Annotated in this window: 55 protein-coding genes and 1 pseudogene (2 of these 56 running past the window's edge); 28 read left to right on the top strand and 28 right to left on the bottom strand. The window is 72.5% G+C overall.

Annotation, left to right across the window (positions count from 1 at the left end):
• Positions 1-202: pseudogene (locus KV381_RS21395) on the top strand (MarR family transcriptional regulator); its annotated part reaches 32 nt to the left of the window's first position; the annotation flags it as partial.
• Here the strand turns inward: KV381_RS21395 and KV381_RS21390 are convergent.
• From KV381_RS21390 to KV381_RS21380, 3 genes are all read right to left on the bottom strand, one after another.
• A complete protein-coding gene (locus KV381_RS21390) occupies positions 156-1,109 on the bottom strand; it encodes a MarR family transcriptional regulator (protein WP_256995243.1) in 954 nt (317 codons plus the stop codon). The pseudogene KV381_RS21395 and the gene KV381_RS21390 overlap by 47 nt on opposite strands.
• A 417-nt stretch (positions 1,110-1,526) precedes the next feature.
• Positions 1,527-2,108: an HD family hydrolase gene (locus KV381_RS21385; protein ID WP_030076025.1), complete on the bottom strand. Its 582-nt coding sequence runs from the start codon at positions 2,106-2,108 to the stop codon at positions 1,527-1,529.
• 12 nt (positions 2,109-2,120) lie between these two features.
• Entirely contained in the window at positions 2,121-3,239 is a 1,119-nt protein-coding gene (locus KV381_RS21380) for a helix-turn-helix transcriptional regulator (protein WP_218786011.1), read from the bottom strand.
• A gap of 934 nt (positions 3,240-4,173) precedes the next feature.
• Between KV381_RS21380 and KV381_RS36630 the strand changes: the two genes are divergently transcribed.
• Both KV381_RS36630 and KV381_RS21375 read left to right on the top strand, forming a co-directional pair.
• Positions 4,174-4,305, top strand: a complete 132-nt coding sequence (locus KV381_RS36630) for a hypothetical protein (protein ID WP_256995131.1) — start codon at positions 4,174-4,176, stop codon at positions 4,303-4,305.
• Positions 4,302-5,405 carry a methyltransferase domain-containing protein gene (locus KV381_RS21375; protein WP_218786010.1) on the top strand — a complete coding sequence of 368 codons (1,104 nt, stop codon included), beginning with the start codon at positions 4,302-4,304 and terminating at the stop codon, positions 5,403-5,405. The genes KV381_RS36630 and KV381_RS21375 overlap by 4 nt, the downstream gene beginning before the upstream one ends.
• Here KV381_RS21375 and KV381_RS21370 read toward each other — a convergent pair.
• From KV381_RS21370 to KV381_RS21360, 3 genes are all read right to left on the bottom strand, one after another.
• Positions 5,402-5,926, bottom strand: coding sequence for a GNAT family N-acetyltransferase (locus tag KV381_RS21370; RefSeq protein ID WP_030087505.1), 525 nt, complete (start codon positions 5,924-5,926; stop codon positions 5,402-5,404). The two genes, KV381_RS21375 and KV381_RS21370, sit on opposite strands and share 4 nt — an antisense overlap.
• A gap of 74 nt (positions 5,927-6,000) precedes the next feature.
• On the bottom strand, positions 6,001-6,807 hold the full coding sequence (locus KV381_RS21365) for an ABC transporter permease (RefSeq protein ID WP_030087502.1): 807 nt from the start codon (positions 6,805-6,807) through the stop codon (positions 6,001-6,003).
• On the bottom strand, positions 6,804-7,880 hold the full coding sequence (locus KV381_RS21360; protein ID WP_032791024.1) for a daunorubicin resistance protein DrrA family ABC transporter ATP-binding protein: 1,077 nt from the start codon (positions 7,878-7,880) through the stop codon (positions 6,804-6,806). The genes KV381_RS21365 and KV381_RS21360 overlap by 4 nt, the downstream gene beginning before the upstream one ends.
• Before the next feature lie 139 nt (positions 7,881-8,019).
• Between KV381_RS21360 and KV381_RS21355 the strand changes: the two genes are divergently transcribed.
• Positions 8,020-8,847: a TetR/AcrR family transcriptional regulator C-terminal domain-containing protein gene (locus KV381_RS21355; RefSeq protein WP_030087499.1), complete on the top strand. Its 828-nt coding sequence runs from the start codon at positions 8,020-8,022 to the stop codon at positions 8,845-8,847.
• A 49-nt stretch (positions 8,848-8,896) separates the two neighbouring features.
• Positions 8,897-9,298 carry a PPOX class F420-dependent oxidoreductase gene (locus tag KV381_RS21350; protein ID WP_030628202.1) on the top strand — a complete coding sequence of 134 codons (402 nt, stop codon included), beginning with the start codon at positions 8,897-8,899 and terminating at the stop codon, positions 9,296-9,298.
• Between the two features lie 218 nt (positions 9,299-9,516).
• Here the strand turns inward: KV381_RS21350 and KV381_RS21345 are convergent, their stop codons facing one another.
• Together KV381_RS21345 and KV381_RS21340 are read right to left on the bottom strand one after the other, a co-directional pair.
• Positions 9,517-9,963: a hypothetical protein gene (locus KV381_RS21345; protein WP_210764262.1), complete on the bottom strand. Its 447-nt coding sequence runs from the start codon at positions 9,961-9,963 to the stop codon at positions 9,517-9,519.
• 254 nt (positions 9,964-10,217) lie between these two features.
• On the bottom strand, positions 10,218-11,255 hold the full coding sequence (locus tag KV381_RS21340) for a hypothetical protein (protein WP_030628201.1): 1,038 nt from the start codon (positions 11,253-11,255) through the stop codon (positions 10,218-10,220).
• On the opposite strand from KV381_RS21340, the gene KV381_RS21335 reads away from it, so the two are divergent.
• Entirely contained in the window at positions 11,254-12,042 is a 789-nt protein-coding gene (locus KV381_RS21335; RefSeq protein ID WP_218786009.1) for a GDSL-type esterase/lipase family protein, read from the top strand. The genes KV381_RS21340 and KV381_RS21335 overlap by 2 nt on opposite strands.
• Positions 12,043-12,055: 13 nt before the next feature.
• Here the strand turns inward: KV381_RS21335 and KV381_RS21330 are convergent, their stop codons facing one another.
• Positions 12,056-12,700, bottom strand: coding sequence for a TetR/AcrR family transcriptional regulator (locus KV381_RS21330; protein WP_086778700.1), 645 nt, complete (start codon positions 12,698-12,700; stop codon positions 12,056-12,058).
• A 314-nt stretch (positions 12,701-13,014) separates the two neighbouring features.
• On the opposite strand from KV381_RS21330, the gene KV381_RS21325 reads away from it, so the two are divergent.
• From KV381_RS21325 to KV381_RS21310, 4 genes are all read left to right on the top strand, one after another.
• Positions 13,015-13,947, top strand: coding sequence for a hypothetical protein (locus KV381_RS21325; RefSeq protein WP_218786008.1), 933 nt, complete (start codon positions 13,015-13,017; stop codon positions 13,945-13,947).
• Positions 13,948-14,034: 87 nt separating this feature from the next.
• A complete protein-coding gene (locus KV381_RS21320; RefSeq protein ID WP_103537722.1) occupies positions 14,035-15,072 on the top strand; it encodes an NADP-dependent oxidoreductase in 1,038 nt (345 codons plus the stop codon).
• Between the two features lie 35 nt (positions 15,073-15,107).
• Positions 15,108-15,653, top strand: a complete 546-nt coding sequence (locus tag KV381_RS21315; protein WP_373461071.1) for a MerR family transcriptional regulator — start codon at positions 15,108-15,110, stop codon at positions 15,651-15,653.
• A gap of 147 nt (positions 15,654-15,800) precedes the next feature.
• Positions 15,801-16,532, top strand: coding sequence for a hypothetical protein (locus tag KV381_RS21310; protein WP_030628194.1), 732 nt, complete (start codon positions 15,801-15,803; stop codon positions 16,530-16,532).
• A gap of 104 nt (positions 16,533-16,636) precedes the next feature.
• Here the strand turns inward: KV381_RS21310 and KV381_RS21305 are convergent, their stop codons facing one another.
• Entirely contained in the window at positions 16,637-18,919 is a 2,283-nt protein-coding gene (locus KV381_RS21305) for a glycoside hydrolase family 3 N-terminal domain-containing protein (RefSeq protein ID WP_218786007.1), read from the bottom strand.
• 145 nt (positions 18,920-19,064) lie between these two features.
• On the opposite strand from KV381_RS21305, the gene KV381_RS21300 reads away from it, so the two are divergent.
• Positions 19,065-19,673 (top strand): TetR/AcrR family transcriptional regulator, encoded by a 609-nt coding sequence (locus KV381_RS21300; protein ID WP_218786006.1) that lies wholly within the window; start codon positions 19,065-19,067, stop codon positions 19,671-19,673.
• 102 nt (positions 19,674-19,775) lie between these two features.
• Positions 19,776-20,279 (top strand): hypothetical protein, encoded by a 504-nt coding sequence (locus KV381_RS21295; protein ID WP_218786005.1) that lies wholly within the window; start codon positions 19,776-19,778, stop codon positions 20,277-20,279.
• Here KV381_RS21295 and KV381_RS21290 read toward each other — a convergent pair.
• The 4 genes from KV381_RS21290 to KV381_RS21275 all read right to left on the bottom strand — a co-directional run bounded on the left by KV381_RS21290 (position 20,167) and on the right by KV381_RS21275 (position 23,526).
• Positions 20,167-20,505, bottom strand: coding sequence for a hypothetical protein (locus KV381_RS21290; protein WP_193463750.1), 339 nt, complete (start codon positions 20,503-20,505; stop codon positions 20,167-20,169). The genes KV381_RS21295 and KV381_RS21290 overlap by 113 nt on opposite strands.
• Before the next feature lie 37 nt (positions 20,506-20,542).
• Positions 20,543-21,445, bottom strand: coding sequence for a CPBP family intramembrane glutamic endopeptidase (locus KV381_RS21285; RefSeq protein ID WP_030628187.1), 903 nt, complete (start codon positions 21,443-21,445; stop codon positions 20,543-20,545).
• 240 nt (positions 21,446-21,685) lie between these two features.
• Positions 21,686-22,318, bottom strand: a complete 633-nt coding sequence (locus KV381_RS21280; protein WP_030087470.1) for a response regulator transcription factor — start codon at positions 22,316-22,318, stop codon at positions 21,686-21,688.
• Positions 22,306-23,526, bottom strand: coding sequence for a sensor histidine kinase (locus KV381_RS21275; RefSeq protein WP_143665917.1), 1,221 nt, complete (start codon positions 23,524-23,526; stop codon positions 22,306-22,308). The genes KV381_RS21280 and KV381_RS21275 overlap by 13 nt, the downstream gene beginning before the upstream one ends.
• A gap of 334 nt (positions 23,527-23,860) precedes the next feature.
• Here KV381_RS21275 and lanL point away from each other — a divergent pair, with 334 nt between their 5' ends.
• The 8 genes from lanL (at position 23,861) to KV381_RS21235 (ending at position 34,771) form a co-directional block, all read left to right on the top strand.
• Complete coding sequence (gene lanL / locus KV381_RS21270) at positions 23,861-26,779, top strand: class IV lanthionine synthetase LanL (protein WP_218786004.1); 2,919 nt, start codon at positions 23,861-23,863, stop codon at positions 26,777-26,779.
• Complete coding sequence (locus KV381_RS21265; RefSeq protein WP_218786003.1) at positions 26,776-28,851, top strand: S9 family peptidase; 2,076 nt, start codon at positions 26,776-26,778, stop codon at positions 28,849-28,851. The genes lanL and KV381_RS21265 overlap by 4 nt, the downstream gene beginning before the upstream one ends.
• Complete coding sequence (locus KV381_RS21260) at positions 28,848-28,979, top strand: ALQxL family class IV lanthipeptide (protein WP_189460106.1); 132 nt, start codon at positions 28,848-28,850, stop codon at positions 28,977-28,979. The genes KV381_RS21265 and KV381_RS21260 overlap by 4 nt, the downstream gene beginning before the upstream one ends.
• Before the next feature lie 141 nt (positions 28,980-29,120).
• The gene (locus KV381_RS21255; protein WP_078611280.1) at positions 29,121-30,908 is read left to right on the top strand and encodes an ABC transporter ATP-binding protein; all 1,788 of its coding nucleotides are present in this window, start codon (positions 29,121-29,123) and stop codon (positions 30,906-30,908) included.
• Positions 30,905-32,713: an ABC transporter ATP-binding protein gene (locus tag KV381_RS21250; RefSeq protein WP_218786002.1), complete on the top strand. Its 1,809-nt coding sequence runs from the start codon at positions 30,905-30,907 to the stop codon at positions 32,711-32,713. The genes KV381_RS21255 and KV381_RS21250 overlap by 4 nt, the downstream gene beginning before the upstream one ends.
• A gap of 57 nt (positions 32,714-32,770) precedes the next feature.
• Positions 32,771-33,556 (top strand): SAM-dependent methyltransferase, encoded by a 786-nt coding sequence (locus tag KV381_RS21245; RefSeq protein WP_030087458.1) that lies wholly within the window; start codon positions 32,771-32,773, stop codon positions 33,554-33,556.
• A gap of 93 nt (positions 33,557-33,649) precedes the next feature.
• On the top strand, positions 33,650-34,081 hold the full coding sequence (locus tag KV381_RS21240; protein WP_030628175.1) for a GNAT family N-acetyltransferase: 432 nt from the start codon (positions 33,650-33,652) through the stop codon (positions 34,079-34,081).
• A gap of 234 nt (positions 34,082-34,315) precedes the next feature.
• Positions 34,316-34,771 carry a VOC family protein gene (locus tag KV381_RS21235; protein ID WP_218786001.1) on the top strand — a complete coding sequence of 152 codons (456 nt, stop codon included), beginning with the start codon at positions 34,316-34,318 and terminating at the stop codon, positions 34,769-34,771.
• A 7-nt stretch (positions 34,772-34,778) separates the two neighbouring features.
• Here the strand turns inward: KV381_RS21235 and KV381_RS21230 are convergent, their stop codons facing one another.
• Positions 34,779-34,976, bottom strand: a complete 198-nt coding sequence (locus tag KV381_RS21230) for a hypothetical protein (RefSeq protein WP_256995130.1) — start codon at positions 34,974-34,976, stop codon at positions 34,779-34,781.
• Between the two features lie 205 nt (positions 34,977-35,181).
• Here KV381_RS21230 and KV381_RS21225 point away from each other — a divergent pair, with 205 nt between their 5' ends.
• A complete protein-coding gene (locus KV381_RS21225; protein WP_249628410.1) occupies positions 35,182-35,589 on the top strand; it encodes a DUF6336 family protein in 408 nt (135 codons plus the stop codon).
• Positions 35,590-35,675: 86 nt separating this feature from the next.
• Here the strand turns inward: KV381_RS21225 and KV381_RS21220 are convergent, their stop codons facing one another.
• From KV381_RS21220 to KV381_RS21200, 5 genes are all read right to left on the bottom strand, one after another.
• Positions 35,676-38,039, bottom strand: coding sequence for a hypothetical protein (locus tag KV381_RS21220; protein ID WP_218785998.1), 2,364 nt, complete (start codon positions 38,037-38,039; stop codon positions 35,676-35,678).
• Between the two features lie 250 nt (positions 38,040-38,289).
• Positions 38,290-39,006: a DUF6333 family protein gene (locus KV381_RS21215; protein WP_256995129.1), complete on the bottom strand. Its 717-nt coding sequence runs from the start codon at positions 39,004-39,006 to the stop codon at positions 38,290-38,292.
• A 105-nt stretch (positions 39,007-39,111) separates the two neighbouring features.
• Entirely contained in the window at positions 39,112-39,387 is a 276-nt protein-coding gene (locus KV381_RS21210; protein ID WP_256995128.1) for a hypothetical protein, read from the bottom strand.
• Between the two features lie 137 nt (positions 39,388-39,524).
• Positions 39,525-40,457, bottom strand: coding sequence for a class I SAM-dependent methyltransferase (locus KV381_RS21205; RefSeq protein ID WP_218785996.1), 933 nt, complete (start codon positions 40,455-40,457; stop codon positions 39,525-39,527).
• Positions 40,458-40,503: 46 nt separating this feature from the next.
• A complete protein-coding gene (locus tag KV381_RS21200) occupies positions 40,504-40,899 on the bottom strand; it encodes a hypothetical protein (RefSeq protein WP_030087437.1) in 396 nt (131 codons plus the stop codon).
• A 332-nt stretch (positions 40,900-41,231) separates the two neighbouring features.
• Between KV381_RS21200 and KV381_RS21195 the strand changes: the two genes are divergently transcribed.
• The 3 genes from KV381_RS21195 (at position 41,232) to KV381_RS21185 (ending at position 44,592) form a co-directional block, all read left to right on the top strand.
• Complete coding sequence (locus KV381_RS21195) at positions 41,232-42,101, top strand: helix-turn-helix transcriptional regulator (protein WP_030087436.1); 870 nt, start codon at positions 41,232-41,234, stop codon at positions 42,099-42,101.
• Entirely contained in the window at positions 42,076-42,882 is an 807-nt protein-coding gene (locus KV381_RS21190; protein WP_030628145.1) for an SAM-dependent methyltransferase, read from the top strand. Before KV381_RS21195 ends, KV381_RS21190 begins: the two co-directional genes overlap by 26 nt.
• A 165-nt stretch (positions 42,883-43,047) precedes the next feature.
• Entirely contained in the window at positions 43,048-44,592 is a 1,545-nt protein-coding gene (locus KV381_RS21185; protein WP_218785995.1) for a helix-turn-helix domain-containing protein, read from the top strand.
• Between the two features lie 18 nt (positions 44,593-44,610).
• Here KV381_RS21185 and KV381_RS21180 read toward each other — a convergent pair whose 3' ends face one another.
• From KV381_RS21180 to KV381_RS21170, 3 genes are read right to left on the bottom strand one after another with little or no spacing between them, the layout of a single operon-like run.
• The gene (locus tag KV381_RS21180; RefSeq protein ID WP_030087430.1) at positions 44,611-44,940 is read right to left on the bottom strand and encodes a hypothetical protein; all 330 of its coding nucleotides are present in this window, start codon (positions 44,938-44,940) and stop codon (positions 44,611-44,613) included.
• Complete coding sequence (locus tag KV381_RS21175) at positions 44,921-45,925, bottom strand: LysR family transcriptional regulator (RefSeq protein ID WP_256995127.1); 1,005 nt, start codon at positions 45,923-45,925, stop codon at positions 44,921-44,923. The genes KV381_RS21180 and KV381_RS21175 overlap by 20 nt, the downstream gene beginning before the upstream one ends.
• Before the next feature lie 37 nt (positions 45,926-45,962).
• Complete coding sequence (locus KV381_RS21170) at positions 45,963-46,736, bottom strand: SDR family oxidoreductase (protein ID WP_030628136.1); 774 nt, start codon at positions 46,734-46,736, stop codon at positions 45,963-45,965.
• A 223-nt stretch (positions 46,737-46,959) separates the two neighbouring features.
• Between KV381_RS21170 and KV381_RS21165 the strand changes: the two genes are divergently transcribed.
• On the top strand, positions 46,960-47,754 hold the full coding sequence (locus KV381_RS21165) for an SDR family oxidoreductase (protein ID WP_193463763.1): 795 nt from the start codon (positions 46,960-46,962) through the stop codon (positions 47,752-47,754).
• A 79-nt stretch (positions 47,755-47,833) separates the two neighbouring features.
• A complete protein-coding gene (locus KV381_RS21160) occupies positions 47,834-49,846 on the top strand; it encodes a serine/threonine-protein kinase (protein WP_218785994.1) in 2,013 nt (670 codons plus the stop codon).
• A 42-nt stretch (positions 49,847-49,888) separates the two neighbouring features.
• Here KV381_RS21160 and KV381_RS21155 read toward each other — a convergent pair whose 3' ends face one another.
• Both KV381_RS21155 and KV381_RS21150 read right to left on the bottom strand, forming a co-directional pair.
• Complete coding sequence (locus KV381_RS21155; RefSeq protein WP_098026952.1) at positions 49,889-50,377, bottom strand: hypothetical protein; 489 nt, start codon at positions 50,375-50,377, stop codon at positions 49,889-49,891.
• Between the two features lie 61 nt (positions 50,378-50,438).
• The gene (locus KV381_RS21150) at positions 50,439-50,888 is read right to left on the bottom strand and encodes a VOC family protein (protein WP_098026955.1); all 450 of its coding nucleotides are present in this window, start codon (positions 50,886-50,888) and stop codon (positions 50,439-50,441) included.
• A gap of 86 nt (positions 50,889-50,974) precedes the next feature.
• Here KV381_RS21150 and pip point away from each other — a divergent pair, with 86 nt between their 5' ends.
• Positions 50,975-51,949: a prolyl aminopeptidase gene (gene pip, locus KV381_RS21145; RefSeq protein ID WP_218785993.1), complete on the top strand. Its 975-nt coding sequence runs from the start codon at positions 50,975-50,977 to the stop codon at positions 51,947-51,949.
• Positions 51,950-52,024: 75 nt separating this feature from the next.
• Here pip and KV381_RS21140 read toward each other — a convergent pair whose 3' ends face one another.
• Together KV381_RS21140 and thpR are read right to left on the bottom strand one after the other, a co-directional pair.
• On the bottom strand, positions 52,025-53,014 hold the full coding sequence (locus KV381_RS21140; protein WP_030087415.1) for an aldo/keto reductase: 990 nt from the start codon (positions 53,012-53,014) through the stop codon (positions 52,025-52,027).
• Between the two features lie 215 nt (positions 53,015-53,229).
• Complete coding sequence (thpR, locus tag KV381_RS21135; RefSeq protein ID WP_030628110.1) at positions 53,230-53,826, bottom strand: RNA 2',3'-cyclic phosphodiesterase; 597 nt, start codon at positions 53,824-53,826, stop codon at positions 53,230-53,232.
• Positions 53,827-53,928: 102 nt separating this feature from the next.
• Here thpR and KV381_RS21130 point away from each other — a divergent pair, with 102 nt between their 5' ends.
• Positions 53,929-54,513 carry a Uma2 family endonuclease gene (locus KV381_RS21130; RefSeq protein ID WP_030087411.1) on the top strand — a complete coding sequence of 195 codons (585 nt, stop codon included), beginning with the start codon at positions 53,929-53,931 and terminating at the stop codon, positions 54,511-54,513.
• Positions 54,514-54,577: 64 nt separating this feature from the next.
• Here the strand turns inward: KV381_RS21130 and KV381_RS21125 are convergent, their stop codons facing one another.
• A protein-coding gene (locus tag KV381_RS21125) for an MFS transporter (RefSeq protein ID WP_030087409.1) crosses the window boundary here: on the bottom strand, positions 54,578-54,939 show its final stretch. 973 nt of this gene lie beyond the right edge of the window; 362 of the gene's 1,335 nt are visible here — the last part of the coding sequence; the start codon falls outside the window, past its right edge; the stop codon is at positions 54,578-54,580.

Genomic DNA, 54,939 nt, shown 5'->3' with positions numbered 1-54,939 from the left:
GCAGCAGGCCGCCTGGGACGGCTTCATCCGCATGCAGGAGAAGCTCATCGGACGGCTCTCCCGCCAGGTCCAGGCAGAATCCCGGATGTCCCCCGCCGACTACATCGTGCTGGCCAAACTCACCGAGGCCGGCGGACGCATGCGCTTCATGGACCTCACCAAACTGGTGGAGTGGGAGAAGAGCCGCATGTCCCACCAGGTGGCGGGTGGCTGAGCGAGCTGACGCGGCCGACGAACCGCGGGAGTCGGCCGCAGTCGGTGCATTCCATGAGGATGCGGCGGGCCGGGCCGGGGCTGCTGGACCGGGCGTTCTCGGTGGGCAGCCGCGGAGGGATCTTGTCGACGAGACGGCGGCGAACGAAGCCGAGAGGGCTGTCGACCCGGGCGGGAAGCCCTGCCGTGAGGGCGCCGGTCAGATAGTCGACGGTCACGCCCCGGTCGAGCCATTCCGTCGCCTGCGCTTCCAGGGCGGCGCAGTCGGCGGCGGAGAGCGTCAGCCGGTGATCGTCGCGGCCGAGGCGGGCCAGGGCGAGGTAGGCGGGGGACGTCGAGCCGGCCGCCTCCGGGGCAGGGGGCGCGGGCTCGGCGTCCGGGGCCGGTTCCTGGTCCGGGGTGTTTTGGTGCGGTACGGCGGGGAGTTCGGGGGCCTGTTCCGTACCAGGGTCTTCCGGGGCGGGCGGCGGCTCCTCGGCCGGGCCGCCGAGTGGCGGGAGCGCTGCGTCGGACGCCGGGATGTCCGGCGCGGGGGCCTCGTCCGGGCTGTTGTTCTCGGCGGCGAGGTAGGCGTTCCACCATTCGCTGTCGCGGGCGGTGCGGGACCAGAAGGTCCGGAAGACCCAGCGGGTTTCGTCGCTCGCGCTGGTGACGGAGCACCGGACGCGGCGCAGGTGCCCGGCGACGGAGAGGGCGTTCAGGGCGGTGGAGATGGCTTGCTGCCCGTAGAGGGGGAGCTGCTTGGCGAGCTGCTTGACGCTCATCGCGGCACCTTCGGGAAGGTGGTCGACGAATCCGGCGACGTAGCGTTCGCGCGTCGGCAGGAGGCTGAAGTCGGTGCGCGTGCGGGCTTGCTGGCCGGGTGCGGAGCGCTTGCCGTACCCGGGATTGGCCATCGGGTACGTGGTGGAGAGTGCGGGGGCGGGCAGGGCGGAGCTAGGGTGCTTGGTAGCCACGAGGTCGTCTTTCTAGGGTTGCGATCTTGCGGTGAGACCCCGGCCTGGTGCTGTAACACCGCGTCGGGGTCGATTAGTTCTCGCACCGTAAGCGGCGGTCACGCTGCGCCGCAAGCTGTCACGATTAGTCATACTTCCTGGCCGTGACGGGGTGGGGAGGGCGGGAAGGTTTTCCCTAACCCCCTTCTTCTACCTACCGGTTAAAGAAGGCGCTCGTGTCACGGGTCTCGCATCCCGAAGCCCGAATCCCGGCACCCGAGCTTCGGGCCGGGCCCCCGGTTCACGTACCCCCGGAAGAGTGACCGGCCGTCCCGAAGCCCGAGTCGCGAGTCTCGGGTCCCGAGCTTCAGTGGACGCCTACGGCTTGCCTTCGCCGAGGGTGGTGCGCAGCCAGTCGAGGCTTCCCTGTGACAGGAGTTCGTCAGCGAGGCGGTTGGCGGTGTCGGTGACGAGGCGGCCGCGGCTGTTGTCGATCCAGCGCTGGGCGTTCTCGTAGCCCTGGGCCTTGTACTCGATGCCCTGGAGCATGCACTCCAGCTTGTCCGCGTCCCGGGCGCAGACCGCCTCCGGCGACTCCTTCGCCTCGTACTCCGCGACCAGCTCACGGACCGCCGAGGCCAGCACCTCGGGCATGCCCGCCGTCTGGTCGGCGGTGACCTCCTGCGGGTCACCGGCGGGCGCGTACTTCTTCCCGAGGTGGTTCACGTCCCCGGTACGGGTCTCCTGGGTGTCGTGCCACACGGCGAGGTACGCGGCCCGGGCGGGGTCCGCGCCCTCCAGCTTCGCAATGATCGTGGCGATCAACGCCGTACGCCACGAATGCTCGGCCACACTCTCCGGATCACGCACTCCGGCCATCCACCAGCCGGTGCGCCGCGTCTGCTTGAGCGTGCCCGCCTCGTACAGAAAGCGGCCCACCGCAGACAGATCGTCAGCCACGACCCACTCCTCTCACGCCTCGGCGAGGCGGATTGCGTACCGGATTCCCTCCAGCTCCCGGCGCGTCCGCGCCGACAGCTCCCGACTATCCAACATGACAGGTAGGGACGCGCGTAGTTCGTTCCCGATCACTGCTCCGCGACGCAGCAGGTTCGGGCGCGCGGCGAGCAAGGCCCACAGGGTGTAAACGTTCAGGTCGAAGAAGCCGTGGTCCGGGGTCAGACCGCGCACCAGGTGGCGCAACAGCTTGTCACCAGGCCAAGGACCCGGGTTCGTAGCGGCGATGAAGTCGTCGGTCAGTTGGATGTGTGGCGCCTCGCCGATCCAGTACGCCCAGTAATTGAGGTTCGCTGCCTCGCCTGCATCGTTCTCTGCGAGCGTCACGGTGATGAAGTGCCTCATCCGGTCGCGGTCACCCTGTCTGGCGGCAACGGCCGCGACCGAGCGGGCATTGAGCCAACCGGTCAGCCAATCGTCCGGACGCTCGGCCCGTTGCTGCTGGGCCAGCCAATCGAAGGTGTCCGATGCATCGTCATACCCGGCTAGGTAAAGGGCTTGGCGGCGCAGCAGAAAACGGTCCTTGCCACGTGCCTGCTCTGCGGCTTGGCGCATGTGGGCAAAGAAGCGCCTGCGGTCGGCAACGGGCAGCTCCGGCCCTTGCGGCACCGGCCCCCTACGTGCCCGTTGAGCGGCAGGCAGGGCGCGCAACGGTGTCGGAGTCACGCCGTTGAGTGGCCAGGACAGCACTTCCACCAGCTCCCGCTGCATGACCCACGCCCCGATTGGACTGTCCTCGGTCGATACGTCCGCGTTGAGAATGTCAGCCAGCAGTACGTCTGCTTCCATGGCCCGTTCCAGAGCCAGGAGCAGGGCTGGCGCGCTGCCCAGGCGCAAGAGTCGATGGCGATGTACGAGCATCTGCCCGACGGGTACAGCGGTTAAGGGGCGGCGGCCTGATTCCCATCCCGCGATGGTGTCGGGTGAGATCCGCAACCGATCTGCGAGGGTCTCCTGGGTGTGGCCCAGCTGCTCGCGGACAAGACGGAATACGTACCCGGACACGATGCCGCTACGGCTTCTTACGGGCGTTCCCCGACCGCCGGTCAGGGCTCTGCGTGATCCACTGCCCATGATGTCCCCCTTGGCCCGTCGACCGCAGACGGACACCCGTACCCACGGTCAGTTCAAGCGGTGGCCTCTGCTCTCTACCGTCGTAGTCACAGTGACGACCTCGCAACCGAGGGTAGTGGAAGGCAATTGTCGTGACGATGACGATCAAGGTGTACGAGGTGGACCGCGAGGGCCGTACACACGTGCTCCGGCCGGAATCCGAGGTGACTCCGCTGGATGAACCGGAGCGCTCGCAGGAGTTCCCCACCTGCCAGTGCTGCATCTGTGTTGGCGGTGCCTCATGAATACTGCAGTGCTGGAGGACACCGCCTACAAGGCCTGGCTCGGGCACACCCAGTGCTGTGCCAGCTGTCGTGCCGGAGTCTCCTGCCCGATGGCTGTGCGGTTGGGTCGTGTTTGGCGGGAGGCGCGGCGCGGATGAGGTGCTACGCGGATGGGGTCGCGCACGATGTGCCGTCCGAGGACAGGGTGGGTGCTTACTGTCCGGAGCATGGGGTGACGTTGTTGTGGCGTGGTGATCCGATCACCGCCGCCGATGTGTCCGGAGGGTCGGTCGCTGATCTGGACGCTTTGTCGGAGGGTGCGGAGGGTCAGTGCAGCGTTGTCTGCCGCAGTGCGTCGGTGACGGACCTGGCCGACGTGCATGCCCTGTGCCGCTTGCCGGAGTGCACCTGCCCGTGCCACGCGGCGGTCGCCGCGCTCCGGGATGCCGGATGACCCTCGACCTGTCGGTCACGGATGTCCGTACCTGCGAGGCGTGTTGGCGCGCACCGGTCACCGCCGTCCGGCGCACTGTCCTTGGCCGGGATCTGTTGTGCCGGGCGTGTGCCGAGGGTGGCTGCCCGCGCCGGGTCGACCTGTTCCCGCCGTACGGGATCTACCGACTGCACCACCCTCTCAACCAGTCAGCTCCACCGATCAGAGGAGATGGACGATGACCAGCACCCCCGTACCCGTCGAGGCCGGCAAGCACGGCGGGCCGCCGTCGGACAAGCCGTGGCCCCCGCCGCAGGAGCCGAAGCCGTCACCGGACGGCAGCCGGCCCCAGTTCGCCCCGCAGTCATGAATACGGCACCGCAGGTCCCTACGTACCCGGCGCTGGTGCAGGAGTTGGCCGATCGAGGGCTGCTCACTGCCCGGTGGCGGCAGGTCTTTGATGCTGTGCCGCGCAGTGGGTTCGTCCCGGCCGATGTGTGGCGGCAACTTCCGGACCGGTGCGAGCCGGTCGTGGGCACGGACGCGTGGCTGGCGTTGGTGAACAGCGACGAGCCGGTCGTCACGCAACTCGACGACGGGGCCGAGGACGGACCCGGCATCGCGACGTCGTCGAACTCGATGCCCTCGATGGTCGCCCGGATGCTCGGCCTGCTCGACATCGAGGATGGCCAGCACGTGTTGGAGATCGGCACCGGCACCGGGTACGTGTCCGCGCTGCTCTGCGAACGCCTCGGTGACGACCTGGTCCACAGCGTCGAGCTGGACCCGGTCGTGGCACGACAGGCAGCCGACGCTCTCGCCCAGGCCGAGTACCGGCCGCACCTGCGGGTCGGGGACGGCGAGCAGCCCTGGCCCGGCCTGGGCCCGGTCGACCGGCTCATCGCCACCTGCGCGTTGCGGTACATCCCGTACGCGCTGCTCCGACAGGTCCGGCCCGGCGGGATCGTCGTCGCCCCGCTCGCCCGCGAGTTCTGGTCGGGCGCGCTGGTCCAGTTCCACGTCCAGGACGACGGCACCGCGACCGGTCCGGTCCGCGGCGGAGCCACGTACATGCCCATGCGCGCCCACCGCCTCCCCGACCTCCACCACGTACACGGGAAAGGCCGGGCCCGCGCGGCAGGCCTGGACCCCGCCCTCCTCCTCGACCTCGGCTTCGCCCTCTACGCCGGGGCCCGGCTCCCCGGCGTACGCCTCATCCACCAGAACACCGACAACGGCGTCCAGGTCTGGGCGACCCGCGAAAACGGAGCAGCCGCGACAGCCGCCACCGGAGAAGAGGTGTGGCAGTACGGGCCCGGATTCCTCTGGGAAGAGATCGAACAGACCTGGTGGGAGTACGAAACGGAAGGGCGGCCCGACGCCGAACAGTTCGGGCTGACCGTCACCGACCGAAGCCAGCACGTATGGCTACGAGACCCGCACGAGGCCATCCGGCCCGGCAGGCCCTAACGGGCCCCCGGCACGGGCGGGTTGCCCGTCCAGCGTCGCTCGCCGTCCTCCCACTCCCCCGTCGGCGCGAGCCCCGCCGCCGACGCCACCGCCTCCGACGCGGCGTGGTCGGGGTGGACATGGGCGACGAGCGTCCGGACGCCCCCGGCCGACGTCAGGTGTGCCGCAAGTCCCTTCGCCGCCTCGCTCGCGTAGCCCCGGCCCTGCCACGACGTCCCGACCACCCAGGCGATCTCCGCGCGCGGCCCCCGTACGGTCGCCTGGACGTATCCGGCGAGGCGCCCGTCCGCGCGGACCCGGAGCACCCAGTTCCACCACAGCTCCGCGGGGTCCGGCGAACCGGCGCTCTGCCGCTCGTACCGGGACCGCAGCGTGGCCGGGTCCGGCGGGCCGCCCCCGGTGAACGCGTACAGCGCCGGATCCGCGAGGACCGCCGCCATCTCCTCGGCGTACGCCGGATCGAGGGGCAGCGCGTCGAGGCGAGGTGTGGTGAAGGGCAGGGGCCCGGTGGTGGTCGGCACGGCCCTCGACCCTACGCCGCCCCGTCCGCACGGGCACCTGATTTCGGCAGCTCACCGCCGGTGCGCGAGGCCCTTCACCGGCTCAGGCGCTGGAAGCGGCGGACCGCCAGTGGCAGGAAGACCAGCGTGATCACCAGCGGCCACACCACCGCCATCAGCACGGCGTGCTCCTCCACCCAGGTGCCGCCGCCCGCCACCGGGTTGCCGAACAGTTCGCGGGTGGCCGTCGCGGTCGAGGAGATCGGGTTCCAGGCCGCGACCGTGCCCAGCCAGCCGGGCATCAGGGACGGGGCGACGAAGGTGCTGGAGATCATCGTGAGGGGGAAGGCGACCGCGTACAGCCCGCCCGCCGCCTCCGGGGTGGGCACCAGCATGCCGAGCCAGACGCCGACCCAGATCAGGCTGAACCGCAGCAGCAGGAGCAGTCCGAACGCTCCGAGCGCCGCCATCGCCCCGCCGTCCGCGCGCCAGCCGATCAGCAGCGCCGTGACGGCCAGGATGGTCAGTTCGGCGGCGGCCACCACCAGGTCTGCCGCCCCGCGCCCGGAGGCGAAGGCGGAGGGGGCCATCGGCATGGACCGGAAGCGGTCGACGACCCCCTTCGAGACGTCGGTGACGACGGCCACGGCGGTGTTCATGAAGCCCATGGCCATCGTCATGGCGAACATGCCGGGCATCAGGAACACCCGGTAGTCCCCGCCTCCGGGCACCTTCATCGCGCTGCCGAAGACGTACCCGTACAGCAGGACGGAGAGGATCGGGAAGCCGAGCTGCCAGACGATGGCGGAGGGGTGGCGCTGGTAGTGGGTGAGGGTGCGGCGGGTGAGGTTCCAGCAGTCGGAGACCGCCCAGTAGGGGAGGCTCCGTTCGAGCGTGGTCATGCCGCCGTCACCTCTCGCGCGTCGTGATTCCCGGTGTTCTCGGTGTTCCCGGTGTTCTCGGTGTCGTGCGCCGGGTCGCGTTCCTTGTCGTGCTCCGTGTCGGGTTCCGTGCCGTGGCCCGTCAGGCGCAGGAACACGTCGTCCAGGCTCGGCCTGCGCAGCCCGATGTCCTCCACCGCGATCCCGTCGTCCTGGAGGCTCCGGGCCACCTCGGTGAGCGCGGCCACCCGGTCGGCGACCTGGGCGTGCACCCGGCGGGTGGTGGCGTCGGTGACGACGAGACCGCCGCCGGCCACCCGGTCCACCGTCCTCGCCACCGCGGCGAGGTCCCCCGCGTCGGCGGCCACGACCTCGATCCGGTCGCCGCCGACCCGGTCCTTCAGCGCGTCCGGGGTGTCGTCGGCGATGGCCCGCCCCCGGTCGATGACGGTGATGTGCGAGGCGAGCCGGTCCGCCTCGTCCAGGTACTGCGTGGTCAGCAGCACCGTCGTACCGCCCGCCACCAGGGCCCGGACCGCGTCCCAGACCTCGCCCCGGCCGCGCGGGTCGAGCCCGGTCGTCGGCTCGTCGAGGAAGAGGACGTCGGGCGAGAGGATCATCGAGGAGGCCAGGTCGAGCCGTCGGCGCATGCCGCCGCTGTACGCGTCGGCGCTCTTGTCGGCCGCCTCGACCAGGTCGAACCTCTCCAGCAGCTCCCCGGCGCGCTGCCGGGCCCGGCGGTTGCCGAGGTGGAAGAGCCGCCCGAACATCTCCAGGTTCTGCCGCCCGGTGAGGCCCTCGTCGACGGCCGCGTACTGGCCGGTGAGCCCGATCCGGCTCCGTACGCGGCGGGGTTCGCGGGCCACGTCGAGCCCGGCGACCTCGGCCCGGCCGGCGTCGTACCGCAGGAGCGTGGCGAGGACCCGCACGGCGGTGGTCTTGCCGGCCCCGTTCGGGCCGAGCAGTCCGTGGACGGTGCCGGGGCGGACGGCGAGGTCGAATCCGTCGAGCGCCCGCTTCCCGTCACCGCCGCCCTTCTTCTTGTACCGCTTCACGACGCCCTCGGCGAGCACCGCGTATCCGGATGCGGGCATGGCACAACCCCCTGATTTCCATGGATTCCCGACAGATCGAGGCATGAACTGGGTGCACCGTACCCGAAGAACTGAGTACACCGTACTGGATTTCAGGTACGGCGTACCCACTTTCTTCCCGGCCCATTACGCTGAGCCCATGACGAACGACGGAACGACAGCCGGAGCCGCGTCGAAGGCGGACGGGACGGCCACCGGGAGCGGCGACATCGCGCGCAGCCTGGAGCTTCTGTGGGGTACCGGCGAACGCCCCAGCCGCGGCCCGAAACCGGCGCTCACCCTGGACCGGATCGTCACCGCCGCCGTCGCCGTCGCGGACGCGGAAGGGCTGGCCGCCGTCTCGATGCGCCGCCTCTCCACCGAGCTGGGCACGGGCACGATGTCGCTCTACCGCTACGTCCCCGGCAAGGCCGAGCTGCTGGACCTGATGTTCGACCGCGTGCTCGGCGAACCGTTCGCCGCCCGCCCCGACGAGCCCCCCGCCGACTGGCGCGAGGCCGTCGACCGGATGGCCCGTGGGCACCTGGACACCCTGCGCCGCCACCCGTGGCTGCTGAAGATCAACCAGGCCCGTACGGTGCTCGGCCCCAGCGCCCTGCGCGGGCTGGAGCTGTCGCTCACCTCGCTACGGACCATGGAGCTGCGCGACCCCGAGCTGATCGGCGTGATCATCACGGTGAACAGCTTCGTGGAGGGCCTGGCCCGCACCCGGGCCGACGAGGCGGAGGCGGTGGCGCAGACCGGGCTGAGCGACGAGGAGTTCTGGGACAACCAGCGCCCCTACCTGGAACGGGCCATGCTCAGCGGCGCGTACCCGATGATGGCCGGCATGTCGGAGGACACCTTCAGCCCCGAGTTCGACCACTTCGAGTTCGGGCTGCGACGGCTGATCGCCGGATTCGAGGCCCTGGTCACGGAGCGGACGACGGAGCGGGCAGCAGAGCGGACGGCGGGGACCTCGGGCTGAACAGCAGCCCGGACATGACAACGCTCCCGGCCCGTGCCCCAATGGATGTATGGACGCCAGCCGGGAGCTCGCTCCTTTCGTCAAGCAGTACGCCGTCCTGCTGAGCACCCACCGGCAGGACGGAACCCCCGTCGGCACACCGGTCAACATCGCCGTCGAGGGCGATCACGCGTTCATCCGCACGTTCTCCTCCGCCTGGAAGGTCGAGCGGATGCGCAACCACCCGCAGGTGGAACTCGCCCCCTGCACGGTCCGGGGCAGACCCACCGGACCGCAGATCAGGGCGCACGCGCGGCTGCTGCGGCCGGGCACGAAGGAGAACACGCACGCGGCGCGGATGATGTCGCGCAAATACCCGATCGTGCAGGGCGTGCTGGTCCCGCTCGCGCACCGGCTGAAGCGGGACCGGACGCTGCACTACGAGGTGTGGCCGGTGACGGACGACACCTGAGGGCGTGCGGGAGAGCTGCCGAAGAGGACGGGGCGCACACGACTTCACTGTGCCCGCCCGCCGTATCACCGTTACGCCGTTCCAGACCTGCGACCGGTGCGAACGCGCCTTCCACTCTCACGCATGCAGAGATGGGGCCACTCGCGTTCCCACGCGGCGGAAACGCGGATGAGAATCTGACGGGAAACGGCTCGCACTCCATTCATTGCTTCCTGGCGTTACTGCAGTTCGGCATCGGTCCGTGGAGCCGGGTGGCCAAGGGCCGACGGAACCGGTTCGCTGTCCCGGAAGCAGGGAGAGGTGACGCCGACACTCAGCTGGCCGCCCATCCCCATCGCTACTTGCATGAGAAAGTCGTCGGGCTTGCTCCTCAGATTGGCTGCTACCACACGGCGCCCGTAATCCGGCTCAGCATCAACAACATGACCAGCTTGCTTCCAGTTACCGAAAACCTTGCGGACGACGTCTTCCGCTGATTCTCGCGGAATGCCTTTCAGCCAGTAATTCCGCGTCAGGGTGACGCGCTCCTCGGATCCGCCATCACTGGGTTCCTTGCAGGACTTCACACCTCCCCCGAACGACTCAAGGGTCGGCCCGGGAGTCACTCCATGAATGGCTTCGCGAATCAGCGCCTCAGCTGTTCGCCCCGCCTGGTTCATGTCCATTCCTCTGCCTCCACCCCGAGCAGCAGAGCCACTCGATTCACTGCGTCCTGTCGAATCGTCGCCACGTGCACCACAGCCGGCCGCAAGGAAAGAAATACTGACGATCAGGCAGAGCAGCTGCCCAGTTTTCACTCCGGTTCCGCCCCACTCATCGGATATTCACCGTTCACGATCAGCGCCATATTTCTCAGGGATTCGGAGTTCTCATCGCAGATGGGGTGCGCAGCCCGGCCAGAGTGGGTGCCTGCCGGGGCTCATCCCTGCCCCTGCCCCCGCTTCCGCCGCAGCGCGAACCAGAGGACGCCCACCCCGACAACGATCGCCGCACCGAGCCCGGCACCGCCCTTTCCGTCACCCTCCGTGCCACCACCGCCCTGGTCGCCGGCTTCGCCACCGGTGCTGCCACCCCCCGAGGGCTTCCCCCGCTCCTGGCCTCCTCCGGAGCCGCCGCCCTCCACCTCCACCCGGACCACACCGCTGCGCGCGCCCTCCGAGCCGAACATCAGGGCCGTGCCGTCCGCCGTGTACGTCACCGACTCCGCCTGGCGCTGGAACGGTGCGGCGACCGGCCGGTCCGCGCCGAGGCGGCCGTTCTCGAAGGCGTACTCGCGGGCGCTGAAGTACGAGCGCAGCGCCAGCCGGGTGCCGTCGGGTGAGAAGGCCCCGTCCGTCACCCACGGCACCTCGCCCACCCGCCGGAACACGTTCGTCGAACCGGCGGTCAGCTTCGCGGGCCCTTCGTAGAGGCCGCCGCCGTCCTCGTTCTTGGAGGCGATGTAGACCCGGCCGGTCTTCGGGTGGACCATCAGCGCCTCGGCGTTGCGGGCCCCGTCGGCGTACTTCACGTCGTACTGGACGGCCGTGACGGTCGCGTCGCGCAACTGCTTCGGCTCGGGGAACCGGTAGATCCAGACGTGGTCCCAGCTGCCGTCCAGGTTGTCGCCGATGTCACCGACGTAGATGTCGCCGTCCGGACCGATGGAGATGCCCTCGACGTCCCTCGGCTCGCCCACGCCGCGCATGGTGATGGTGGCGAGGGTCTTCCCGGTGCGGGAGTCGACGGCGAAGACGTAGGGGCCGTCGTCGCTGTCGTTGTGCGTCCAGTAGACGCCGGGGTGCGCCCGGCTGGCGGCGAGGCCGCTGGACTCGGTGATGCGGGGGTCCTCGATCGTGAAGTCACGGTCGGGCCGCCCGTCGTCGGCCACGGCCGGACCGGCCCCGGCGAACAGCAGCAGGGCGGCGGCGAGGGCGGCGGCACGGGTGCCCGTCGGGCCGGTCGGATACGAACGCATGGCCCAAGTGTCCATCGTCACGTCGCAGGCCGGAGCCGTGATCGGCCATGATGACGCCATGCGTTTCCTCTTCGTCGGCGATTCCATGACCATCGGGAGCGCCGGCGACGTCACCTGGCGCTACCGGATGTGGCAGCACCTGGAGGCATCCGCCGGCCTCCCGTACGAGATCGTCGGCCCGCGCTCGACGCTGTACGACGCCGGGGCGGGCGCCCCGCTCTCCCACGCGTACGCCGACCCGTCCTTCCCGCCCGCCGCCCGCCGCCATCTGTCCGGCTGGGGCGAGGGCTGGCTGCACATGGCCCCGGTGATCGCGGACGCGGTGCGCGAGACGGAGGCGGACGTCCTGCTGGTCTCGCTCGGCCTGATAGACCTCGGGTTCTACACGGACGCCGGGCAGACGGCGGCCAACGCCCGCGCGTTCATCACGGCCGCACGCACGGCGAACCCGCGCGTCCGCATGGTGCTGCTCCCGGTGATACCGAACGTCCGGGCCGAGACGGACGCCCCCTTCGCCGCCTCCTGCGCCCACTTCAACGACTTGCTGGCCAAGGCGGTGGCCGACCTCGACACCCCGTCATCCCCGCTCCTGCTGGCGTCACGTCCGCCGGGCTACGACATCCGCACGGACACGTACGACGGCACCCACCCGGGCCCGACGGGCGAACACAAGCTCGCCGCCACCTTCGCCGACGCGATGCACCAGGCGTGGGGGCTGGGCGGGCCGTATGCCGGGCAGCCGGTTTCGGTGGGCGGACCGGTCGGTGTGGCGGCTGCGTCGGGCTGACCCGTCCGCGCCCTCACTCCTGTGACCGCTGCGGCCCCAGCATCGACAGGGCCAGCTGGGTCAGTTCGCCCGAGACCTCGCCGGGGCGGGCCCGGCGGCAGCGGCGGGCGTGGTGGGCCATCAGTTCGTGGACCGTGCCGACCATCACCATCACGTCGACCCGGTGGTCCCGGTCCTCCGCCTCGCCGCGCTCCACCGCACGCTCGGCCTCCCCGGTCAGGAACTCCGTCCACAGCGCCCGCCAGAGCTTGCAGTGCTCGTCCACCACGGCGCTCACACCCAGCACTTCGACGAACGTCACGCGGGCCTCGCGCGGGTCGCTGGTGACGGCCTCCACATAGGCGTCGAAGAGCCGCCGGACCCGCTCCGCGATCGAGCACTCCTCGATGTCCTCGGCCAGCAGGGCGCTCTCCGCCGCCCGCAGCCCGGTCGTCGTGACCCGGTTGTGGAGGGCGATGAGCAGCCCCTCCCGGGAGCCGTACTCCTGACGCAGCACCTCGGCCGGCACGCCGGCCGCCTCGCACACATCGTGCTCGGCGGTCTCCCGGTAGCCGTTGACGCCGTACAACTCCCTGGCTGCTTCCAGAAGTTGTTCCCGCGCCTGGGTGCGCGCGACGTCCCCGGGCCCGGTCCGCTGAACCGTCCAGCTCTCCGCCACCGGTCCTCCTTGAGCGCAAGGTGCGGGAGAGGCGCCTGCGCGCCTCTGCACGAACCGCCGCCCCATTGTGCTCGCCCCACCGCCGTCCGGACGGCCGCGCCACACCCGTACGGGCGAATACCCGCACGCGGAAACGCTTCTTCTTTGCGCGCCCCGGATGCGCCCCCACGCTCGGCCCTCAGGTGCGCCGCGTCGCACGGCGAACCCCGCGTTGAACGCGTTCAAACGACTCTGCCACGATGGTCACAGCTGCCGCCCCGGCCGGGCGTGCCGCGTACATCACCGTGCGCAAGGGGGACTGAACGGTGAGAACGATGGAGAAGAAGCGGCCCTACGGCCTGTCACTGCTGCTGTCGATCCTGGTCCTGCATCTGGAAGCGGCGATCGCGCTCGTCGTGAGCATCGTGTACGGCGTCACGCAGGAGTCGCCGAACACCGGCGTCGGCGGTTCGGCGATGTTCGTCCTGCTCCTGCCCGTGATCGCCGTGTTCACGACCGTCGCCGCGGCCGTCCTGTCCCTGACTCTCGTCCTGCCGACCGCCTGGCTGAGCGATGTGCTGGGACGCCGCTTCGGCGGGCGCGAGGTGTGGTGGTGGGTTCCGGCCGTGGCGGCGGCCGTCTCGCTCCTGGTGGTCGGCGTGGTCGTCGTCCTGTCCGGTGGAGGTGCGGGGCCCGTCGCCCTCGTCACGGGCTGGCTCCTGACCGCGGCCGCGCTCACCGTTCCGGCGCTGCTCTGGCGGTCGCGGCGGAAGCGGGTCTTCGGGCCCGTGCTGCTGTGGGGCGTGGTCGCCGTGGTCCTCACCGGGGTCCTCGGGGGCGTCGGTCTCTCGACGGGGCTGCTCCGGGAGTACCGTCCGCCGGCGGTCACCTCGGCGGACATCGTCGGCACCTGGTCCGACGGCAAGGGCGGAACACTCACCTTCACGGCGGACGGCCGGGTCACCGCCGTCGACGTCGACGAAGGCGCGCTCGACGTCTGGGACATGCCCGACGACGAAGACGCGGAGGATCCGGCGGACTCCCACAACAGCTGTACGGGGCAGGGCACCTGGACTTTCGAGCCCGGCGTGAACCGCTGGTCGCAGGGGGTCGACGTGAGCTTCGACGCATGCTCGTACGACACATGGAACATCGGCGGCACGGAGAGCCGGCCCACCCTCTACCAGTACATCGGCGACCCGGACTCCTGGGACCTGTACAAGCTGACGCGCTCCACCGGGAGCTCCGGCGGCGGCCCTTCGGCTTGACCCTGACGTGCGGGGCAGGGGTGAGCGTCACCGCACCCCAGCCGCCGAAACCCCGGCCCTGTCAGGGCCGGAGCCGAGGAGCCCGCCATGCCCGCCGTCCCGCACCCGCCCCGTACCGCACGCGAGGTCCGGCTGACCTCCGTGCCCGAAGGGCTGCCCGCCCCGGAGAACTTCGCCGTCGTCGAAGCACCGCTGCCCGCGCCCGGCGCGGGCCAGGTGCTCGTCCGCAACCGTGCCTTCCTCGTCTTCCCGGGGCTGCGCACCCTGATCGGCGGCGAGGTCGACGGAGTGCCGCTCCCCGCCCTGCGCAGCGGCGACACCCTGTTCGGCCCCGCCGTCGGCGAGGTGGTCGCGGCGGCCGAGGGCGGCCCGCTGCGGCCGGGCGACATCGTCACCCACCTCCAGGGGTGGCGGGACCACGCCGTGGTGGACGCCGCCCACTGCGCGCCCGTCCGGGACGTCCTGCCGGACCCCGTCGCCCACCTGGCCCAGGGCTCGTCCGCCTACGGGGCCCTGACCCGCCTGGCCGGTGTCCGTGCCGGTGACACCGTCCTGGTCACCGGCGCGGCCGGGGCCGTGGGCACGCTCGCGGGCCAGATCGCCCGGCTGCTGGGCGCGGGGCGGGTGATCGGCAGCACCCGGTCCGCCGGAAAGGCCGAGCGGCTGGTCGCCGAACTCGGTTACGACGCCGTCCTCCTGCCCGGCACCGACACCCCGTTCGCCGCCCAGCTCGCCGCCGCCGCGCCCGAGGGCATCGACGTCCTGCTCGACAACGTCGGCGGCGAGCAGCTCGCGGCGGCCGTCCACGCGGCCCGCCAGGGCGCCCGCTTCGCCCTGGTCGGAGCGCTGTCCGGACAGCTGTCGGCGCGACGGGCGGGCGGCAGCGCACCGGTGGAGATCGATTCCTTCCGGGTCATCACCCGGGGCGTCTCGCTGCGCGGCTACAGCGGCGCGGACCATCCCGACGTCGAGCAGGAGTGGACCGGGCGGTTCGGGCAGTGGCTGCGTTCCGGCGAGATCGTCTTCCCCCACACCCGGATCCCGGGCATCGATCGCGCTCCGCAGGCGTTGCAGGAGTTGATCGGGGGCCGGCACTTCGGCGCCGTGGTGGTGGAGTTGCCCTGAGGACCGGCCGGGGCACGGCGAACGCGGAGGCGTCCATGCGGATCGGTGAGGCGGCAGCGGCGGCGGGCTGCACCCCCAGAGCGCTGCGGCTGTACGAGGAACGCGGACTGCTCCCGCCGCCCGGCCGCACCGCCTCGGGCCAGCGCGACTACCGGCCCGCCGAGGTCGCCCTGCTCCGCGTCATCCGCGAGCTCCTGGGCTCCGGGTTCACCATCGAGGACCTGCGCTCCTGCGCCGACCGCCTCCATCTCCTCACCGAGGACCCGCCACCGCGGTGCGGCGCCGCCGACGCTCCGGAGGGTTCCGGGTCCGGTGTCGTCGGCCGCCGGCTCGCCGCCCTCGACGCCGAGATCGCCCGGCTCGTCCGGCTCCGCGAGGACCTGGCCCGCCGGGTCTTCGGCGACGACGCCCGCCGGTCCGCCCCGGAGCCGGCCGCGGAGCCGACCGCGGGGCAGATCCCGGAACCGGCCGCGCCGCCGCCCCCGGCCACCTCCCCGGTCCGGGCCCCAACCACCGCCCCGGTCCCGGCCCCGGTCACCGGGCCGACCGTCACAGTCGGGCCACGGGTCCTTCTCGACTGAGCCACCATCAACGTCACAGAACGTACGGTTCGCAAACCGGAACGCCCCGTTCTCACGCCTCACGTACCTTTTGGCCGCACCGATCAGGGCCCTCGGCGGCCCCATCAGCCACACAGGGTTGTCACAGGCGCAACTTAGGCTCCCTTTATGCGTATCTCCAAGAACCTCATCGGGCTGGCCGCCGTCGGCATTCTGGCGGCCGGTTGCGGCTCCTCGTCGAGCGACGACTCCGCCGGCTCCTCCGGATCGGCCGGATCGTCCGGCTCCGCCGGCCAGGCCCCCAGCGAGGAGGCCAAGGCTCCCGAGCCGGGCGCGGACCTCGCGGTCCCGGTGACCGGGCCGCAGCCGGACGTCCTCGCGTCCAGCTCCGACCCCAAGCTCAAGGTGACCCCGAAGCCCGCCAACGGCGCGTCGTTCACCGAGAAGGTCGAGCACAAGCTCCAGGAAGACCTGCTCGGCCGCCTCAAGGTGCCGGGGAAGACCAGCGCGAACTGCCCGGACGGGGTGACCCAGAAGGCCAGTGCCGTCAGCATCTGCAACGTGACGTACGAGGGCGCGACCGTCCCGTACGAGATCGAGATCAGCGAGAAGTACAAGCCGGGCAGCTTCCTGACCTTCTACAACAGCACCCCGAAGAAGGGCCTGCTGGTCGCCAAGAACGCCTACGACCGGCTCTGGACCGCCAACAAGGGCCGTTCCGACATCAGCAAGCTCTCCTGCGAGGAGCTGCCCGCGGCCAAGGCCGTGGACGAGGAGACCGAGACCGGCTTCCACTGCCAGTACTGGGGCAAGTACGCGGGCGAGGACGGCAAGGGCGGCTTCGTCAAGCTCGGCATCAAGGTCAACCGGCACAACGTGGACTTCTTCGAGGTCCGCTGACATCCGCCGACGTCCGCCGGCTACGGGGACATCACCGATGGGACCGCTCCCGCGGTCAGGCGCGGGGCGGTCCCATCGGCGGCTCGGCCGTCACGGTCCGGGGCTCAGCCCTTGACCGTGAACTCCCCCCGCAGCAGCGCCTCGTCGCGGGACGACGGGCCCACCAGCAGCTCGAAGCGGCCCGGCTCCACGATGCGGCGGCCCGCCGCGTCCACGAGCGTGCAGTCGGCGGCCGGGAGCTCGAAGAGGACCTCGCGCGACTGCCCGGGGGCCAGCTCCACCTGGCGGTAGGCCTTCAGCTCCTTCTCCGCCCAGGTCACCGAGGTCACCGTGTCGCTCACGTACACCTGCACCGTCTCCAGCGCGGGCCGCGCACCGGTGTTGGTCACCGTGACCCGGGCCCGTACGGTCTCCGACTCGTCGACCACCGCCGTCAGCACCTCCAGACCGGTGTAGTCGACCGTCGTGTAGCTCAGCCCCTCGCCGAACGCGAACGCCGGGCGCTGGGTGAGGTCCGCGTAGCGCGTACCGTGCTGGCCGCGCACCTGGTTGTAGTACGTCGGCTGCTGGCCCGCGTGCCGGGCGAAGGACAGCGGCAGCCGGCCGGTCGGCTCGATCAGCCCGAGGAGCAGTTCGGCGACGGCCTGACCGCCGAGCATGCCCGGGTTGGCCGCGTAGACGATCGCCGCCGCACCGAGCGCGGACGGCGGCAGCACCAGCGGCTTGGAGCTGATGACCACCACGACGAGCGGCTTCCCCGTCGCGGCCAGCGCGTCCAGCAACGCGACCTGGTCGCCGACGAGTTCGAGCGTGGCCGTCGACTTGCCCTCGCCGATCAGCTCGATCCGGTCGCCGACGACGGCCACCACATGGTCGGCGGCCTCGGCGGCGGCCACGGCCTCGGCGATCAACTCCGCGTCGGGGGCGGCCGGGTGGACGACTTCCGGGCGCGGCTGGCCGTCCGGGAAGAACTCCCCCTCCGGGTCCGGCCCGACATCCAGGATCCGGGCGCCGGGCGCGTACGAGACGGTCCAGTCGGCGGGCACCTGGTCGCGGAAGCCGTCGAGGACCGTACGGATCATGGCGCGCGGCTGGCCCTCCGGCAGCCAGTCGGCCTGCCCGGAGGAGCCCGCCCAGTCGCCCAACTGGGTCTGCGCGTCATCGGCGTTGGGGCCGATGACCGCCACCGTACGGGGACCGGGCCCGCTGGCCCGCCCCTCCCCTCCGGCCGCCAGGCCGCCCGCGAACGGCAGCGTGCCGTCGTTCGTCAGCAGGACCAGCGAGCGGCGGGCCGCCTCCAGGTTCAGCTCGGCGTGCGCGGCGCTGCCGATGAACGCGGCCTGGCGGTCGGCGTCGGGGTGGCGCGGGTTCTCGAAGAGGCCCAGCTCGAACTTGAGCGTCAGGATGCGGCGTACGGCGGCGTCGATCTCCGTCTCGCCCAACTCGCCCTGGGCGACGGCCTCCTGGGCCCCCTCGAAGAAGTTCGACGTGGTCATCACCATGTCGTTGCCCGCCCGGACCGCCGCCGCCGAGGCCTGCGCGTAGTCGGCGTAGACCTTCTGCTCCCACACCATGCGGCCGACGTTGTCCCAGTCGGTGACCAGCGTCCCGGTGTATCCCCACTCGCCGCGCAGCACCTCGTTGAGCAGCCAGTTGTTCACCGTGATCGGCACGCCGTCCATCGACTGGTAGCCGAGCATGAACGTACGGCAGCCCTCCTTGGCGACCCGCTCGAACGGCGGCAGGAACCAGGAGCGCAGCTTGCGCCGTGAGATGTCCGCCTCGCTGGCGTCCCGGCCGCCCTGGGTCTCGGAGTACCCGGCGAAGTGCTTGGCGCAGGCCAGGATCGCGGTCGGGTCGTCGAGGCCGTCGCCCTGGTAGCCGCGCACCATCGCGGAGGCCAGCTCGCCGATCAGGAGCGGGTCCTCGCCGAAGGTCTCGCTCACCCGGCCCCAGCGCAGGTCCCGGGTGATGCAGAGCACCGGCGAGAACGTCCAGTGCACTCCGGTCGCCGCGACCTCGACCGCCGTCGCCCGCGCGATCCGCTCGACCAGCTCCGGGTCCCAGGTGGCGGCCATCCCGAGCTGCGTCGGGTAGATCGTGGCGCCCTCCCAGAAGGAGTGTCCGTGGATGCAGTCCTCGGCGACGAGCAGCGGAATGCGCAGCCGGGTCTTCGCGGTGAGCGCGGCGGCCTCGCGCACCCGGTCCGGCGAGGCGTGCAGGATCGAGCCGGCGTGCAGGTCCTCGACGAGGTGCCGCACCCCCTCCTTCGCGTTGAGCTGGAGCATCTGGCCGACCTTCTCGGGCAGCGTCATGCGCCCCAGGAGGTCGGCGACCCGCTCCCCGACGGGCAGCTCGGGGTCGAGATACGGCGGCTTGAGACCCACAGGACTTCCTCTCACGACGGCCACGACAGCCATGACGGCACTCCGCAGTACCGTACGCTCAATCCCGACCGCTTGGTAAGTATTCGCCCCTGTGAGAATCTGGGGCGGAACGAGAAAGGCGTCCGATGACAACGGGTGAATACGCGTGACCCCGGAAACCCGGCGCGGCTACGCCAAGGGCCGGGCCAAGCGGACCGAGATCCTCGACCAGGCGATGGCCCAGTTCGGCGAGGCCGGCTACCGGGGCGCTTCGCTGCGCGTCATCGCCACCCGCTGCGGCATCTCCCACCCGGGGCTCCTGCACCACTTCCCGACGAAGGAAGCCCTGCTCCTGGCCGTGCTCCAGCGCCGCGACGACGTGGACGACGAGTGGCTGTCGCTGGGCGTGACGCGGGGCATCGACCATCTGCGCCGGCTGACCGACCTCGCGGAGCTGAACGCCAAGCGGCGCGGGATCGTCGAGCTGTTCTCGGTGGTCGCGGCGGAGGCCACCGCCCCCGACCACCCGGCCCACGCGTACTTCGAGGCCCGCTACCGTACGTCCGTCGCCAACACCGAACGCGCCTACCTCCAGGCCCGGCAGGCGGGCGAACTCCGGGACGACGTCGATCCGTCGGCGGCCGCGCAGCAGCTCATCGCGCTGATGGACGGCCTCCAGATCCAGTGGCTGATCAGCGACTGCACGACGGACATGGCGGGCGTGCTGCGGGCGCACGTCCAGGCGCAGCTGACCGTGCCGTTCCGACCCGCCTGATCTCCGCGACCCGGCTGCCCATCCCCGGCCCCTCCCCGGCCCTCCCCGGCCCTCCCCGGCCCCCTCCGGCCGGCTCCGACCCGGCCGCGAGAGGATGGGGCCGTGCCGACACCACTGATGGGCCTGTTTCTGCTGATCAGCGCGGTGGCCGGGGCCGCCTGCGTCCTGGTGCTCGTCCTCCTGCTGAAGAACCCGCCCCGCTCGCCGGCCAGGATCTTCGGAGTCCTCGCCCTGCTCTGCGGCTTCGCGGCCACGGCCGGGTACTGCTGCGGCTGGTTCTCCGTCACCCTGGGCGGGCCGTTCCCCGCACTGTGCGAGGACGTGAACAGGTCCGGCGCCCCGCTGGCCGGCCTGCACCAGGAGTTCTGGCCCCTGCGCAACGCCTGCCTCTACTCCGACGGTTCGGCGGTGGAGCACCTTCCCCCGTCGGTCAACGTGCTCCTCCGTACGGCGGCCGGTCTCGCCGCCGCCCTGGCCTGCACCGCCGCGCTGCTCAGCCGAAGGCGGCGCCCAGGAGGAACGGGGCGAGGGTCAGCGTCACCGCCAGCGACCAGTACGGGTACGGGGACGCCGCAGCGATCAGCCGGCGCCGCATCCACAGGTTGAGCAGGGTCCACAGGCCTCCGAAGCAGGCCACCACCGGGACGACGATGACCAGCCACAGCCACATCCCGTCGTTCTCGGTCGGTTCCCGCTGGGTCCACCCCAGCTCCGCCAGGGGCCCGTTGGACAGGACGTACCAGATCAGGAAGACCGGCACCACGGCCGGAATCCCGAGCAACAGGTTCACCACCACCGGGACGAAGGACTTCCACAGCCTCGTACGCTTCACAGATCCTCCCGTCCCGGCCGGCCCCGACCCCGGCCCCTCAAGGGCTCACCCGCTCGACCCCGCGGCGGTCCGCGATCCGGGCCATGGTCAGGCAGTACAGCGGGGCGAAGACCAGCTCGACCACCATGGCCTGCCAGGGCGCGTCGGCCGCGGTCTCCGTACTGGCCAGCTCACCGAAACCGGCGGCCAGGCCGAAGGCCAGCAGGTTGTTCGCGACGTGCATGACGATCACGGCTTCGAGGCCGCCGGTACGGATCACCAGCCAGCCCCACCACAGCGCCGAGTACAACAGCAGGAGGAAGCCGGAGAGTTCACCGAACCCGTGGGCCAGGGCGAACAGCAGGGAGGCGATCACGATCGCGGGCCACGGCGTCCGCACGGCCCGGCCGATCACCTGGACCAGCCAGCCCCGGAAGACGTACTCCTCGGCAGCGGCCTGGAACGGGACGAGCGCCAGCACCACGGCCAGGCTCAGCAGAAAGACCGGCCACCCCGGGAATCCGGTCCCCGTCTCCCCGAGCGGCTCGTCGTTCCAGGTCCACGCGATCAGCAGGCCGATCTGCACGATCATCAGCGGAAACGCCACGGCGGCGCACCGCAGGAGCCAGCCCCAGCGGATCCGCCCGACCACGGAGGAGACGGTTCCGGCGGGGCGGCGGCCCAGCAGCCGGACGGCCAGCAGGACGATGGGGATGCCGATCGCGATGCCGAGGAGCTGGACGACGAGATCGGCGACCGGGTCCTCGAAGAAGAGTTCGCTGTCCGCCGATTCGGGCCCCGCGTCCAGCAGTTCCGCGACGACGAACCCGGCGATGCTGACGACCAGGACGCCCACCACGACCAGCGCCACGACGACCGCCAGCTCGCCGAGCCAGCCGAACCGTCCGCCCTGCCCGTTGCGCCCCTGCTCGTCGTAGCGGGAGCCGGCGGGCGCGCGCACCGGCCCGGAAGGCGGGCGGCTCCACTCCGGGGGCCTGTCCCAGCCCTGCCCGCCCTGCCATGCCTGCCCGGCCGGTCCGCCCGGCCAGGCCGGTGCGGGCGGGTGCGACGGCGGGGCCCAGGGGGAGGGCGGGCCGTCCGTACGGGGCGGTTCGCCCGTGGGCGAGGGCTCGGGCGAGGGCGGCGGCAGGTCAGAAGGGTGGCTCACACCAGCGATCCTCGGATGCCGCCCGCCTGCGGGTCAACGCCAGCCGTCCTCGCGGACCCGGGTCGCCAGGTCGATCTTGGTGTAGGTGGGCCGCCCCGCCTCCTGGTACTTGGCCTTCACCCGGTCCAGGTAGTACTTCGCCGTGTTCACCGTGATCCCGGCACGGCGGGCGGTCGCCTTCAACGTGAGCCCGGAGGCGTACCCCACCAGCACCTCGCGTTCCTGGGGAGAGAGCCGGGGGCGGGTCGAGCCCCGGTCGTAGGCCAGGGCGAAGGCCAGCTCCGGGGAGTGGGCGGTGCGCCCGGCCGCGATCTCGCGGACGGCTTCGACGAGGACGGACAGCTCGTGGTCCTTCGTGAGGAAGCCGTCGGCGCCGTCGGTGACGGCGGCGACGATCCGGTCGCGGTCCGCCACCACGCTGATCATCAGCACGCGGCTGCCGGCCGCCCGAAGGCGGCGGATGTTGTCGGCGGGCGGCCGGTCGTCCCGGAGCATGAGGTCCAGCAGGACGACGTCCGGCGGCGCCCAGGGGCCCGCGAGCAACTCGTCGACGGTGGCCGCGCACGCGACGAGGTCCAGCTCCTCGACTCCCGCGAACCACGACCGGATGCCGTCGCGCAGCATCCGGTCGTCGTCCACCACGGCGACGGTGATCACCCCGGCCATCTCAGCTCCACGCGGACACCCTCGCCGGGGGCGCTGTCCACGAAGGCCCGGCCGCCCACGCCGCGCATCCGGGCGTACACGGAACGGTCGAGCCCGATCCCGCCGGTGGCCTGCCGGACGGGACCGACCGGCCCCTCCGGTCCGCCCGACACCCCCGGTCCGGCGGCTCCGCCCGATGCCCTCGGTCCGGCGGCTCCGCCCGCATCGTCCGGTCCGCCGGGTCCGCCCGCTCCTTCCGGCCCGGCGGATCCGGTGTCGAAACCCCGGCCTCGGTCGACCACGGTGACGATCAGCCGGCCGGAGTCGCCGACGGCGGTCAGGAAGGCGTGTCCCGTACCGGCGTGGCACCGTACGTTGTTGAGGGCTTCGGTCGTGGCCCGTGCCATGGCCAGCGCTATCTCGCCGGGCACGGCGGGCGGCTCGTGGTAGCGGGCGGTCACCCGCAGCCCCAGCGCTTCGGCGGCGCGTACGGACTCTTCGAGTGCGGCCCGCACCTCGGAGGCCGGCTCACGGTCGTCCGCCTGCTCGACCAGCCTTCTCAGGTACGCGGCCTCCCGCGCGCAACGCTCGCGCATCATCGAGGTGTTGGCGTCGACGCCGCCGCGGGCGATGGCCGTCAGCGTGGCGAGGACGGTGTCGTGCAGGGCGTTGTGATGGGCGACGCGCTCCGCGAACCTGGCCCGCTGCGCCTCCGCGGCCAGCGCCCGCCGGTTGGCCGAATCGACCTGCTCGCCCTGCCGGCAGAGGTACCAGGTGAGCACCCAGGACACGACGGCGGAGAAGACCAGGGCGTTCAGATGGGCGCCGGTCACGGCGGCGTCCGCCGCCACCATGAGGTACCCGGCGAGATGGGTTGCCACCAGCAGGGCCACGGCGACGGCGAGGAGGCGCGCTCCGAAGGCGACGGCGGCCATCGCCGAGGCCGATCCGCCCAGGAGCATGACCCAGGCGACCGACTCCTGGGTGCGGGCCCCGCCCCAGGCGTACGCGCCGAAGGGCAGCAGGCAGCCGATCACCAGGACGTCGAGTCCCACGACCCAGGGAACGAGCCGCCGGTGCCGGGCCGCCATGAACCAGATGAGCGCGGTGGACGCGATGGCGGCACTCAGAGCCAGCCACGGGAACAGGCGGTCGCGCTGGTGCTGCGCGACCACGACGCCCCCGGCGACCAGGTGGCTGCCGCGATACAGCGCGGTGGCGATGACCATGGTCTTCCGGGCCCGGTGCAGCCCGGTTTCGGTTCTGTCGATCCGACGGCCCCCCTTGATCGCAACCCCCCAGAACGGGTGGTGCACCGGCCCCTCGGCGCACCGCTAACGTCACCCGTGGCGATCGGGGGATCGCCCGCGGCCACGATAGGCAGAGGTGGCCGAGGACGGTCCGCGATTCCCGGACAACTCGGCAGATCTTTCGATGCGCCCTGGCCGAAACACATATGACTGCTCGTCACATCAGATCATCGCCGCTTCCGCACCGCGCACCGGCTCCGCCCGGACCGTCAGGGTCCTGCCACCTCACCGCACCGGCAAGGAAGGATCGCCCGTGAGCACCGACCGCGACGAACACGACGGCGGCAGCTTCTTCGCGCTGGACACCGGCCTGCTGCCCGGCATCGTCGAAGGGGTGCTGCACCGGCGCGGTGCGACGCAATGGACGGTCGAGCAGGGGGAGTTCTGGTGCTCGGTCCGGCCGCGCGGCCACCGGAGCGGCGAGCAGGGCTGGAAGCTGCACCTGTCGGCCACACCGCTGTCCGCGGCCCTGGTCCTGGCGGTGGCGGCCGACGTCCTGGTGGAGGAACGGGCCTCGTTCAAGTTCGCGGGGGCCCTGGACCGGGTCGCCCTGCTGACGGGCGGGCGCGCCGATCGCGGTGGCGGCGGCAAGTTCATCACGGTCTACCCCGACGACCCGGAGCTGTTCCGCCGGCTGGCCCGGCGGCTGCACGCGGCGACGCTGGGACTGCGCGGCCCCCGCATCCTCTCGGACCGGCCGTACGCCCCGGGCAGCCTCGTCCACTACCGCTACGGGGTGTTCGGCGGGGTGCGGACGACGACGAACGACGGGGACACGGACGTACGGCTGCGCAACCCCGGCGGCGGGCTGGAGAAGGACCGGCGTCAGGCCTGGGTCACCACCCCCGCGTGGGCGCCGCCGCCGTTCCCGGAACCGGCGGCTTCCCCGGAGCCGACGGCTTCTCCGGAGACCACGCCGGGCCCGTCGCAGGAACAGGAGAAGGAGAAGGAGAAGGAGCCGACCGGACCGCGGAAGCGGACACCGACGCGGACACCGGGGAGGAAGTCCGTTCGCCTCAACGGCCGTTACATGGTCGCCAAGGCGATCCGGCACGCCTTCAAGGGCGGGGTGTATCGCGCGACCGACGAGACCACCGGACGTCAGGTCGTGGTGAAGGAGGCGCGGGCGCACGTGGGCGTCCGCATGGACGGCACCGACCTCCAGGACACCCTGCGCCACGAGGCCGAGACGCTGGAGGCGCTGGCCCCGCTGGGCTTCACTCCGGCCGCGATCGAGGTGTTCGCCCAGGGCGGCAACCTGTTCCTGGCCCAGGAATTCGTGCCGGGGCGGACGCTGCGCGACCGGCTGGTGGAGCACCCGGTGCGGGACCTCGCGGAGTTCCTGGCCCTGGGCCGGCAGATCGTGGACATCGTGGCGGCCGTCCACGGCACCGGGCGGGTGCTGCGCGACCTCTCGCCGAACAACCTGATGGTCACGCCGGAAGGCCGGGTCCGGCTCATCGACGTCGAGTACCTGGCTCCCGAGGGCGTCCCGGTCCGCCGCGGGTACACCCCCGGCTATGTCGGCCCCGAGGTGTCCTCGCTGCGGGACTACGACTTCACGGCTCCCACGTACGCGGGCGATCTCTACGGCCTCGGCGCGGTGCTGCTCCACCTGGCGACGGGTGTCGACATGCTCCTGGTCCCCGACGACCGCCCGATCGGCGACCGTACGCAGGCCCTGATCACGGCGGCGGTCGCCGATCACGCCTGGGCCGCACCGCTTCTGCCCCTGCTCCTCGCCCTCTGCGCCCCGCTCCCCGAGGAACGCTGGGAGCTGCCCCGGGTACGGAAGGCTCTCGCGGAGCTGCCCGGATCCGGCCACCGGCCCACCGGCGGAGGGAGCGGAAGGAACGGAGAGACCGGCGGAACCCGGGTGACGGGCCCGGGCGCCACCGGTGGGAGCGGCGTTCCGGCCCTGTCCGGCGAGGAGCGCGAGCGGCTGATCGCCGATGGCATCGCGTACCTGCTCCGCACCCGTCCCGGCAGCGGCGGACACCTCTGGGACGTCAGCGCGTTCGGCGCGACCACCGACCCGCTGAACGTCCAGTACGGCTCGGCCGGCGTCCTCGCCGTGCTCACCCGGGCCGCGGCGGCGGGCGCGGGGCCCGACGTCCGGCGCGGGGTGGCGGAGCTGACGGAGTGGACACGGCGGCGTCTCGCCGGTCTTCCCACCGGCCGGACACCCGACGGAACGCTCCTGCCCGGGCTGCACTTCGGCCGCTCCGGCACGGCCTGGGCGCTCCTCGACGCGGCCCTGCTGCTGGGCGACGAGGACGTCGCCGCCGAGGCGTCCGCACTGGCGCGCGCGGTCCCCGTCGACTGGCCCAACCGGGACATCTGCCACGGGGCGGCGGGGGCCGGCATGACCCAGCTGCACTTCTGGCGGACGACGGGTGATCCGGTCTTCCGCGACCGGGCGGTCGCCTGCGCCGACGCGATCATCGCGGCGGCCGAGGATCACCCCGCCGGGGTGATCTGGCCCGTCCCGGCCGCCTTCGACTCGAACCTCGCCGGAGCCCGCCACTACGGGTTCGCCCACGGCATCGCGGGGATCGGCGCGTTCCTGCTGGCCGCCGGGGTGGCGGCGGAACACGAGGGGCTCCTCTGGGCGGCCGGCCGGGCGGGCGACACCCTGGTGAACCTGGCCCGGTTCGAGCACGGCCGGGCGGTCTGGCCGGCCGGGGACCGGGACGCCGACGGACCGGTGGGGCAGACGCACTGGTGCAGCGGCTCCTCGGGCATCGGCACGTTCCTGGTCCGGCTCTGGGCCCGGACCGGCGACGAACGCCACCGGGAGGCGGCCGTACAGGCGGCGGCCGGAGTGCGGGAGGCCATGTGGCTCTCCTCCCCCGCCGCCTGCCACGGGCTCGCCGGGAACGCGGAGTTCCTGCTCGACATGTCCGCCGCGCTCGACGACCCCCGGTACCGCGACCGGGCCGGGGAGCTGGCCGCGTGCATCCACACCCGTGCCGTCCGACGCGACGGCCTGCTGGTGGTGCCCGACGAGTCGCTGGAGGCGGTCACGGGCGGCTACCAGACCGGTGTCGCCGGAACGGTCGGCATGCTGCTGCGCCTGCGGGACGGGGGCCCGCGGCTCTGGATGCCGGACACTCCGGAACTCTTCGCGCCCGCCGACCGGCACCCGCGTACCGCGGTGGGGGTGCGATGACCCGGCGGCCGGAGCGCATCAGCTTCCGCTTCTCGGCACGGTCCCGGTTCGCCGCCTGTCTGGTGGCCACGGCCGACGGCGCGCTGGCCCCGGGGTGGTGGGACCTCGACGGCACGCACCCTCCGTACGCCGGTGACCCGCCCCGCTACCGGGAGGGCGCCCCGGCGGAGACCACCGCCACCCAGGTGCTGCCGACCGAGGACGGCGGGCTGCTGCGACTGCGCGGCGCGGCGGGCTCCGGCCGCCACCTGCTCCTGCTGTCCCGCCCCGCGCCCGCCTCGGCCGCGGCCACGGCCACCGGGACTTCGCTCGCCGGGCCCCGGGTGCCGTACTCGGCCGAGCGCGAACTCAGGGGCCCGTCCCCGGCCGGGCCCGGGCTCAAGGACCCGGCCCCGCCCGAGGAGTTGGCCGTCGAGGCGCGGGGCCTGCGCCTGGTGCCCGGCGGGCCGCCCGGCACGCTCGCGCTGGCGGTGGAGACCACCCACGACGGCCGTACCCGCGTCCGGCGGGTCCGTGCCACGCCACTGCGGCTGAGCGATCCCGTGATCCTGCCGGGCCGGGTGACCGCCCTCCTGCCGCTGGACGGGACGGGCCGCCGCTACGCCACGGACCTCGAAGGGCCGGACGGATACCGCCCGGTCTCCCTCGACCTGCGCGACGGGACGTGGCGCGCTCTCCCGTCCCCGGCGAACGGCCGCATCCACCGGCTGCTGCTCTCGGCACCGGCCTCGGGGCTGCTGCTGACGGCGAGCGACCCCGGCGACGGGCGGCTGCGCATCGCCCACGCGGCCCTCGGCGACCGGACCCGGCTCAGCTTCCCGGACCGGCTCAACTCCCTGGACGGCGCGGTCCTTCCGCTGGCCGCCGACCCGGCGGGTGAGCGGGTGGCGCTGCGGGTCACCCGGGGCGCGCGGGCCCGCCTCTTCCTGTACGACGTGGGGGCGGACCGGCCCCGGCCCGCCGCGCTGCCGCCGGGCGCGTTCCACCCCGTCGCCGGCTGGAGCACGGGCGGGCTGCGCGTCGTGTACGCGACCCCGGACCGTCCCACCGACCTGGTCACCGTCCCGGACACCGCCGCGCACCCCGACCCCGCCTCGACCGCCGCGCACCCCGACCCCGCCTCGTACGACGCCCCGTCCAGCAGCCTCGGAGCACCCTCCAACACCCCTGACGCGGAGGGGACTTCGCACGCCGCGACCGAGTGGTTCGCCACCCCGTCCGGGCGGTTCGAGGCCGTCGTCCTGGGCGACCGGCGCACCGCGCCCACCGTCGTCGTCGCGCTGCACGGCGGCCCGGAGGACCACTGGACGCTCGGCCACGACCCGGTGCTCGCGCGCCTGTCGGACGCCGGGGCGGCGGTGGTGGCCCCCAACCAGCGCGGCAGCACCGGCTACGGCCGGGCCCACGCGGAGGCGATCCACGGCGCCTGGGGCGTGCCCGACCTCGCGGACATCCGCTCCCTGGTCCGTACGCTCACGGAGCAGCGCCCGCCGGACGCCGAACCGCCCGTGCTCCTCGGCACCAGCTACGGGGGCTTCCTCGCGCTGCTGGCGGTGTGCGCCGACCCGTACGCCTGGGCACGCTGCGCGGTGATCGCCCCGTTCCTGTCCGCGCGCGGACTGCGCGAGCGGTCGTCGCCCGCCGTGCGCGCCCTGATCGACCGGCACGGCCTGGGCGAGCCGCCGGACGACGACCTCGGCCCCCGGGACGTCGAACGCCTCGCCCACCGCATCCGCGTACCGCTGCTCGCCCTGCACGGCTGTGACGACCCCGTCGTGCCGGTGGACGAGACGCGTCGGCTGCGCCAGGCCCTGGCGCGGGCGGGCGGCCCGCAGCGCGCACTCGCACCCCACGACTGCCTCGACATCCCGGGAGCGGGCCACCATCCGCTCCAGGAGCGGGGCGGCGCCGGACTCACCGACCGGCTGGTGAGCTTCCTGACGGCCCGGGCCCCGGACCGCCGCCGCACCCTCGCTCCCCCTGAACTCACGGTCGCCGACGCGGCCGTGCGACACCGCCGGTCCCCGGCGGTGTTCGGGCACATCACTCACGACGAAAGGACACCACCATGATCGACAACACCATGACCGTCGACGTCGACGAGCTGCAGACCCTGGAGGGCGAGGAGTCCGTCGCGCTGGCCGGCTGCACCCGGACGTGTACCTGGACCTGCTCCATCACCAGCATCGAGCAGCAGTAGCAGCCGTGCGCCGGACGGGCCCCTCCCGGGCCCGTCCGGCGCACGCCGTGTCTCCCGTACGCACGACTCACCGCGATCCGTGCCCGTCACCCGTGCCCGCCCGCCCCCGGGCGGGAGCCACGGACGGCCGGAAGGAGTTCGATGACGTCTCCCCGGCGACTGGTGTGGGACGCGACCGCCCGGACGCGTGGCTGGTTCGTCCTCGCCTCCGCCACAGCCGTCCTGGGGTCGGCCGGCACGCTGGCGTTCCCCTGGGCCATGGCGCGGGCCCTGGACGCGGTCGTCGCCCGGCGGTCCGTCACCGGTCCCGTCCTCGTGTGCGCCGCACTCCTCGCCCTCGTCGTCACCACCGGTGCCCTTCAGACCCTCGCCAACGGGGGGTACGGCTCCGGCACGGTGGCCGCCCTCCGCCGGTCCCTGGCCCGGCGCGCCCTGGACGCCGGGGTGCCGGGGACGGCGGACTTTCCCGCCGGGGACCTCGCGGGGCGGCTCTCCGCGGGGTGCGCGCAGGCCGGGTCGGCCGGTGTCACGCTGGTCACCGCTTCGACGGCGGTGCTCACCTCGCTCGGCGGGGTGGTCGCGCTGTGGCTGCTCGACTGGCGGATCGGGCTCTGCTTCTCGCTGGGCGTACCGCCGTTGGCGCTCATCGCCCGGATGTTCATGAACCGCGGCTCGGGGCTGTTCCTCCGGTACCAGGAGACCCAGGGAAGGATCTCCGCCCTGCTCCTGGAGGCGCTCGGCGGGGCCCGGACCATCGGCGCGAGCGGCACGGCGGCGGCCGAGACCCGCCGGGTCCTGGATCCTCTCCCGGAACTGTCCCGCACCGGGCACCGCGTCTGGGCGCTCCAGCGGGACACCGGGTGGCAGGTGGGCCTGCTGATCCCGGCCGTGGAGGTGCTGGTGCTCTGTGCCGGAGGTCTCGCCCTGCTCCGCGGTGACATCAGTGCGGGCGAACTCGCCGCGGTCGTCGGCTACACGGCGCTCGCGATGGCCGCGCTGGACCAGCTCGACGCCCTCTTCGCGCTCGGCATGTCGGCCGCCGGTGCGCGCCGGGTCGCCGAGGTCGTCGACCAGCCGGTCCCGGCCCCCGGCACCCGCGCGCGCCCGGCGGGCGGCTCCGGCACGGTGACCCTGTCGGGGGTGACGGTCCGTTCGGGCGCCCGGACCGTCCTGGACGCCGTGGACCTCGTCGTCCCGGCGGGCACGGCGCTCGCGGTGGTCGGCCGGTCCGGGGCGGGCAAGAGCACCCTGGCGGCGCTGATCGGGCGACTGCGGGAGCCCGACGCGGGCCTGGTCGCCATCGACGGCGTACCGCTGCGGGAGCTGAGCCCCCAGGCCCTGCGCGCCGCCGTCGGCTACGCCTTCGAGCGGCCCGCGCTGCTGGGCACGACGGTGGCCGGGATGATCGCCTTCGCCCGCCCGGACGCCTCCCACGAGGAGGTGACGGCGGCTGCCGCGTCCGCCCGGGCGGACGACTTCATCGCCCGCCTCCCGGGTGGCTACGACACCCCGCTCACGGAGGCACCGCTCTCCGGCGGAGAGGTCCAACGCCTGGGGCTCGCCCGGGCGTTGGTCCACGATCCGGCGGTGGTCGTCCTGGACGACGCGCTGTCGAGCCTGGACACCGCCACGGAGGCACGGGTCGGCTCCGCGCTCGCCTCGGCCTGGTCGGGCCGCACCCGGGTGCTGATCGCCCACCGGGTGTCGACCGCCGCGCGGGCCGACCTGGTGGCCTGGCTGGAGGACGGCCGGGTCCGCGCCCTGGGCCCGCACGCGGATCTGTGGCAACTCGACGACTACCGGGCCCTGTTCGCGGCGAGCACCGGCCCGGAGACCGCCCCGGACCGCGATACGGGGTCCGGAGCCGAAGCGTGGACCGGCCGGGACACGCCCCCGCACACGAACCCGCACGCCCAGGAGCCGGTATGAGCGAGGCAGCCCCGCGCCCCATCGACCGGCACCTGTTCGCCGGGTTCCTGCGCCGGCACCGCGGGGCGGCGGTCGCGGTGGCGGGATGGTCCCTGCTGGAGGCGGTTCCGGCCCTCGCCTCCGGGCTGCTCGTCGCCGCCGCCCTGGACCGGGGCTTCCTCGCGGAACGGCCCGCCGAAGGCTTCTTCTGGATCGGCCTGCTCGGGGCCGCGATGGTCTTCCGCGCCCTGATGACCCGGACCCTGACACCGTGGCTGGGGCGGATCGTGGAACCGCTGCGGGACGACCTGGTGACGGCGGTGGCAGCGGGGGCCGTGCAGCGCGCGGCGGCGGGGGCCCGGGACACGGCGGGCGCGGGCGTGGCCCGGCTGACGGTACAGGTCGAGACCGTGCGGTCGCTGGTGTCCGCCCTGCTGCGCTCGGCCCGGCAGCTGGGCGTCTCCCTGCTGATGGCGTTCGTGGGCCTGGCCGCCCTGTCCGCCCCGGTGGCGGCGCTCACCCTGCCCCCGGTCCTGCTCACCCTGCTCCTCTGCGTCCCTCGCCTCCGCGTCCTCGCCCGCCGCCAGCGCCGCCAACTGCGGGCGGAGGAGCGCCTCACGGGCGTCGCGGGCGAGACCTTCGACGGCATCCGGGACGTCGTCGCGTGCGGCGCCCGGGACCGGGTGGCCGACGAGCTGTCCGCCCGGATCACCGACCACCGGGACGCGGCCAGGGCGGTTGCCCGGACCGCGTCGGCCAACACCCTGCTGGTGTCGCTGGGCAGTCATCTCCCGCTGCTGGTCCTGCTGTTGTCGGCCTCACGGCTCCTGGACAGCGGTGCGCTGTCGGTGGGCGAACTGCTGGGCGCGACCAGCTACCTGGTCAGCGGAGTGGCTCCGGCCCTGCGCTCGCTCGTCGCCGTACTCGGCTCCTGGGGCGTGCAACTGGCGACCGTACTGAGCCAGTTGAGCCGCTCGACACGTGAAGCGCGGCCCGGCCCCCCGGGGGGTCAAGGCCCGGCCCTCCCCCCGCGAACCCGACGGACCCCGCGAACCCCGCAGACCCCGCGAACCCCGCTGACCCCGCTGACCCCGAGTTCCCCGGACCTGTCCCTGGTGAACGTCGTCTACGCGTACGGCCCGGGAGCGGCACCCGTCATCGACGGGCTCTCCCTCGACATCCCGGCCGGCTCACATCTGACGGTCGTCGGGCCGAGCGGTGCGGGGAAGTCCACTCTCACCACGCTGCTGGCCGGGCTGGCCGGGCCGGACAGCGGCCGGCTGACCCTGGGGGGCGTACCCGTGACGGAGGTCGACCGGGCCTGGCTCCACCGGGCGGTGACCCTGATCCCGCAGGAGGCGTACGTGTTCACCGGCACCGTGCGGGACAACCTGCGCTACCTGCGTCCACAGGCGCGGGACACCGACATCCTCGCGTCGGCGACGGCCGTGGGCGCCCGGACCCTCGTGGACCGGCTCGGCGGCCTGGACGCGCCCGTCGGGCTGGACGGGCCCCCGCTCTCCTCCGGTGAACGGCAGCTCGTGGCCCTGGCCCGCGCACATCTGTCCCCCGCGTCGATCGTGCTGCTGGACGAGGCGTGCTGCCACCTCGACCCGGCGGCCGAGGAGCGGGCCGAGCGGGCCTTCGCGACCCGGGGCACCACGCTCGTCGTGGTGGCGCACCGCATCAGCTCCGCGCTGCGCGCGCCGCGCGTCCTGGTACTCGACGGCGAGCGCACGGCCGTCGGCACTCCCGCCCAACTCCTCGACAGCAGCCCGCTCTACGCGGATCTGGTGGGTCACTGGGTCTCCGCCGGGGCTCCGTAGGCGTGTGGCAGACTGCGTCGACTGAATGGTCCACACCACGTGTATCTGGAGTTCGGTATGACGGCACAGGCGCCTCACCCCCCGATAGACACCAGCAAGCCCCACTCGGCGCGGGTCTACGACGCGCTGCTCGGCGGCAAGGACAACTACCCGGTGGACCAGCAGGTGGCCGAACTCCTGCCCGTCGAGGCGAAGATCGGCGCTCACCAGCAGCGCGCCTTCATGAACCGGGCGACCGCCTGGCTGGCGGGCCAGGGCGTGACGCAGTTCCTGGACATCGGCACGGGCATCCCCACCGAGCCGAACCTGCACCAGACGGCCCAGGAGATCCGCCCCTCGGCCCGGGTCGTCTACTGCGACAACGACCCCATCGTCCTGCGTCACGCGGAGGCGCTGCTGATCAGCCGGCCGGAGGGCGTCACGGACTACGTCCACGCCGACGTCCGCGAGCCCGCGATCATCCTCGACGCGGCCCGCGAGACCCTGGACTTCGACCGCCCGATCGCCCTGTCGCTCCTCGGCCTGCTCCACTTCCTCCCGGACGCCGAGGACCCGATCGGCATCATCCGTACGTTCACGGACGCCATGGCCCCCGGCAGTTACGTCGTGCTGTCCCACGGCGCGTCCGACGTGAACGCGGAGAAGGGGGAGCAGGCCGGGGACGAGTACAAGAAGGGCGGCATCCAGCTGGCCCTGCGGACACGGGAGGAGTTCTCCCGGTTCTTCGAGGGCCTGGAGATCGTCGCCCCCGGCCTGGTGAAGGCCCCGGAGTGGTACACCGGAACCCCCGCGCCCGAGCAGGAGCACAGCGGCATGTACGTCGCGGTGGCCCGGGTCCCGTAGGTGGTGAAGGCCTCCTGGCGGCCGGAGAGCGGTACGCGGCCGACCACGGCGGTGCCCGCGCGGGCCGCCCCGGCACCGGCCAGGGGCTGGGCGCTGCGCGCCGCGGAACCGGCCGACGTCGAGCCGATCGCGGAGTTGCGGGCCACGGTCATGCGGGCGGACCTGGAACGCCTCGGGCGTTACGACGAGCACCGGGTACGGCAGCGGCTGCGGGACTCGTTCTCCGCGCGGCACACATCGGTGATCACGGTCGACGGTGAGCTCGCGGGCTGCGTGACGGTCCGGCCCGCCGAGGACGGACTGTGGCTGGAGCACTTCTACCTGGCCCCGAGGCATCAGGGCCGAGGCCTCGGATCCGCCGTGCTGAACTCGCTGCTGGAGCGAACGGACGCACAGGCCCTGACCGTCGGCCTGAACGTCCTGAACGGCAGTGCCGCCCGTCGGCTCTACGAACGCCACGGCTTCGTCGTTGAGTCGCAGGACCAGGTCGACGTCTTCCTGGTGCGCGCGCCGGGCGGCGGGTGACCGCATCGCTGCCGCACCGCGCACAACCCCGTACGGCCCTCCCCGGTCCTACAGTCAGCCGCGAGGACCGATCACGGTCAACGCCGCGCCGGAGCCCGCGCGGAAGGCCACCACGTCCGGGACCTGGCGCTGGACGTACTTCGGCAACACCACCTCCGGCCCGAAGTCGTCGACCGGGGACCGGGCGGAGGTGCAGTAGGGGTGGCTGTCGGCCCCGTCTGGAACGCTCGGGGCATGGAGATGACGCTGCAGCTGACGATCGACTGCTCCGACCCGCAGAGGATGGTGGCCTTCTGGTCCGAGGCCCTGGGTTACGTTCCCGAGCCCGCGCCGGACGGGCATGCCACGTGGCGTGCCTACTGGGCGTCGATGGGGGTGCCGGCAGAAGAGCTGCCGCCCGGCGCCGGGGACGTACCGGAGTCGATCGTCGATCCTGCCGGGCGGGGGCCGAGGGTGTGGTTCCAGGCGGTCCCGGAGCCGAAGGCCGCCAAGAACCGGTGGCACTTCGACCTGAAGGTCGGCGGGGGCCGTGACGTCCCGCTGGAGGAACGCACCCGACGGGTCGAGGCCGCGGTGGAACGGCTGGTCGAAGCCGGCGCCACCGTGCTGCGGATCAAGGACGAGCCGGAGGCCGGCTTCTACGCCGCCGCCATGCAGGATCCCGAGGGCAATGAATTCGACGTCGTCTGAAGGCCGTTCACTCCCGGCCGAGCCATGCGAAGAGCGGGTGGGTAGCGACGAAGTAGTGGGCGCTGACGTGGCCGCGCTCCTTGTCGAGCAGGGGCGGGGCCCCGTCGCGGTAGATGTGGCGGAGGTAGCGGCGGCGGATCGGCGCTCCTGCGATCAGCAGCACGGGTGAGGCGACGAGGAAGGCCGGCCAGAGCAGAGCCCGCACGGCCCTGATCCTGATTCTTTCGGATCGCTTCTCGTACCGCATGCCCTCAGTGTGCTGGTCCGCCGGGTCCGGCGTCTCGTGCGGCAACACGCCTTCTTCGTAGACTTCGCCGCGTCGTGACCACGGGCGCGACAGACGCGACAGACACGCCGGGCACGCCAGGCACGACGGCACGGTGACGACAGGGGGCACGCACATGGTCCGCATGAGCAGAGGGGCGGACGGGGTGCTCGAACCGCGGCTGCGGCTCGGCGGTGTCGTGGTGCGTGGCGCGGTGTACGGCGGAATCGTCGCGCTCTGCGTGGTCGTCGCCGCGTTCGTCCTGCGGGAGCACGACGCCCGTGTCGACCTGCTGGAGGCGACCGCCTTCCTGGGGCTCCTGACCGGCGCGGTCCTCCTGCTGACCGGACTGTTCTTCTGGGCGAGCAGCTCCGGAGAGGTCCTGCGCTGGCGTGACTTCTTCGCGACCGGCGGTCCCCATGACGTGGTCGCCATCGCCGGACCGGCCCTGGTCCGCACCGGTGTCGCCCTGCTGGTGCCGGTGCCGTTCGCCTTCGGTCTCGGCGAGCTCGTCGCGTCGGCGGCGTACGGCTCGTGGCTGTGGGGTGCCTGAGCCCGCCCCGTACAGCGCGGTGAAGGGCTCCACCCGGGGTGCGGGTGGAGCCCTTCGCTCTCACGGTGCGTACTGCCCCCGTACGGCTACTCCTGGACGGTCCCGCGGCGTCGGCGCATCCACCACATCAGCGTTCCGCCGGCCACCGCGAGCGCGGCGGCGGCGCCCGCGATGAGGCCGACCGGGGCGCTGCTGCCGGTGTCGGCGAGGTCGCCGTCCGGGTCCGGCCTGTTGCCGGGCGGGGTCGGGGTGCCGTGGTCACCGGGGGTGGTGGGGTCCGGGGCCGGGGACGACGGCGGGTCGGTCGGCTTGCCGGGGTCCGACGGGGTCGGCGTCGGGGTGGGGTCGCCGCCCGGGTCCTCGCCGCTTCCCTCGTCCGCGGGGCCCGCGCCGAGGTAGACCGTGTCGAGGTCGCGGTACGAAGCGTCGTCGGACTTACGGGAGTTGGTGACGGTGTTGCCCAGGTCCCGGTTCTCCGCCTCGAACTGGGCCTTCGGGATGTTCCGCTTCGGCTGCTTCGAGAAGTCGACGCCGCCGACTCCCTGGTTGTAGACCTTGCCGCCGTACTTCAGCTCGAACCACTCGATCCCCTTCTTGATCGAGTCCATGTAGCGGTTCCAGACCTGCTCACGGGTCCAGTCCTTGTTGGGGTCGCGCAGCGTCCACGGGGTCACGTCGTTGCTGTCGATGATCGCGCGGAAGTCCGTGGGCTTCTTGGCGTCCTGCTGCCGGATGTACTCGGCGGCGACCCGGGCGGTGTACACGGCCCGCAGGTCGGCGTAGTCGCGGTCGGTGTTGACGCGCTCCTCCACGAGCGGCATGACGTTCGTGGCGATGGACCGCTCGATCGCCTTCTTCTCCGCGTCGGAGAGGTCCGTGCACTCGGTGGAGCCGGGGACGGTGTAGTCCACGTCGAGCCACTGGGTGCTGACCTTGAGGGGCGCGTCGAGGATGTGGATCCCGCCGTCCTCCTCACGGACCTGGGCGGGCTTGGGCTCGATCCACATCCGTACACCCGGGAAGCACGGCATGCCGTTCCGGCGCGGCGCGGTGTCCCAGTACCGTTTGGCGCCGGGGTGCTTGTCGGGGTTCACGGCCTCGCTGAAGTCGTGCTTCATCTCCAGGTCGGCCTCCAGGAGTACGCGGCCGGCGTCGGTCTTGCCGAACTTCGCGTCCATGACCTTGTTCGGCTGGTCCGGGTTCAGGTTCACCCAGAACTTCTCGGGGGTGAGCGCCAGCCAGGTGAACAGGGCGTCGGAGGAGAGCTGCATCCGGACCTCGCCGCCGAAGCCGGGGTTGTTGTCCGGGTCGGGCATCTGGTCGGACTTCATGGAGTACGACATGCCCTTGCCCTTGCCGAGCCCGCCGACGTAACGGAGTTCGAGGGTGGTGAAGTCGACGCCGCCCGGGCCGCCCCTGGGGAGGGTGCCGCGCGGGTCGAGACGGTTGGCGTCCCGCTGGAAGCGCTTCGCCTCTTCGAGGGTCTTGCCGGAGGACAGGGCGCGCTCGTTGGCGGGGCCCCGGGTGCCGCAGGTGTTCGCGCCGGCCGCCATCGTGCGGGTGCCGGTCTGGCAGGCGGGGGCGAACCAGCGCTGGTGGTCGGAGTAGCCGCGGATCGGGGTGGTCTTCGGGACCGGGTTGTACATGCGCTGGTTGCCCCGGACCTGGCCGGTCTTCCCGCCGCGCATGTTCCGTACGTCGCGTTCCAGGTCGGCGATGTGCTTGGCCTGGCCGGCGGTGAACTTCTTCGCGCCGGTGTAGCGGAAGGTGTGGTCCGACATCGACCGGGCGACGACGCGGTCGTTCGCGAGCTGCTTCGCCGTCAGCTTGGAGTTCGACTTGAACTCGTTGAACTCCTTCTTCGCCTTGTTGTAGGCGTCGTACCGGCGTTCGCCGACCTTCTCACCGTTCTGGTCGAACAGCTCGACGGTGACCTCGCACAGCCAGTCCGGGCCGATCAGCTTGTAGTCGCGGACCAACTGCCGCTCGAAGCCCGACCCCTTGTGGTTGTTGACCTGGTTGCGGATGTACCGCTTGTCGAACCAGTGCCGGAAATTCAGGCCCTCTTTGTTCGCGAAATACCGGGCGTAGATCTCCATCGCACGGTCGGCGGGCTTCCCCGAGGCGTCGGCGATCTTCTTCCAGGCGGCGACGTTCTTCTCCGGATTCCCGGGCACCTGGGACAGGGCCTTGTTCTTCTCGGCGGCGGTCGGGGTCTGCAACCCGTCGTACGCCTGGCCGGGAAGATCGAATTCGAAGTTCTTCGGGAGGGCGCGGTCCTTGTGGATCGGACCGGTGAGGTTGTCGGGGAATCCGGAGTCCGCCGGGGTCTTCGCGGCGGGCGGCATTCCGTTCCTGGTGTCGCAGCGCTTCCCCGAGCCGGGCTTCAGCTTCGCCGAGACGGGCGGGCCGGCCGCCTGGGCGGTCTCGACGGCGGGCAGACCGGTCACCGTGACAGCGGCGGCCAGGCCGAAGGCGGCGGCTAAGCGGGCCGCGAACCGCCACCTGGACGGTATTCGGAGCGAGTGGTTCAAGGCTTCGTCTTCCCTCTCGTGCGGGGCCCTGAGGGGTCGAGGGCGGCACGCCAGGCCCCCGTGACATGTACGCGCCGCCCGACCACCATAGGGCCCGCACGCCCTGCGGGAAGAAGAATTTCAGGGCGTGTCGAAATAGCCCAACTCTTTTGTTGTGACTACGAGTTCACACAAAATACAAGGCCTCCATACTCTGCACCGCATCCTCCGAATGCCGCACCCGGAACGCGGTCGTCTGCAATTCCTCCCACCCCCACGGATCCGAGGGCCCCAACGCCAGTCCGGCCAGCCGCGCCCATTCGATCTCGTTCGCGGCCTCCCGCAGGTCGACGCCCGCGTTGTCGAGCTGCCACCTCTTCACCTCCAGCGAGGCGATCACCGCGTGCGGGTCGCCGCTGACGACGAACGGCTCGTCCTCGGGCCAGCCGGAGGCGTGGAACATCGCCCCGTCCGGCAGCCACACGAGGTCCTCGGTGTGCTCCATGCCGCCGCGGTAGGCGACCCGGCCCACGATCCGCGCATCGGGGAACCGCTCGCGCAGCTCCGTGGCCGCCGCTCTCAACGGCTCGTCGTTGCCGTCGGCCGCGAACGCCGGATTCACGATGCTCAGCATCGAACCCCACGCGCCGGCGTGGACGACGTCCAGGTCGGCGCGCACGGACGACGGCAACGGCGTCAGCACCGAGCGCGGCCCGATGTCCTCCAGAACCTCCTCGACGCCCTCGAACGACCCGGCGAACGCACGCGCCGCCGCCGGGTCCTGGGGAGGCAGACCGCGCGCGTCGACGTCGAACGGCGGTTGGGCCACGGTGAGATGGCACAGCCCCATGGAGCCGCGCACGATCCGGTCCGGTGCGGATGTCCAGTCATCGGTGTCGGTCATGCGGGCCACCGTAGTGGGCCTCGACGACACGCAGTCGAGAGCCGGAGCCCAGAGCCGGAGCCGAGGGTCGAGGGCCGGAGCTGCGGGACAGCCTCTCGGTCCCGGTCAGGCCGTCCGACCGATCGCGGCCCGGGCCGCCAGGCGGAGTTCCTTGACCGTGTCGTAGAGGGCCCGTTCCCGGCGGGCCGGGGCGACGAAGCGGTCCGTCAGCTCGTCGACGACGGCCTGGTCGGGGTGGTCCGCACGCAGCGCGGCCAGGACGGCGTCCATGGCGAGGTCGCGGTCGTGGAGGGCGCCGAGGTAGCGGGCGTACGCGTCACGGCGGTGCCGGCGGCTCTGCTGGGCGTGCTGGGAGCGTGCCTGGGAACGGCCGTTGACCATCGCCGCCCCCCAGCGTCGCTGCGGAACCGATGGCGGCGCCCAGCAGTGCGGCGAGTCCTGAGTCCATGCCGGTCAGTCTGCCGTTCGGCGCGCCAACAGGCGTTGAGCGGGCGGGCCGTTGGTCGGCGCCCGTGCGATCAGTTTCGCTGCGAAACCGCCAGTTCGATCAGGTAGCGCTTGGTCACCCGGCCGTCGTAACGCCCGTCGATCAGGCCCGCCACGCAGGCCAGCAGCCCGTTCCTGGCCGCATCCGGCAGTGCTCGGTGGCCGGAGTAGGTCCGCAGCACGTCCAGGTACTCCGCCGTGGTGTACGTGAGGTCCCACGCGTAGCGGCGGAAGACCGTCTCGCCGAAGCGGCCGCTCCGGGCGACCTCCTCCGCATGGTCGGAGTTGTCGACGTCGTCCGCCTCGGGAGGCCGTGTGCCGGGCTGTGTCGCGGGGTCGAAGCGCTCGTAGCAGCGCTGGACCTCGACGAAGAACTCCTCGGTACCGCCCCTCACATGCTGGCCGCGCACCACGGCGAGCGCCCCGCCGGGTCGCAGCGCGTCGGCCGCCCTGGACACGCGTACCGCCGGATCGATCCAGTGGAACGCGGTCGCCGCGAGCACCACGTCGAACGGCTCCGCCGGCAGTGGCCAGTTCTCGAACTCCGCCGTCACCACCTCCGCCGACCCGACCCCGACCCCGGCCCCGCCCTCGGCCCCAACCTCCGCCTCCGCCTCCGCCTCCGCCAGATTGCGCCGTGCGACCGCTGCCATTCGCGGCCCCGCCTCGACGCCCGTGATCCGACAGCCCAGCGCGGCCAGAGGCACCGTGGCCTGGCCGGTCCCGCAGCCGATCTCCAGTACGCGACGGCCGGGGCGGGCCCCCGCGAGGTCCACGAGGTCGTCGTACAGCTCCGGCGGATACCCGGGCCTGGCCCGGTCGTACAGTTCCGCGTCCTCGTCGAAGGTGCGGCTCAGCAGCACCCGCCGGGTCTCCTCGGGTTGGTCGTCACGTCGTGCGTGCGCGTACGTGTTCGCCTGTGCCTGTGCGTGTTCCTGTGCGTGTGCGTCGGTGTCGGGCGGCATGGGAAGAGGCTAGGCGTTGCCCGGGCCATGTCGCCCCCTCGGCGGCTCAGTCCTCCTGGTCCCGGGCGGTGGACCGCACCAGGGACACGGGCTCCGTCTGCTGGTCGGAGGCGGAGACACGGGTGGTGTGGCGGGTCAGGCGCAGCCCCATGGCCGTGAGGACGTCCGTGTCGTAGAGCGCGCACAGCAGCGCGGCCGCCGCCGGGAGCGGCAGCGGGCCGGCCGGGACGAGGCCGAGCAGGGCCGCCGCGTCGGGGTCGTCGAGCACGGCCTGTCCGGCGTGGGCGAGCACCTTGCGGGGGTCGTCGACGATGAGTTCGTCGATCTGGATCCGCTGGGCGCGGACCCGCAGGTCGAGAGGGCGGGCCGGGGCCGGGGCGGGCCTCGGGGCGGTGACGACGGACCGGAGGTTCGGGCGGGTCGGGTGGGTCACGTGGTTCATGGGGTGGGCTCCAGAGAACGGTCCGCCGGAACGACGGTGCGTGGAACGGCAGTGCACGGAACGGCTGGGGCGGGAGGGGTGACGCAGCGGGCGGGCGGGGCGGTGGAGCGGGGCTCGGCAGGGGCGGGCAAGGTGGTGGAGCGGGGAAAAGACAAGATCAGCCCGGTCTTGCCGAGTTGGCGTACGGCGGGGTCGGACATGCTTACCTTGAGAGCGCCGTGCGAGTGTCGCAAGGTGCGCTGTGTGCACTGTGCGCAGACTGCGCGGAATGTCGGATAGATCGAGCCGGAACAGGGCCGGGCCACCGAGCCGGACGCAGGGAGGGGGAAGCCGTGGCGCGCGAGAGGTCGGGGCGGACGGCCCAGCACCTGGTCCTGGTGGCCCGTCTGCGGCGGCTGCGCGAGGGCGTCGGACTGTCCGTCCCGCAGGCCGCCACGCGGCTGGGCTGGCATCCGTCGACGCTGCGGCGGCTGGAGCAGGCGCAGACCTCCCTCGACGTGGGTCAGGTGTCCGCCCTCCTCGACGTCTACGGGGCGGGTGCGGCGGAGGCCGACGACATCATGGGCCGGCTCAACGCCGCGAACATGCCCGGCTGGTGGCATCCGTGGCGGGACGCGATGGCGCCCTGGCTGATGGACCTGATGAGCGTGGAGTCGGCGGCGAGCGTCGTACGCACCTGGCATCCGGCGCTGGTGCCGCTGCTGCTGCGGACCCCGGCGTACGCGATGGCCGTGGACGAGATCATGTCCCCCGACCGGGGCGCGGCCGAGCGCCGGCGGCGGGCGGACTTCCTGGCCGAGCGTCAGAAGCGGCTCCAGGAACAGCAGACCCGGCTCTGGGCGGTCCTGCCCGTCACCGCGCTGCGCTGCAGGGTCGGCGGCGACGAGGTGATGCGCGAGCAGCTCAGGACGCTCCGGCAGATCGCGGAGCGCGGGGATGTGACGGTGCAGCTGCACGACGAGTACGCACCGCCCCACCCGTTGACCGGCGTCCCGGCGCTGACCCTCTACCGGGTGGAGATCCGGGAGATCGCCGACCATGTGGTCCGGGAGGGCGGACTGCCCGGCACCGCGGAGGTGTGGGACAGCCCCCACCCCGTACAGACGTATCAGGGAATGCTGGACGTGTCGTGCGTGATGGCGATGCGGCCGGCCCGAACAGGAGAGGCGTTACAGGATGAGTACGACCGGAAATGGGCCTGAACTGCCCGCGCAGATCGACACGAGCGTCGCGCACTCCGCACGTGTCTGGAACTACTGGCTCGGTGGCAAGGACAACTTCCCGGCGGACCGGGCGGCTGGCGACGCCTACCGGGAGAAGTACCCGCTGATCGAGACGTTCGCGAAGGAGTCCCGGGACTTCCTGCGCCGGACCGTCAGCCACCTCGCCCGCGACGCCGGAATCCGGCAGTTCCTGGACGTCGGCGCGGGACTGCCGACCGCGAACAACACGCACGAGGTCGCCCAGCGGATAGCCCCGGAGTCCCGTGTCGTCTACGTCGACCACGACCCCCTGGTGCTGCTGCACGTCCACGCGCTGCTGACCAGCACCCCCGAGGGCGCGACCGCCTATGTCGAGGCGGACATGCGCGACACCGAGACCGTGCTCACCGGGGCGGCCAAGACCCTGGACCTGACGCAGCCCGTCGCCCTCGTGATCAGCGACGTGCTGGGCCACATCGTGGACTGGGACGACGCCCTGTCCCTGGTGCGGCGGCTGGTGGAGCGTCTGCCCTCCGGCAGCTACCTCTCGCTCAGCCACTCCACCGCGTCCGACGACGCGCACCGCGCCGTGCAGGACGAGTACAACGCGAGCGGCGCGATCCCGTACATCTTCCGCGAGCCGGAGACCACGATCGCGTTCTTCGACGGGCTGGAGATGGTGGAGCCGGGCATGGTGTCCTGGCCGAACTGGCGGCCCGACGCGAACACCGGCACCACCACGGCCCGGGCCGGGTGGGGCGCGGTCGCCCGCGTTCCGTAGTTCCGTAGTACGTATCCAACGGTCCCGGTCCCGGTCCGCAGTACGTATCCGGCGGTCCCGGTCCCGCTCCCGCTCCACCGGACACGCCCTCACCACGTCCGCACCCGCCGCGCCGCGCACGGGCCTTCCCCGTGCGCGGCGCGCACCGCCCGCAGAGGCTTGCGCATGAGCACCACAGGCACCACCGACCACGAGGCCGCCGGCCCGTGGGGCGCCCGGGACGGGCGGGAGGCGGCGGGCCGGCTGCTGCGGGCGGCGACCCGCTCCGGCGCGCATCTGGTCGCCGAGGCCGCGGCCCTGGTCCAGGGCTGGGCGGTCCTCGCCGACCCGATCGCCGGGGCCGTCTACAGCACGCCCGCCTCGGCCGCCGCCGACGGTGTGCACGCCGCCGCCGCCCCGCAGGAACACCCGTACTGCGTCCAGCTCCCGGCGGCCGGAGCGATCCTCGTCCTGGCCCCGGCGCCCACCACGCCCGCCGAACACACCGGCCATGTCGCCGCGACCACCGCGGCCCTCCTGGAGGTGCGCGGGCAGCGGGCGGCGGAGCTGCGGGGCGAGCAGATGCGGCTGCACACCACGCTCATCCGGCTGCTGCTGGCCGGCCACACCTCCGTCGTCACCGAGACCCTGGGCCGGAACACGACCACCGCCACCGAGACCCCGGGCCGCGACACCGCCACCACCGGCACCGGCACCGGGAGCCTGTGCGGGAACCGGCTCACCCATGTCACCGTCTACCGGCTCGCCGGCGCCGACATCCCCGCCGCCCACCAGGTCCTCTGGCGGGCCGTACGCCCCTCCCTCGACCCGTACGCCGACGCCTGCACCCTGCTGGGCCGGCTGGACGGCGAACTCGTCGTCGCCGAACTTCACCACGGCGGCGACGACGGAAGGGTCCTGCGCCTGGTCTCCCGGGTGAGCGAGCGGCACCGCCTGCTCGCGGGCATGGCCGGACCGCTGCCCCTGGCCGAGATGCCCACCGCCCACAGCGGAGCCGCCGCCGCCCGGCACAGTGCCACGCCCGACCGCCGGATCGTCCCCGCCGACGCCGTCGGCAGCTCCCGGCTCGCGCCCCTGCTGCCCACCGTCCCGTACGCCCGGTGGGCGCAATCCGTGCTGCGTCCGCTGGCCCCGGCCCACCGGCACCTGCTCCTGGTGTGGCTCCGCACCGGCAGCAAGCCCCGCGCCGCCGCCGCGCTCGGTCTGTCCGCCGGTACGGTACGGGCCCGGATACGCGAGCTCGCCCGGCTGCTCGGCGCGGACCTGGAGGACGCCACCGCGCAGGCGCATCTGCTGCTGGCCCTGCGCGCGCCCCGCCCGGACGACGGCGGCAACGCTGCCCTGCCGCCCGGGCCGCCCGGGCCGTCCGGTCCTGACCGGCTGGAGGCGCTGCCGGGCGGCCTCCTGGACACCGAGGCGGTCCGCTCCTGGGCGTACGGCCTGGTCGGCGGGCTGGAGCCGCATCTGCGGATCGCGCTCGCCTGCTGGCTGCGCCACCACGCCAGGACCGCCCCGGCGGCGGCCGAACTCCACGTCCACCGCACCACCCTGACCAGCTGGCTCGGCCGGTGCGCCGAGCACCTCGCACAGAACCTCGCCGACGCCACCGTGCGCGCCGAACTCCACCTCGCGCTCCGGGCCACCCGGAACGGGCCCGACGACCCGGCGGCCCTCCCCCGGCGCGGCGGCCGCACCTACCGCCGGCTGTGACCGCCGCCGGAAAACCGGCTAGGCCGGCGCCTGGCCCGTCTCGAAGCGGCTGACGCGGTCGCCGGAGACCGTGAAGACCCAGCGGGTCCGCATCGTGCCCCAGGTGTCGTTCGTGTAGTCGACGACGAGGGTGCGGCCGTCGTCGGAGGCCTCCACGACCTGCATCCGGCCGTTGGCCTTCGGGGAGAAGATCTCCTTCTCCGTCCAGGCCGCCAGGTCCCGTTCGCTGCCGTCGTCGGACATGGTGGCGTCCTCGGTGAGGACGTCGGCGAAGAAGGCGTCCTTGTCGCCCGCGTTCACCGTGGCGATGAACTTCTCCACCACCGGATCACTGATCGATGTGGTCATCGTGTGACTCCCTTCCTTCCTTCGTTTCTTCCTTCGTTTCTTCCTTCGCTTTTTCCTTGGTCTCTTCCTCGCCCCGAGTCTCTGTCGGCGCGTTCACCGCCGCATGTCGTTCGTCGCCGGTCCGGCTGAGGAAGAGATCCCGCCCCGGGCACGTCGTGTGCGCGGGCCACAGTGCGTGGACCGGGACATGGACGGGCGGGTCCAGGTCCACGACGTGGGCCGCGCCGCCCGCCGCCGGGCCCGGGGGCGTCGTGACGAAGGCGATGCGGCCGGTCGCGGTGACGGCCGTGATCGGCGGGGTGCCCTGGACCGGGTTGCGCCGGGTGTCCGGCTCCACGCCCGCCTGACGGCACAGGCCGATCAGGAGATCCGTGTACGCGGACGAGCCCGGCTCGCCCCACACCGTGAGCGGCTGGCCGCGCAGATCGGCCAGGGCCACCGCGGGGCGGGCGGCGAGCGGGTGACCGGCCGGGACGGCGATCCGCAGGCGGTGTTCGGCGATCCGGGCCCGGGTCAGGCCCGTGTCGGCGGGCATGGCCCGGCTCAGGCCCAGATCGCAGGCGCCCGTGAGGAGTTGTTCGCGCAGTTCGTCGGGGAAGAGCTGGCGGACGTGGGCCTGTATGCCCTGCTCCTCCGTACGGGCCCGGGTCAGCAGGTCCACGACCTCCTCGGCGGTGACCGCCGGGGTGTGGCCGATGCGCAGGTGCCCGGCCCGGCCGCGCCCGATCCGGCGGGCGCGGTCCAGAGCGGCGAGCGCCTGGGCGCTGAGGGTCCGGGCGTCGTCGATGAGTGCCTGCCCGGCCGGGGTCGGGGTGACGTGCTGGTGGCCCCGGTCCAGGAGCTGGACGCCGACATGCCGCTCCAGGGTGCGGATGGAGGTGCTCAGCGCCTGCTGGCTCAGGTGCAGCCGTTCGGCCGCCCGGGTGAACCCGCCCTCCTCGGCGACGGCGACGAGATGCTCCAGCTTGCGCAGATCCAGACTCACGCGGTCCTCCCGGACGCCGTCGGCCGTCGGTCGCCGGTCAGCGGACCGTGTAGCCGCCGTTGGCGAAGATCGTCTGGCCGGTGATCCAGCCGCCCTCGGTGACGAGGAACTTCACCAGCGGTGCGATGTCCTCGATCTCGGTCAGCCGGCCGCCCATGGCCTGCGACTTGTGGAACTCCACGCGCTCCGGCGTCTCCTGCGGGTAGAAGAACGGCGTGTCCATCGGTCCCGGGGCCACATTGTTCACGGCGATGCCGCGCGGGGCGAACTCCTTGGCCGCCGCCCGGGTGAAGTGTTCCAGCGGGGCCTTCGCGCCCGCGTAGGTGGCGTACCCGTCGGTGAACGCGGCGAGCAGCGAGGTGACCAGGCTGACGATGCGACCGCCGTCGTTGAGGCGGGTGCCGGCCTCCTGGAGGAAGAAGTACGCCGCCTTGGAGTTGATCGCGAACATGCGGTCGTACTCCTCCTCGGTCGTCTCGCCGATCGGCTTCCGCAGCACCATGCCGGTGGTGTTCACGGCGACGTCCACCCCGCCGAAGGCGTCCAGCGCCTGGTCGAAGAGGCTCCGCACGCCTTCGACGCGGGTCAGGTCCTCGCGGACGACGACGACCTGCGCGCCCGTGCCCCGTACGGCCTCCGCCGTCTTCTCGGCATCGGCGGCGGTGTTCTCGCTGTGGTAGTGGACGACGACGTTCGCCCCGGCCTCGCCGAGCGTGCGGCTGATCAGGCCCCCGAGGTTCTTCGCACCACCGGCGACCACGGCGGTCCTCCCGGCCAGCGGCTGCTGCGCCTGCGACTGCTGCTCACTCATGGCGGATCCTCTCCATCGGCCGCACTCCGGTATCCGGTATGCGGCGTTCGTCGTGGTTTCTGTGGTCCACGCTAGGAGCGCGCCCCCGCCACGGGGAAACACAAAGATCGCGTCGGGCCACCAGGGAGATGGGTCACCGCAGGTCAGCGCGGGCGCACAGGTGCCGCCCGCGTGACCGGAAAGGCCATTGACGTACGCCGTACGGGTCACGAAGGATCACCGCGTGACGACCACCGAGCAGCCTTCGCCCACCCCGGCCCGCCCCATCGCCCTGATCACCGGCGTCGGCCGCAGCATCGGCATCGGCGCGGGCATCGCGCGCCGGCTGGCGGCCTCCGGCTGGGACGTCGCCTTCACCTACTGGACGCCGTACGACCGCCGCATGGAGTGGGGCGCCGAGCCGGGGGCGGCCGCGTCCATCGCGAAGGATCTGGCGGAGGCCGGGGCCCGTACGGCGGCGGTCGAGGCGGACCTGTCCGACCCCGACGCGCCGACCCGCATCTTCGACGAGGCGGAGCAGCGCCTCGGCGGCCCGGTGACCGCGCTCGTCCTCTCGCACGCGGAGTCGGTGGACTCCGGGCTGCTGGACACCACCGTGGAGGCGTTCGACCGGCACTTCGCGGTGAACTCCCGGGCCAGCTGGCTGCTGATCCGCGAGTACGGGCTGCGCTTCCGCAGCGCGCCCGGCACCGCGACGGGCCGGATCGTCGCGCTCACCAGCGACCACACCGTGGGCAACCTCCCGTACGGCGCGAGCAAGGGCGCCCTGGACCGCATCACCCTGGCCGCCGCGCACGAGCTGGCCCACCTCGGGGTGACGGCGAACGTCGTCAACCCCGGTCCGGTGGACACCGGCTGGATGACCGACGACCTGCGCGAGGCCCTGGCCGCGGGCACCCCGCTCGGCCGCCTCGGCACCCCGCGGGACACCGCGCACCTGGTGGACTTCCTGTGCTCGCCCGAAGGGCAGTGGGTCAACGGCCAGTTGCTGAAGAGCAACGGCGGCGCGGCTTCGTAGGGCCCGACGCGACGGCGAACCTCCCCGCATCGAGGTTGCGTCTAACCTGGCGTAGTCCATGTAGCACACAGGGGGTCGCATGCACAGCGAAGACAGGTCCGGGAGAATCGGCGACGCCGTGCCCTCCCCCCGCACCGTGATCGACGGCCGCTACGAGCTGCTGGAACCGATCGGCAGCGGCGGGATGGGCGAGGTCTGGAAGGCCCACGATCTGCGGTTGCGCCGGTTCGTCGCGGTGAAGGGCCTGCTCGACCGGAACGCCATGACCGCGGCGACCCAGGCGGCGGCGCTGCAGCGGGCCCGGCGCGAGGCGGAGGCCATCGCGAAGATCGAGCACCAGAACGTGGTGACGGTCCACGACCAGGTCGAGACCGAGCAGCAGGTCTGGATCGTGATGAAGCTGCTCGAAGCGCCGTCCCTGGGCGATCTGCTGACCGCCCAGCACGTCCTCGCCGTGCCGAGGGCAGCAGACATCGGCCTGCAGATCCTCCAGGGCCTGCGGGCGGTCCACGCGGCCTCGGTCGTCCACCGCGACGTGAAGCCGGGCAACGTCCTCGTCCGCGACGACGGCCTCGCGATCCTGGTGGACTTCGGCATCGCCACCTTCGAGGGCGCGGACCGGGTGACCCGGACCGGCAGTGTCATCGGCACACCGCCGTACCTCGCGCCGGAGCTGTTCGCCCCCGCGTCCCCTGGCCCCACCCCGGCCTCCGACCTGTGGGCGCTGGGCGTCACGCTGTACGAGATGGTCGAGGGCCGGCCGCCCTTCGCCGGGCACGAGGTGTGGGAGGTCCAGGAGAACATCCGGCAGTCGCCGGACCCGGTCATCCGGTACGCCGGTCCGCTCGCCCCGGTCGTCCAGGGGCTGTTGATCCCGGACCCCCGGGAGCGGCTGGACGCGGCCACGGCGGAGGCGATGCTCCGCGAGGCGCTCGGCGATCCCGCCGCACCGCACGCGGGCCGGGCCGCGTCGGCGACGCATCCGCCGACCGCGCCGTCCACACCGAACCCCGCGACGCCGAACCCCGCGACGCCCCCGCCCGGTCCGGCCGTCCCGCCACCGCCGGTGGAGCCCGTGGCACCGGCTCCGACTCCCGCGCCTCCGGCGGCGAGCGGCCGGCGCGGCCGGCACCGGGGCTGGAAGGTGGCCGCCGCGGCGGTGTGCGTGGCGCTGCTGGCCGGTGCGGGCTGGCTGGTCTCGCAGGGCGACGGCGAGAAGGACGGCGGCGGGGGCGGCGACCGGGCCGGCTCGGTGCGGGGCCAGGGCGAGGGCGACGGCGCGGCGGGCAGCGGCTCCCAGGAGCGGTGGAAGGACACCCACCCCACCCTGAAGATCGGCGTCAAGGACGACCAGCCCGGGCTGAGCATCTTCGACAAGAAGTCGCGTACGTACAAGGGTTACGACATCGACCTGGCGTACGCGATCGCCGAGAGCATGGGCTACGGCAAGGGCGAGGTCGCCTTCACCACGGTCGCCACGGACTACCGGTCCACCGCGCTGAAGACCAAGCAGGTGGACCTGGTCATCGCCTCGTACAGCATCACCGACGACCGCAAGACGGCCGCGCCCGACGGCTACAGCGTCGACTTCGCGGGACCGTACTACGAGGCGAGCCGGGGCTTCCTGGTCCGCGAGAAGTCGGCCAAGTACACGATCAACGACTCCAGCGACCTGCGGGACCTGGGCGTCGAGGTGTGCACGGCGCGGGAGTCGACGTACGAGAAGGCGCTGCCGAAGCAGGGCTTCACCATGGCGAAGTCGCAGCCCAACACCTATCAGGACTGCCTGGACAAGCTGCTGGACCCGAAGTCCGACGTGTACGCGGTGGCCTCGGACGACATCATTCTCGCCGGGTACGTCGAGGCCAACCCGGGCAAGGTGCGGCGGCTGGAGAACATCCAGGGCGCGGAGGGCTACGGCGTGGCGATGCGGCCGAAGACCCCGGTGCTGAAGGGCGAGGTGTGCTCGGCGCTCCGGACGATCCTGGACAGCAGGGTCTGGGAGGACATGTACAAGGAGAACCTCTCCGGCCTGGTGGGCAACGAGAACCCGCCGGGCCTGCCGGACCTGACGGAGTGCGAGGGGTACTGAGACCCGGTCACCGCCTCCCGGCCCGGCGCGGTCCTGCCCGGCTCACCGCTCCGGGAACCGCTCCCCGCACCGGCTGCAGAAGACCGGTGCGGGGTCCTGCGAGAGGCGCCCGCACTCCGGGCAGACCCGGTCCAGCATGCAGGGGCCCTCACCGCCCTCGTACGCCCCGCTCGGCGGCTTGATCGCGAGGCCGGGGCGGCGGCGGTGGACGGTGAGATACACCAGCCCGTCCGGCCCGGCGGCGAGCGCACGCCGTGAGGTGCGGGGCAGCCAGAGCGCGGTGCTGGGCGCGAGGTCCAGGACCCGGCCGTCGCCCGCCCTGACGCTGCCCGCGCCCGCCAGGACGACGAGGAGCACGTCGAGCACGTCCTCCTGATGCTCCCCGACCTCGGCGTCCGGCGGCAGCCGCACCAGATTGGCGTCCAACTCCCGCCCCGGCTCGGCCAGCTGCCACAGCGCGCCGCGCTCGTCGGGGGCGGCGGAGGCGAGGAGCGTGTCGAGGACGGCGAGGATCCGGGGGTCGGCGTTCACGGCGTCCAGGCTACGCCTCGTCGGCGGGGCGGGCTCGCGGCGGCCGCCGGGTCCGGCGCGCTCAGTCCTGCGGGTCGGGCGCGCCGGCCGCCGCCACGCAGAACTCGTTGCCCTCCGGGTCGGCCATCACCACATGGTGCTCGTCGACCTCCGCCAGCACGGACCCGCCCGCCGCCACGAGCCGCGCGGCCTCCGCCCGGATCCGCTCCCACCGCTCGGCCGGGGTGCCGTGGCCGTCGATCCGCACATCGATGTGCAGCCGGTTCTTCGCGGTCTTCGGCTCGGGCACTTTGAGAATGGCGAGGTGCGGACCGACGCCTTGGGGGTCGCAGAGCCAGGCGCCGTCGTCCACCGTCTCGCCCTCCGGCAGGTCGAACTGGGCGAGCCACTCCTCCCGGGTCGCGAACGGCGGCGGCGGGGGCAGGTCCACATAGCCCAGGGCCGACTTCCAGAAGGCGCGGAGCAGTTGGGCGTCGGCACAGTCCAGGGTCAGATCGATACGTACGCGCATGGCCAGGACCGTACGGGACTGCTCCGACGACCGCATCCGCGTAACGTGGCCCACCGCCCGCCCGCCGCACCGAGGGGAACGACGCCGTGCACCGCGAACCGAACGACCTGTACCCGCCGATCGAACCGTACGACAGTGGCATGCTGGACGTCGGCGACGGCAACCTCGTGTACTGGGAGGTGTGCGGCGCCCCGGACGGCAAGCCGGCCCTGGTGGTGCACGGCGGCCCCGGCTCGGGCAGCACGCCCCGCTCCCGCCGGTACTTCGACCCGGACCGCTACCGGGTCGTCCTCTTCGACCAGCGGGGCTGCGGCCGCTCGACGCCGCACGCGAGCGACCCGGCGACCGACATGGCGCACAACACGACGGCCCACCTGATCGCCGACATGGAACGCCTGCGGGACCACCTGAACATCGACAACTGGCTGCTGTACGGCGGCTCCTGGGGCTCCACCCTGATCCTGGCGTACGCCGAGGAGCACCCGGAGCGGGTCACGGAGGTCGTGATCCCCTCGGTGACGACGACCCGCCGCAGCGAGATCGACTGGCTCTACCGGGGCGCGGGACAGCTCTTCCCCGAGGCCTGGGACGCCTTCCGCGCGGGCGTCCCCGAGGCGGGAGACCCGGCCGGCCTGGTCGCGGCGTACGCCCGCCGCATGGAGAGCGAGGACGCCGCCGTACGGGAGAAGGCGACGGCCGACTGGTGCGCCTGGGAGGACGCGGTCGTCTCGATGGAGGCGGCCGGGGGCCCGGCCCCGTACAGCGGGCGTCCGGGCCGCGACCAGCTGGCGCTCGTCCGGATCTGCTCCCACTACTTCGCGCACGGAGCCTGGCTGGAGGAGGGCCGCCTCATCGCCGAGGCCCACCGTCTGACCGGCATCCCCGGCGTCCTGATCCACGGCCGCTTCGACCTCGCCGGCCCCCTGATCACCGCCTGGGAGCTGAACCGCGCCTGGCCGGACGCCGAACTGACGGTCATCGACAACGCGGGCCACATGGGCGGCACGGAGACCCGGCGGGCGGTGCTGGAGGCGCTGGACGGCTTCGCGGCGAGGCGATGAGACAGCGGTGAGGCCCGCCCCCGACCGGTGCCGTTCTCCCGGGGGGGCGGGCCCACACGCGATGCGGTGCGGCTCCTACCAGGCGAAGGCCTCCGGCGACGGACCCGGCCCCGGGAAGATCTCGTCCAGTCCGGTGAGCACGGCCTCCGGCAGCTCCAGCTCCAGGGCGCGCAGCGCGCTGTCCAACTGGTCGGCGGTGCGCGGGCCGACGATCGGGCCGGTGATGCCGGGCCGGGTCAGCAGCCAGGCCAGGGCCGCCTCGCCGGGCTCCAGGCCGTGCTTGTCGAGCAGGTCCTCGTAAGCCTGGAGCTGCGCGCGGGTGGCGGGGTCGGCCAGGGCGTCGGCCGCGCGGCCGGAGGCGCGTCGGCCGCCCTCCGTCGTCTTCCTGATCACGCCGCCCAGCAGTCCGCCGTGCAGCGGCGACCAGGGGATGACCCCGAGGCCGTAGTCCTGCGCGGCCGGGATGACCTCCATCTCGGCGCGGCGCTCGACGAGGTTGTAGATGCACTGCTCGCTGACCAGGCCGAGCGAACCGCGCCGGGCGGCCTGCTCGTTGGCCTGGGCGATCTTGTAGCCGGAGAAGTTGGAGGAACCGGCGTAGAGGATCTTGCCCTGCTGGACCAGGACGTCGATCGCCTGCCAGATCTCGTCGAAGGGCGTGTTCCGGTCGACGTGGTGGAACTGGTACAGATCGATGTGGTCGGTCTGGAGGCGCTTGAGCGAGGCGTCGACCGCGCGCCGGATGTTCACGGCGGAGAGCTTGTCGTGGTTCGGCCAGGCCTCGCCGTCGGCGCCCATGTTCCCGTACATCTTGGTGGCCAGGACCACCTTGTCGCGCCGGCCGCCGCCCTGGGCGAACCAGGTGCCGAGGATCTCCTCGGTGCGCCCCTTGTTCTCGCCCCAGCCGTAGACGTTGGCCGTGTCGAAGAAGTTCAGGCCCGCGCCGAGCGCGGAGTCCATGATCGCGTGACTGTCCGACTCATTGGTCTGCGGGCCGAAGTTCATCGTCCCGAGGACGAGCCGGCTGACCTTGAGTCCCGTACGTCCGAGCTGTGTGTACTTCATGACGCCCAAGCCAACTCCTTCGAGTCCACTCCAGGCAAGCACGGGTCCCGGACGCGCCGGGCGGCCGGACCGGCGCGGAACGCCGGCCGACGGCCCGCCGGTCTCAGCCGCCGATGGCGGCCCCCACGGCGACGACGACGAATATCAGCACGAGCACGGCCGCCATGATGCGGTTTCTGGTCTTCGGGTCCACCCTTCGAGCGTAACCGCAGCGGTCACCCGCCCAGCGGCCAGGCTCGCACCGTCGCATAGCGCGGCCGCTCGCCCGGCACCCCGGACACCGGCAGCTCACTCCGTACGAGAGCGAGCTCCCCGGCCTCCCAGCGCTCCCCCTCGAACCCCGCCAGCGCCGCGGCGAAGGGCCGCAGGTCCGCCGCGCCCCGGCTCCGGGCCAGCGTGAGGTGCGGGGTGTAGCGGCGGTGCTCCTCCATCGGCAGCCCGGCCCGCCGGGCGGCGGCATCCGCGCGTTCGGCGAGCAGCCGCAGCGTGTCGAGCCCGCCCGCCGCCCCGGCCCAGAGCGCCCGCCCGCCGAAGTGCCCGGCGCCGTGCACCCGGAGCGGAAAGGGCTCGGTGCGACGCGCGGCCCGCTCCAGCCGCGCCTCCAGCTCCGGCGCGGCGTCCTCGGGCACCTCCCCGTAGAACGCCAGCGTGAAGTGCCAGCCCTCGGGGTCCGTCCAGCGCAGGTCCCGCGCGCCGGGCAGGGCGTGGAGCGGCGCGAGAGCCGTACGGAGTTCGGCGACCGCTCGGGCGGGCGGGAGGACGGCGGCGAAGAGGCGCTGGGCGGGCGGACGACCGGGATCGCGGCTGCTCATGGGCGCGAGTCTGGCAGGTCCGGGCGTGTCCGGGGCGCCGGGCCTATCGTTGTACTACGCGGCTGCCCGCACGCCCGTGCGGCAGCGGGGAGGAGCGGCACGATGACCGTCGTAGACACCGACAGGATCGACATGGCCGACACCAGCGACGAGCGCACTCTGGACATGATGTTCGAGTGGCTTGAGCCCGTCCCCGAGGGATTCAAGGTCGAGATCGTCGAGGGGACCGTCCACATGTCGCCGCAGCGGGACACGCACTGGGAGATCATCCGCCGGATCGTGCGTGCGCTGGAAGACAGGTTCGGGATGGACGTAGGTGCGCTCTCGGACGTACGCATCGACTTCGGCGAGGGCAACGGATTCGCCCCGGACGTAGTGAAGCTCTTCGACCAGGCCCGCAAGGACAGCCGTGGCCGCTGGCTGCCCGAGCACATCGAATTCGTGGGCGAGGTCATTTCCAAGGGCACGGCCGCAGCCGACTACGGGCCCAAGAAGGACGCCTACGCAACGGCCGGTGTACCCGTCTTTCTCATCGTCGACCCGTACACGGGCCGCTGTTTCCTTCACTCGGAGCCGAAGGACGGCGGCTACCACAAGAAGCTGGTCGTCGACTTCGGTCTAGACGTCGACTTGACCGACACCTCCTTGAACATGGTCCTGAAGACCGACGCCTTCCCCCGCGACTGACCCCGCGCCCCGGCATGCGAAAGGCGCCCTCCCCCGCTCCGGGGAAGGGCGCCTTTCGCATGGCTCACGCCGCCGTCGCCAACTGCTCGCGCGGGACGAAGCGGACGTGCGGGCGGCCCGGGCGGAGGTCGACCTTCAGACGGAGGCCGCCGACGCGGGCGAGGGCGAAGCCGACGGCCAGGGCGGCGATCACCGAGATCGCGCCGCCGGCCGCGAAGCCGACGCGGGCGCCGTACGTGTCGCTGATCCAGCCGACGATCGGGGCGCCCACCGGCGTACCCCCGGCGAAGACCATCATGTACAGGCTCATCACCCGGCCCCGCATCTCCGGGTCCGCGGCCATCTGGACGCTCGTGTTCGCGGTGATGTTCGTCGTCAGGCCGAGCATGCCGATCGGGACCAGGAGGATCGAGAACAGCCAGACCG

Origin of the sequence: Streptomyces sp. WY228 (assembly GCF_019287315.1) — a bacterium.
Classification (GTDB): Bacteria; Actinomycetota; Actinomycetes; order Streptomycetales; family Streptomycetaceae; genus Streptomyces; species Streptomyces caviscabies.
This window is presented reverse-complemented; position numbering and strand designations above follow the sequence as displayed.

What these genes read in the sequence shown, in the direction of transcription:
- KV381_RS21315 (WP_373461071.1), top strand. Translation starts at nt 15,108, where the DNA reads ATGCGGATCGGTGAGGCGGCAGCGGCGGCGGGCTGCACCCCCAGAGCG.
- KV381_RS36630 (WP_256995131.1), top strand. Translation starts at nt 4,174, where the DNA reads ATGACCAGCACCCCCGTACCCGTCGAGGCCGGCAAGCACGGCGGGCCG.
- KV381_RS21335 (WP_218786009.1), top strand. Translation starts at nt 11,254, where the DNA reads ATGGCCCAAGTGTCCATCGTCACGTCGCAGGCCGGAGCCGTGATCGGC.
- KV381_RS21320 (WP_103537722.1), top strand. Translation starts at nt 14,035, where the DNA reads ATGCCCGCCGTCCCGCACCCGCCCCGTACCGCACGCGAGGTCCGGCTG.
- KV381_RS21250 (WP_218786002.1), top strand. Translation starts at nt 30,905, where the DNA reads ATGAGCGAGGCAGCCCCGCGCCCCATCGACCGGCACCTGTTCGCCGGG.
- KV381_RS21235 (WP_218786001.1), top strand. Translation starts at nt 34,316, where the DNA reads ATGGAGATGACGCTGCAGCTGACGATCGACTGCTCCGACCCGCAGAGG.
- KV381_RS21210 (WP_256995128.1), bottom strand. Translation starts at nt 39,387, where the DNA reads ATGGTCAACGGCCGTTCCCAGGCACGCTCCCAGCACGCCCAGCAGAGC.
- KV381_RS21150 (WP_098026955.1), bottom strand. Translation starts at nt 50,888, where the DNA reads ATGCGCGTACGTATCGATCTGACCCTGGACTGTGCCGACGCCCAACTG.
- KV381_RS21200 (WP_030087437.1), bottom strand. Translation starts at nt 40,899, where the DNA reads ATGAACCACGTGACCCACCCGACCCGCCCGAACCTCCGGTCCGTCGTC.
- KV381_RS21260 (WP_189460106.1), top strand. Translation starts at nt 28,848, where the DNA reads ATGATCGACAACACCATGACCGTCGACGTCGACGAGCTGCAGACCCTG.
- KV381_RS21170 (WP_030628136.1), bottom strand. Translation starts at nt 46,736, where the DNA reads ATGAGTGAGCAGCAGTCGCAGGCGCAGCAGCCGCTGGCCGGGAGGACC.
- KV381_RS21140 (WP_030087415.1), bottom strand. Translation starts at nt 53,014, where the DNA reads ATGAAGTACACACAGCTCGGACGTACGGGACTCAAGGTCAGCCGGCTC.
- KV381_RS21280 (WP_030087470.1), bottom strand. Translation starts at nt 22,318, where the DNA reads ATGGCCGGGGTGATCACCGTCGCCGTGGTGGACGACGACCGGATGCTG.
- KV381_RS21130 (WP_030087411.1), top strand. Translation starts at nt 53,929, where the DNA reads ATGACCGTCGTAGACACCGACAGGATCGACATGGCCGACACCAGCGAC.
- KV381_RS21310 (WP_030628194.1), top strand. Translation starts at nt 15,801, where the DNA reads ATGCGTATCTCCAAGAACCTCATCGGGCTGGCCGCCGTCGGCATTCTG.
- KV381_RS21245 (WP_030087458.1), top strand. Translation starts at nt 32,771, where the DNA reads ATGACGGCACAGGCGCCTCACCCCCCGATAGACACCAGCAAGCCCCAC.
- KV381_RS21185 (WP_218785995.1), top strand. Translation starts at nt 43,048, where the DNA reads ATGAGCACCACAGGCACCACCGACCACGAGGCCGCCGGCCCGTGGGGC.
- KV381_RS21375 (WP_218786010.1), top strand. Translation starts at nt 4,302, where the DNA reads ATGAATACGGCACCGCAGGTCCCTACGTACCCGGCGCTGGTGCAGGAG.
- KV381_RS21350 (WP_030628202.1), top strand. Translation starts at nt 8,897, where the DNA reads ATGGACGCCAGCCGGGAGCTCGCTCCTTTCGTCAAGCAGTACGCCGTC.
- KV381_RS21340 (WP_030628201.1), bottom strand. Translation starts at nt 11,255, where the DNA reads ATGCGTTCGTATCCGACCGGCCCGACGGGCACCCGTGCCGCCGCCCTC.
- KV381_RS21205 (WP_218785996.1), bottom strand. Translation starts at nt 40,457, where the DNA reads ATGCCGCCCGACACCGACGCACACGCACAGGAACACGCACAGGCACAG.
- KV381_RS21160 (WP_218785994.1), top strand. Translation starts at nt 47,834, where the DNA reads ATGCACAGCGAAGACAGGTCCGGGAGAATCGGCGACGCCGTGCCCTCC.
- KV381_RS21360 (WP_032791024.1), bottom strand. Translation starts at nt 7,880, where the DNA reads ATGCCCGCATCCGGATACGCGGTGCTCGCCGAGGGCGTCGTGAAGCGG.
- KV381_RS21190 (WP_030628145.1), top strand. Translation starts at nt 42,076, where the DNA reads ATGAGTACGACCGGAAATGGGCCTGAACTGCCCGCGCAGATCGACACG.
- KV381_RS21325 (WP_218786008.1), top strand. Translation starts at nt 13,015, where the DNA reads ATGGAGAAGAAGCGGCCCTACGGCCTGTCACTGCTGCTGTCGATCCTG.
- KV381_RS21365 (WP_030087502.1), bottom strand. Translation starts at nt 6,807, where the DNA reads ATGACCACGCTCGAACGGAGCCTCCCCTACTGGGCGGTCTCCGACTGC.
- KV381_RS21355 (WP_030087499.1), top strand. Translation starts at nt 8,020, where the DNA reads ATGACGAACGACGGAACGACAGCCGGAGCCGCGTCGAAGGCGGACGGG.
- thpR (WP_030628110.1), bottom strand. Translation starts at nt 53,826, where the DNA reads ATGAGCAGCCGCGATCCCGGTCGTCCGCCCGCCCAGCGCCTCTTCGCC.
- KV381_RS21380 (WP_218786011.1), bottom strand. Translation starts at nt 3,239, where the DNA reads ATGGGCAGTGGATCACGCAGAGCCCTGACCGGCGGTCGGGGAACGCCC.
- KV381_RS21390 (WP_256995243.1), bottom strand. Translation starts at nt 1,109, where the DNA reads ATGGCCAATCCCGGGTACGGCAAGCGCTCCGCACCCGGCCAGCAAGCC.
- KV381_RS21345 (WP_210764262.1), bottom strand. Translation starts at nt 9,963, where the DNA reads ATGGACATGAACCAGGCGGGGCGAACAGCTGAGGCGCTGATTCGCGAA.
- KV381_RS21225 (WP_249628410.1), top strand. Translation starts at nt 35,182, where the DNA reads ATGAGCAGAGGGGCGGACGGGGTGCTCGAACCGCGGCTGCGGCTCGGC.
- KV381_RS21275 (WP_143665917.1), bottom strand. Translation starts at nt 23,526, where the DNA reads ATGGTCATCGCCACCGCGCTGTATCGCGGCAGCCACCTGGTCGCCGGG.
- KV381_RS21180 (WP_030087430.1), bottom strand. Translation starts at nt 44,940, where the DNA reads ATGACCACATCGATCAGTGATCCGGTGGTGGAGAAGTTCATCGCCACG.
- KV381_RS21265 (WP_218786003.1), top strand. Translation starts at nt 26,776, where the DNA reads ATGACCCGGCGGCCGGAGCGCATCAGCTTCCGCTTCTCGGCACGGTCC.
- KV381_RS21255 (WP_078611280.1), top strand. Translation starts at nt 29,121, where the DNA reads ATGACGTCTCCCCGGCGACTGGTGTGGGACGCGACCGCCCGGACGCGT.
- KV381_RS21215 (WP_256995129.1), bottom strand. Translation starts at nt 39,006, where the DNA reads ATGACCGACACCGATGACTGGACATCCGCACCGGACCGGATCGTGCGC.